Raw genomic sequence first — 57671 nt, 5'->3', positions numbered from 1 at the left:
TGACGCAGAGCGAGGAAATCCGCCGCTCTCGCATCAGCTGTGCGGCGGCCTGGACGGTGTCGTCCGGCGAGCAGGTGGTCGGATCATGGGCCATCAGCGTGTCGACAGAGCTGGTCGCCAGCGTCTCTTGTTGGGGGCGGGGCGCACGGGCGCGGTTGAAGAATTTTGCGACCACCTCATGCCGGGCGATCAGATCGGAAAAGAGCGCAGGCGGCAGCACGAGCAGCACGGAATGGGCATCGGCGCGGGCGCTGGTGACGGCCTTGCCATCGCGCAGCAGGCCGCGCTCGCCAAAGGAATTGCGCAGGCCCAAATGCGAAACCGCGACGCCGTTCTCGTCGGTCACCTCGATTTGGCCTTCGTAGACGATGAAGAGGCCAGGCAGGGCCTCCCCGTGGTCGTAAACGGCAAAGTCGCGCTCGACTTCCCACACGTCCAACTGCGGCGCGATGGTGTCGAGCTCGGTCACTGGCAGCGCATCATAAGGGTGCACGGATTTCAGGAAACGGGTGATCTGCGCATGTGTCAGGGGCATGGGACATCAGCCTGCGATAAAAGGAAAAAAGCCCCGCCCGGTAAAACGCCGGGCGGGACCATGGTCAGTTGAAGCAGACCCCAATCGGGAGGGAACAGGGTCTGCGGCACATATCAGTGATCCTGAGCTGCGCCTGCGCCACGGGGAATGCGGACGCTTTCGACCAGGTCTTTGATCTCCTGCGGGGTCTCTTTGGTCATGCCGGAGACGACATAGGCGACCGCAAAGTTCACTGCTGCACCAATTGCGCCGAACGAGGTCGACTTGACGGTGCCCAACAGCGGGTCCGCATCGGTGAAGGAGTTGGTGCCGGGAATGAACAGCCAGCCCTTGTGCAGGAAGATGTAAACCAGTGTGACGATCAGACCGGCCAGCATGCCAGCCACGGCGCCGGTGTTGTTAACGCGGGTCGAGAAGATCCCCATCATCAACGCCGGGAAGATCGAGGCAGCAGCCAAACCAAAGGCCAGAGCAACCGTTTGCGCGGCAAAGCCCGGGGGGTTCAGACCCAGATAGGTTGCCACCGCGATGGCCACGGCCATGGCGACACGGGCCGACAGCAGCTCGTTCTTTTCGCTGATCTGCGGGTTGATCGCACCTTTGATCAGGTCGTGGGACACAGCCGACGAGATCGCCAGCAACAGGCCCGCAGCGGTGGACAGAGCAGCCGCAAGGCCACCAGCCGCGACCAGACCGATCACCCAACCCGGCAGGTTTGCAATCTCGGGGTTGGCCAGAACCAGGATGTCACGGTTGAACTTGGTCAGCTCGTTGCCTTCCCAGCCGTTTTCGGCCGCTTTGGCTTGCATCGATTCAGATTTGTCGTTGTAGTACTGAATCTTGCCGTCGCCGTTCTTGTCTTCCCAATCCAGCAGACCGGTTTTCTGCCAGGTCGCCATCCAGTCATAGCGCGGATCGCTTTCGATCTGCTCGACGGTGACAGCCTCGGCGTTCGTCCCATTCGGCCACATCATGTCGGTGATGTTCAGGCGTGCCATGGCACCCACCGCAGGCGCGGTCAGATACAGCAGGGCAATGAACACCAGGGTCCAGCCAGCCGACCAACGGGCGTCAGCAACGCGCGGCACGGTAAAGAAGCGCATGATCACGTGGGGCAGACCCGCAGTACCGATCATCAGCGACAGGGTGAAGAGCACCATGTTGAACGTATCGGCGTGGTGGGCGGTGTATTCCTTGAACCCAAGCTCGGTCACCACCGCGTCCAGTTTCGCCAGCAGCGGCTCACCCGAAGCAGCGTGATCGCCGAACAGGCCCAGGGCCGGGATCGGGTTGCCGGTCAGCTGCAGCGAGATGAAGATCGCCGGGATGGTGTAGGCGGTGATCAGAACGCAGTACTGGGCCACCTGAGTGTAAGTCACACCCTTCATGCCGCCGAACACGGCGTAGGCAAAGACCACACAGGCGCCGATCAGCAGACCAGCAGTGTTCGAAACCTCAAGGAAACGACCAAAGGCCACGCCCACGCCGGTCATCTGACCGATAACATAGGTGGTCGATGCAACGATCAGACAGATCACGGCCACGATGCGGGCGGTCTGGCTGTAGAAACGGTCGCCGATGAATTCCGACACGGTGAACTTGCCGAACTTGCGCAGATACGGTGCAAGCAGAAGCGCCAGCAGCACGTAGCCGCCGGTCCAACCCATCAGGAACGAGGAGTTGTCGTAGCCGGTAAAGGCAATCAGGCCCGCCATCGAAATGAACGAGGCCGCCGACATCCAGTCAGCTGCTGTCGCCATACCGTTGGTGACCGGGTGAACGCCGCGACCGGCGGCGTAGAACTCTGATGTGGACCCGGCGCGGGCCCAGATCGCGATGCCGATGTAAAGCGCGAAAGAGGCGCCCACAAACAGCAGGTTAATGGTAAACTGATCCATCTGCCTTATTCCTCAACGCCAAATTCTTTGTCGAGTTTGTTCATGCGCCAGGCGTAGAAAAAGATCAGGGCCAGGAACACCAGGATCGAGCCTTGCTGGGCGAACCAGAAGCCAAGATCGGTGCCACCGACGCTGATGCCTGAGAGCATGGGGCGCAGCAGGATGCCGAACCCGAACGATACGACAGCCCAGATTACCAGGCTGACGAGGATGATCCGCACGTTGGCCTGCCAATAGCCCTTGTCGCTTTCAGCAGTCTGTGCGGAGGTTGTTGTTTGATCCGCCATGAGCGCGGTCCTCCTTGGTTTCCTCCTGATCTGCCCGATTGCGGAGCGGACAAATCTTCTCTGTTTGCCCGCGCTCGAATTTGAAACGCGGGCATGCCTCCTCTGGTCCGCCAGGGCGGGTCCATCGGGTCTTGCTGGTTTTGGAAACCCAAGGCCCCCTTAAGGGATAGGGGGGAGCGGGGGGCCTTGGGGTCCGGTTACGTCATCGCTGACGCAACAATCTCGTTCAAACCTTGGGCGATCTCGTCGATGTCGCCCATGCCGTTCACGGACTGCAACGCGCCTTTGGCGTGGTAGTATCCGATCAGCGGCGAGGTCTTCTTGTAGTATTCCATCAGCCGGATTTTCAGGCTTTCGGCGTTGTCATCGGCGCGCACGGGTTGACCTGCGGCACGCGCCTGTTCGGCGCGGCCCACGATGCGATCAACAAGGATTTCATCGTCCACCTGCAGTTCGATCACCGCGTCCAGGCTCTGGCCGGTTTTCTTCATCAGCGCCTCTAGCGCGTCGGCCTGGGCCAGTGTGCGGGGGAAGCCGTCAAAGATGAAACCGGCGGCATCGGATCCCGTCAGCTTTTCTTCAATGAGGCCGATGACGATTTCGTCTGTCACCAGATCACCGCGCGCCATGACCTCGGCCACGCGCTTGCCCATTTCCGAGCCGCTGTCCTTGGCCTCGCGCAGCATGTCGCCGGTGCTCAGCTGCACCATACCGAGCTTTTCCACCAGAATCTGCGCCTGCGTGCCCTTGCCGACCCCGGGGGGGCCGAGAAGGATGACATTGGCAGTTCGCGTTAGGGTATCGGTTGTCATCAACTTACCCTCACGCGCCTGCACGGTTGGCGATCAGATCGTCCACGACCGACGGATCGGCCAGGGTCGACGTATCACCAAGCGCACCAAAGTCGTTCTCTGCGATCTTGCGCAGGATACGACGCATGATCTTGCCCGAGCGGGTTTTTGGCAGGCCAGGGGCCCACTGGATCACGTCAGGCGACGCAATCGGGCCAATCTCGGTGCGGACCCAGGTCCGCAGCTCTTTCAGCAGCTCATCCGACGGTTCGCGGTCGTTCATCAGGGTGACGTAGCAATAGATGCCTTGCCCCTTGATGTCGTGCGGGTAGCCTACAACGGCGGCCTCGGCCACGGCGGCATGTGCCACCAGTGCGCTTTCGACCTCGGCAGTGCCCATCCGGTGACCCGAAACGTTGATCACGTCATCGACGCGGCCGGTGATCCAGTAATCGCCATCGGCGTCGCGCTTACAGCCGTCGCCAGTGAAGTAGTAGCCTTTGTAATCGGCGAAATACGTCTTCTGGAACCGTTCGTGATCGCCCCAGACGGTGCGCATCTGACCGGGCCAGCTGTCCTTGATGCACAGCACGCCCTCGACGTCGTTGCCGCTGATTTCGACACCCGACTGCGGGTCCAGCACCACCGGCTCAATGCCAAAGAAGGGCTTCATCGCCGAGCCGGGCTTCATCGCGTGGGCGCCGGGCAGCGGGGTCATCAAGTGACCGCCGGTTTCGGTCTGCCACCAGGTGTCAACGATCGGGCAACGACCGCCGCCAACCACCTCGTTGTACCAGTTCCAAGCCTCGGGGTTGATCGGCTCACCCACGGTGCCGAGCGTCCGCAGATCGCTCAGGTCGCATTTCTCGACCCATTCGTTGCCCTGACCCATCAGCGCGCGCAGGGCGGTGGGGGCGGTGTAAAATTGGTTCACCTTGTGCTTTTCACACACCTGCCAAAAGCGGCTGGCGTCGGGATATGTCGGGACACCCTCGAACATCAGCGTGGTCGCGCCGTTGGCCAGCGGGCCATAGACGATATAGCTGTGGCCCGTGACCCAGCCCACGTCAGCGGTGCACCAGTAGATGTCGCCATCGTGGTAATCAAACGTGACCTCATGTGTCATCGCGGCATAGACCAGATAACCGCCGGTGGTGTGCACCACGCCCTTGGGCTGACCGGTCGAACCAGAGGTGTAGAGGATGAACAGCGGATCTTCGGCGTTCATCTCGGCCGGGGCGCAGTAATCCGACGCTTCCAAGGCCATCTCGTTGTAGTCGAAATCGCGGCCGTCGATCCAGGTGGTCTGACCACCGGTGCGCTTGACCACCAGGCATTTCACACTGTCCTTGCAGTGCAACAGGGCGGCGTCGGCGTTGGATTTCAGCGGCGTCTTGCGGCCACCGCGCGGGGCCTCGTCCGCGGTGATGACAACCTTGGCGTCGCAGCCGTTGACACGCGCGGCCAGTGCGTCGGGGGAGAAACCAGCAAAAACGATGGAATGGATCGCACCGATACGGGCACAGGCCAGCATGGCATAGGCGGCTTCGGGGATCATCGGGAGGTAGATGACAACCCGGTCGCCTTTGCGCACGCCCAGTTCTTCAAGAACATTGGCCATGCGGCACACGTCGCGGTGCAGCTCTTTATAGGTGATGTGTTTGGCCGGATCGGTCGGCTCATCGGGTTCCCAGATGATCGCGGTCTGATCGCCGCGGGTGTCCAGATGACGGTCGATACAGTTGGCCGAAACGTTCAAAGCGCCATCCGCAAACCAGTTGATCGAGACTTCGCCAAAGTTGTAATTGACGTCCTTGACCTGGGAAAACGGCTTGATCCAGTCGACGCGCTTGCCTTGCTCAGCCCAAAACCCTTCGGGGTCGGCGATCGAGGCAGCATACATCTCATCATATTTCGCGGCGTCCACATGGGCGCGAGCAACGGTATCTGCAGATGGGGGAAAGACCGGAGATTCGGTCTGGGCTGCGGTTGTCATATGAGGCTCCTCCCTCGACTTTACTGTTCAAAGACCGTTTTCACCCGAAGTGCAGGTTTTGTCGATCTGGTTCCATCCCTGCGTAAATAATAGTCAGAGTTGAAAATATTGGAATAACTTACCGTAATGTAACGATTTGCTTGTAAATCTGTTTCATGTAGCTTCGCTGAATTTGTAAAGTTATAGTGCCTCTGGAAGCGAAAATCTCAATTTTTCAAGTGTTTCCATGTCAACGCGTTTTTCCCAAATTCGACAGCTGCCAGTCGCAAGGCATCGGACGTGGGGTCACTTTCCCCCGATTCCGGTGTGACATTTTGTTTCGGCCAGACCTGCCTGGGCGCAAAAATGCTGCGTGTGCATCTTGAAACGACTCGGGGTGGCGCCCGTGGGGTTCAGGACTTGGCAGGTCGCCGTGTTGGCGCTAGCTTTACCCCCAAGCGCCCTCCGACGAGGGGGCGCATGAAAGGGAGAGACTTTTATGAACAAGATGTTGACGGGTGCAGTGGCCGCTGCTGCCAGCTTTGCTTTTGTGTCCGAAGCCATGGCGACCGAATGGAATGTGTCGCTCTGGGGCAAGCGCCGTGCCTTTACCGAACATGTAGAGAAACTGGCCGAACTGGTTGACGAAAAGACCGGTGGCGAGTTCACGCTGAACATCAGCTATGGTGGCCTATCCAAGAACAAGGAGAACCTGGACGGGATTTCCATTGGTGCATTTGAGATGGCGCAGTTCTGCGCCGGTTATCACCGCGACAAGAACCGCGCGATCACCGTGCTGGAACTGCCGTTCCTGGGCGTGAACACGCTGGAAGAAGAGGTGGCGGTCAGCCACGCAGTCTATGACCACCCCGCGGTGCAGGAAGAGATGGCGCAGTGGAACGCGCGTATCCTCATGACGTCGCCCATGCCGCAGTACAATCTGGTTGGCACCGGCGAGCCGCGTGATGAACTGGCCGAGTTTAAGGACATGCGCGTCCGGGCAACCGGTGGCATCGGTCAGGCGTTTTCGGCTGTTGGCGGTGTTCCGACCTCGGTAACCGCGACCGAAGCTTATAACGCAATGGAATCGGGCGTTGTAGACACCGTGGCCTTTGCCCAGCATGCGCATCTGGCCTTTGGCACCATCAACCGCGCCGACTGGTGGACTGCAAACCTGAACCCCGGCACCGTGAATTGCCCGGTGGTGGTGAACATCGACGCCTATGAGGCGCTGAGCCCCGAGCACCGCGAAGCACTCGACAGCTCGATTGACGAGGCCATCGGTCACTATCTGGCCAACTATGGCGCCCTGCTTGAAAAGTGGGACAGCGTCCTGGCCGAAAAGAACGTGACCAAGGTCGAATTGGCTGAAAGCGAGCTGGATGCTTTCCGCAAGGCGGCGGCTGATCCGATCCGCGAAAAGTGGATTGCTGACATGACAGCTCAGGGCCTGCCTGCGCAGGATCTCTATGACCTGGTCATGAGCACGCTGAAAGCGCAGCGCGGCGGCAACTAAAGCACTCGGGCCGGGCGGCAGATACGCCCGGCCTTTTTCCTGAAATACTCCCCACCGACAAAAAGGAGTTCTGCCATGGCAGGACAAGCCTCGGTATTAGAGGATCTCAGCCTGCTCAGCAGGTTGGATCGGTCGCTTTTGACGATCGAGCGGTTTCTGGCATTGCTCAGCGGGTTGGCTGTTTTCAGCTTGATGGTGCTGGCAGTGGTGTCGGTAGGGGGACGTAACGCATTCAACGCCCCGTTGCCGGGTTATGTGGATTGGATCGAACAGGCGATGCCCCTGATCGCCTTCATGGGGATCGCTTATGTGCAGCGTGACGGTGGCCACATCCGTATGGATCTGGTGGTCAGCAAACTTTCGGGGCGGGCGCTGTGGTTTTTTGAACTGTTGTCCGTGACTTTGATCCTGCTGTTGATGATGGCGCTGGTCTGGGGCAGCTGGGAGCATTTCCTGCGCGCCTTCGACTTCAACGCGCCACTGTGGAGCCGCGACAGCTCTATCGACATTGGCATCCCGATCTGGCCCGCCAAATTGCTGGCCCCGGTGGCGTTCGCGGTGCTGTGTCTACGGTTGATGTTGCAGATCTGGGGCTATGGTCGCGCGCTGGTCTTGGGGTTGGAAAGCCCCGTCGCAGTGCCCCTGATCCAGGATGTGGCGGCCCAAGCTGCTGCCGAGGCCGAGCAGCTTGAGGGGCACGATAATGGATAGCATTGATATCGGTCTTTGGGTCACCGGTGGCTTGCTGCTGATGGTCGTTCTGGGCATGCGTGTGGCCTTTGCCGCGGGTATGGCCGGTCTGGTGGGGCTGATCTGGATCTTCTGGGCCAAGTTCGGCTATGCGCCCGACAAGTTCGGCAAGGCGCTGACCGTCTCGGTCAAGATCGCAGGGCAGGTGCCCCATTCCAAAGTGTCGAGCCAGGCGCTGAGCCTGATCCCGACCTTTATCCTGATCGGTTATCTGGCTTACTACGCGGGCCTGACCAAGGCGCTGTTCGAGGCCGCCAAACGCTGGATTGCCTGGTTGCCCGGTGGGTTGGCCGTTTCCACGGTCTTTGCGACCGCAGGGTTCGCAGCTGTGTCGGGGGCCTCGGTTGCCACCTCCGCCGTCTTTGCTCGCATCGCCATCCCCGAGATGTTGGCGATTGGATACAACAAACGCTTTGCGGCGGGTGTTGTGGCAGCAGGGGGCACGCTGGCCTCATTGATCCCGCCGTCGGCAATTCTGGTTATCTATGCCATTATCGTGGAACAGGATGTGGGCAAGCTGCTCCTTGCAGGCTTCATTCCTGGCGCGTTCTCGGCCATCATCTATGGCCTGCTGATCGTGGGCATCGCCGTGATTTTCAAGACCGTGGGCCCGCCTGTGACCGGCTTCACCTGGCGCGAACGCTTTGCCTCGCTGCCGGGCGCGTTGCCCATCGTCTTTGTCGTCGTGATCATCATCTGCTTTGTCTACAACCCCTTTGGCGGCGACGCTTGGGGTACGCCGACCGAGGGCGGGGCTTTGGGCGCCTTTGTCGTGTTCTGCATGGCCGTGCTTCAAGGCATGAAATGGGCCGAGTTCAAATCGGCGCTCTTGGAAACCGCCAAGTTGACGGTGATGATCTTCACCATCATTTGGGGCGTGCTGATCTATGTGCGTTTCCTTGGCTTTGCTGATCTGCCAGGGGCCTTTTCCGACTGGATCACCGCGCTGGAAATGTCGCCCATGCTGATCCTGATCTGCATCCTTCTGGCCTATGCGGTGCTGGGGATGTTCATGGACGCCATTGGCATGCTGCTGCTGACGCTGCCCGTTGTCTATCCGGCGGTGATGGCCCTGAACGGCGGTGAAAGCGTTGCTGCCGCCGACAGCGCCTTTGGCATGTCTGGCACGATGTGCGCGATCTGGTTCGGGATCCTGGTGGTCAAGATGGCCGAGTTCTGCCTGATCACGCCGCCCATCGGCCTGAACTGCTTTGTCGTGGCGGGCGTGCGCCCGGACCTGAGCGTGCAGGACGTGTTCCGCGGTGTAATGCCGTTTTTTGTGGCGGATGCCATCACCATTGCGCTGTTGGTGGCCTTCCCGGCAATCGTTCTCTACCTGCCATCACTGGCGCAATAGACAAAAAAACAACGGGATTGCCCGCTATGGGCATTCCCGCTTAGGATGCATTTAGATTTCCAATTTACCGAGTGTTTTTTATGCCCGAGTATTCAAGCCCCGGCGTATTCGTCGAAGAAATCTCCGACAGTTCGCTACCAATTGCCCCGTGCAGAACCTCGGTGTCTGCCTTTGTCGGGCATTTGCCGGACGTGGGCCTTGCGATCAAGACACCGATCCGGGTGCTGGAGAATGGCCTGACGCGGGTGCGGTACATGGATTGGCCGGATTGCCGCCTTAAGCGAGCGATCGAGGGGTTTTTCCAGAACGGGGGCAAGGATCTTTGGGTGCTGGGGCTCGACGCGGATGTGACCGAGGTCGACGGGATGTATCTCGGTTTGTTGGACGATCAGCTAGAAATCAACCTGTTGGCCGCACCTGGCTTTGTCGATGTGGCCAGCCATACCGCGCTGATTGCCCATTGCGAGCAGCATGGGCAGCGGTTTGCGGTGCTGGACGGGCCCGAGCAAGTAGATAATGCCACTGTCTTTGCGACCGAGCCGTTGGCACCATCGGGGCAGGCGGCGCTCTATGTGCCGTGGTTGCAGGTGCCGGGCCGGGACGAGGCTTTGCCGCCATCGGGCCATGTCTGCGGCATCTATGCGCGCATGGATGAGCAGCGCGGGGTTTGGGCGGCTCCGGTCAACTTTCCCATGGATGGGGTCGTGGGGCTGACTCAGAGCTTGAGCAATGACGACCAAGAGGGGCTTAATACCCTCAACGTCAATGCCATCCGATCTTTTGACGCGCGCGGTATCATGATGTGGGGCGCGCGCACGCGGGCGCCTGCGGGGCACGACATGCGCTATGTGCCCGAGCGGCGTTTGATGAACATGCTAGAGGCCTCTTTGACAAAGGGCATTCAATGGGCCGTTTTCCATCCCAACTCGACTGAAACCTGGATGCAGGTGCGCACCAGTGTCGAGGCCTTTCTGACCTTGGTCTGGCAGAGCGGGGGCGTGGTGGGCGAGACCGCTGAACAGGCGTTTTTCACCCGCTGTGGCCCCGAGACGATGACCCAGAGCGATCTGGATCAGGGGCGGCTGATCTGCGAGGTCGGAGTGGCCACGCAGCGCCCGGCCGAGTTCTCGATCCTGCGGCTTGAGGTTCAGACGGCAGATCCGGAACCGGATCCACCGACCGAGTGATCACGCAACACCCGTATCGCGCATCTGTGGCAACAGATATGGCACGTCCTTGCCGGGCGCCCGGCTGACGCCGATTGAACAGCCATAAACGTCCTGCAGCAGACCGCGGGTGATGGTGTCAGCGGGCGCCCCACTGGCTGCAATACGTCCCTGGTGCATGACCGTGACATTGTCGGCAAACATGGCCGTCAGGTTCAGGTCATGCATGACCACCACGACGCCGCCACCTGCAAGTGCAAAGTCGCGCGCCACATCCAGAACGGTGAACTGATGCGCGATGTCGAGGCTTGCAACGGGTTCATCCAGAAACAGCCAGCGCGGTTGCCCGTCGACTGACGGATCCCACACCTGGGCCAGTACGCGCGCAAGCTGCACGCGTTGTTGTTCGCCGCCTGAAAGGTCAGAATAGAACCGCGGCCCGAACCCGGCCAGATCGACCCGAGCAAGGGCGCGGGCGGGCAGGGTGGGGTCGTCACCGGCCAAACCGCCCATTTGCCCCATGCGCACGATTTCGGTCACGGTATAGGGAAAAGCCACGGTTGCCGCCTGGGGCAGAACCCCACGCAGCGAGGCCAGCTCCCAAGGTCTCATGGTGCGGATGTCCTGACCGTTGAGGGTGATCTCGCCGGTATAGTCGTGCTCGCCAGTCATTGCCTTGAGCAGGCTAGATTTGCCTGACCCGTTGGGGCCGATGATTGCCGTGACCTTGCCCGGCTGGGCGCGAAAATTCACCCCGTGCAGGATGTCCTTGCGTCCGATTGAAACGCGGATGTCTTTGGCTTGCATGTCTTACATTCCCAATTGGCCGAACCGGCGCAGCAAGATCCACAGGAAAACCGGCGCGCCCAGGATGGCGGTGACGATCCCGATCGGCAGTTCCGCCGGGGCCACGATCACGCGGCTGATCATGTCGGCTGTAAGCAGCAGGCTTGCGCCAAGCAGTGCCGCGTTTGGCAGCAGCCGGAGGTGATCGGGGCCGGTGGACAGGCGCAACAGGTGGGGCACCACGATGCCGATGAACCCTATGCCGCCTGAGACGGCGACCGCAGCTCCGGTTGCGGCGGCCACTGACAGAATCGCGACGTTCTTGGTGCGCTGAACGTTGATGCCGATGTGATGGGCCACGGCCTCGCCCATCGACAGGCCATTGAGGCCACGGGCGATAAAGATCGAGGCAACAGCCGCCAAAGCCATGATCGGCGCGGCGGTGGCGATTTTGGTCCAAGTGGCCGCGGCCAGTGACCCCATGCCCCAAAAGGTCAGGTCACGCAGCTGTTGATCGTCGGCCAAATAGACCAGGATGCCCCCAAGCGCGCCGGTCATCGCCCCAAGCGCGATGCCCGCCAGCAACATGGTTGCGACCGAGGTTTGCCCGCGACGGGTTGAGACGCGATAAAGGAGCAGGGTCGAAATCCAGCTGCCCAGAAACGCCGCGATGGCGGTGAGCCAACTGCCCGCCCAGGTCAGCACGGCCACGGGCAGCATACCGCCCAGAACGATCGAGAGGATGGCACCAAGACCTGCTCCGGCACTGACGCCGACGATGCCGGGATCGGCCAGCGGGTTGCGAAACAGCCCCTGCATCATCACGCCAGACAGGGCCAGGGCCGCGCCCACCATGATGCCCATGATCAGACGGGGCAGACGAATGTCCACCAGCACCACCCGGTCCAGCGTGGACAGAGCGTTGCCCTGCGTCAGATCGCCAAGCGCCCGCCAGAGCGACGCCTCGGAGGCGCCGACCGCGAGGCTGGACAGGCTCACCACCCCCAAGAGCGCGGCCAGCACCCAGGTCATCCGTTGCGCAAGCGCACGCCGGTCAACTTCGATCGGTGCGGCCTGTTCGGTCAAGGCTGTCACGACTCGGCCCCTTGTTGCAGGGCTTGCGACAGCTCGGTGATCGCGCTGGCAGTGCGTGGGCCAAAGCCCAGCAGGTGCAAGCCGTTCATGCGCACCACCCGGCGGTTTTGTCCGGCAGGGGTAAGTGCGATGGCGGGCATCGACAACAGTTCCTCGGTCGCGGCGCCATGGTCACCGCCGCGATCCATCATCAAAATGACATCAGGGGCCGCGATGCTGACTGCCTCGGGTGACATCTCCTTCCAGTTTTCAAACTCGGTCACGGCGTTGACGCCACCGGCAAGTCGGATGATCCCATCTGCACTGGTGCCGGTGCCCGATGCGGTGATCTTGCCGCCCTGTGTCGACAGGACAAAGAGCACCCGCTGCGGCTTGCCGTTGGCGGCTTCGATCGCCGCCGCATGCGCCTTGTCGATATCCTGACCGACCTGCGTGGCCAGCGCGTTTGCGGCCGCATCCCGGTCCAGAGCAGCCCCAACAGCGCGGATTTTGGTGACGATCCCGTCGCGGGTGAAACGCTCTGGGATTTCCACCATCTCGACATTGGCGCTGCGCAGCACGTCGATGGTTTCTGGCGGGCCGGACCCCTCGACCGAGATGATAAGGTCGGGCGAGACCGACAGCACACCTTCGGGGGCAAGCGCGCGCATATAGCCGATGTCGGGCAGTTCAGTGGCCTCTGCTGGATAAGTCGAGGTGCGGTCGCGGCCCGCCAAGCGATCTTCTTGCTCCAGGGCATAGACGATCTCGGTCACGGCCCCACCGATAGAAATGATGCGACTGGGCAGCTCGTCGGCGGTGACACCGGTTGCCGCAAGAACAAAGGCCGCTGTGGTCAGAAGATTGCGCATCATGCCACCTCTGACTGCTTGGCTGATTGCAGACCATCGACGATCTTGCCCCAAGCCGGGCGGTGATCCGCAGTGTCGCTCCGGCGACCAAAGACCTGAAAGATCAAACCGCCCTCGGCGTCAAAGGCCTCGACCGACACGGCGGGGCCGCGTTGGGTGGGTTTGGCGACGGCCCAGACCTCGGCGATGTGATCGCTGCGCAGGTGCAGATTAAAATGCGGGTCCAGCACATTCTGCCAGGGGCCCATGGATTTCAAAGTCTCGATGGGGCCGCCGTGAATTTCGATGCAGCCCTGGTTGCCAACAAAGACCATGACTTCGATCCCCTGATCACGCACCGCTTCCAGCATTGTGTCGACTTCCGTGGGTTCGATCCGGCGCGCCAGAGGCTCACCGGCGATGCGGTAAGCGCCCAGGCGATTCATCTTGAGCTTGGACGTCAGGCGCATGAATTGATGCGTGTCCGTCATCTTGGCCCATTCAGCCCGCAGGACATCGGCCTTGTCGGGGTTGGCTTTTGGCGCTTCGACCGGTTTGCGGCGCGAAACCTGCAGTGTTTGCGATTGGTCCTCATGCCGTAGCTCTCGCACTATCGTGTTCCAATGGGACAGGTCCGAGCCATCGCGCAAAAAGATCTTGTGGACCGCATCCCCAGCCGCATCAAAAATCTGAAGCGAGCGACGGATGGTGCGGTCGGTCGTGCGCTCGACGGCAAAGGCCGAAACCCAGTGAGAGGGGAACATGCGCAGGTCAATGTCAGCTGTCAGCACCATCGAGGCATGTTGGCCAGAGCGATAGTTTTCGTACTGTCCAACCTTTTCGATCACGCAAGAGCGGTTGCGGGTCAGGGCCATGACGTTTCCCAACCCGGGCAACCGGGGAAAGATGTCATCCAGATCGGCCGAAATGCGAGTCGCGTCGATGCCCACATGGGCGGCGACCAATTGGGCTTCGGTGATGCCCAGTTTGTCGGCCAGATCACGGTCGCGCAGGGACAGGTTGTCCTGGCGCGCGGCCAGGATCTCGAGGGGGGACAGGGCAGGGGCAAGGGGCGCCTGTTCGGTCATGGGATATCCAGTTCTCTTTTTGCAGTGGGGACAGCTGGCGGCCGATGACGGCCCGGAATGGGCAAGGCGGCTGGCGGGTCGTTCACATCGTAACGATCAATGTTGACTAAATTAGTAAAGTTTAATACCGAACGCAAGATCGCTGAAAACGCGATTCCAAAAAAGATCAAAAACAGACCCAAACGCCAGCACGTGCCAGCCCTATTCGGTCTTCGTATGCATCGAAGGGATAGATATGCGTGCACGTAACCTGAGGGCCGTTCTGATCGGTTCTGCCTCATGCCTCAGCCTGGTAGCCGGACTGGCCGCCGCACAGGAAACCGCTGAGGACGACGAATTCCTGGGCACAATCGAACTGGGCGAAAGCAAGCGCGAGATTCAGACGGACACCGCCACCGCCGTCACCAATATTGACCAGACCGAGATCGACGACCGTCAGGCCGGCACGGTCGCGGAACTGATCGACTCGGTTCCCGGTGTGAACCTTGTGAACGGCTCGACCCCGCAGGGATCCGGCATCAACATTCGGGGGTTCGGCGCCAATGGCACATTTGGAACGGACCAGAAGGTTCTGATCCTGGTGGATGGGGCTACGACGGGTGCAGAGGAACTCTACCGGATCGGCAACCAGCTGTTCACTGATCCGCAGCTCTACAAAAGCGTCTCGGTCATTCGTGGCACCGTGGGGTCGTTCGAATACGGCTCGGGCGTTGTCGGTGGTGTCGTGCAACTGGAAACCAAGGATGCGTCGGATTTCACCGGCGGCGAGGTTGGGTTCAAGTTTCGCCAGACCTTTGAGGGCGCCAGCAATGGTGACGGGTTCACCTCATCCTCGATCCTGGCGTGGCAACCGTCCGAGAATTGGGAGTTCTTGCTGAACTACACCCACCGTCAGCAGGACGATCAAAAGGATGGCAACGGCAACGTCATCGCCAACAGCGCGTTCAAGCTGCCTTCGGTATTGGTCAAGGGTAAGTACACGTTCGGCACCAATGACGATCATTCGATCACCCTGTCGTACAATAATTCGAGCTCGCAAGAGCGCGACGTGCCCTATGACACCTTTGCCACCACTGGCGGGTCGTTCGGCAATGTGGACCGGGACATCGAAACCAAGGTTGCAGTGCTGCGCTATGACTACCGCCCCGTTGGCAACGATCTGGTCGATCTGCAGGTAAACCTGTCCTACTCGGATCAGAAGATCGACAGCAGCTATGTCACCGGGTCGTCGTCGCTTGAAGGATCGTCCTTCTTCCCCAGCATTCGGGCACTTGCGGATGCCGATCACCGTTATGAAACCACCAAGCTGACGGTCAAGAACACTTCGTACTTTCAGACTGGCGAAGTGGCGCATGACCTGCGCGTGGGGGCCGAGGTGATCAACCGTGAGCGCCTGGATGCGCCGTCTGCTCCGGGTGGGACTGATCGCCGCTTTGCGCTGTTTGCGGTCAATCAGATGCAGATCACGGATCAATTCACCCTGACCCCGGCGCTGCGGTATGAGACGCAGGATATCGAAGGCAACGCATCGGCCACCCCGCCGGCCAACGCCAGCTATGACAATGACGCCGTGATGGGCGGCCTGTCAGCGCGGTACGAGTTCCAGAACGGTATCGCGGTCTTTGGTAGCGCAGCCTACACCGAAAGTCTGCCGATCATCGACGATCTGGGCACGCCGCTGTTCATGACACAGCCGGAAAAGGCGCGAACCTATGAGATTGGGACGTCTTACACGCGCACCGATATGTTCTCGCAAGGGGATGTCGTGCGGGCAAAGATCAATCTCTATGACACCAACCTGTGGGACGTGACCTCTTATGTTTCAGGAAGCCCCTCGGCTCCCCTGTCCGAGATCACAACCCAGGGCGTCGAGCTGGAGGCGTCTTATGCCCACGCGTCGGGCTTCTATGCCGACTTCAACGCCAACCTGACGGACGGCGAAGAGATCTCGTCCACTGGCGTGGCGACCCGCTGGCGCAACACGCCCGCGGATTCGGCCCGCCTGACCGTCGGCAAGCGGTTTGGTCAAACCTGGGATGTGAGCTGGGAATTGATTGCGGCGAAATCGGTGACGGATGCGTCGGGAGCGGTGACACCGGGCTACGGCATCAACAACCTGCGGGCCACCTATGTGGTGCAGCAGGGGACTTTGGCCGGGCTCGAAGTGCGCGCAGGTGTCGAGAACATCTTTAACAAAGCCTACCAGCCGCATTTGTCCACCCGCAACTCGCCGGGCCGCAACTTCAAGCTGACCCTGGCAAAGACCTTTTGATCAAAGAGGAGAAAAGGCAAAGATGGCACATAAAGCTTTGAAAGATGTATTGTTTGCCCTGCTGGCGCTGCCCCTGACCCTGGGGGCAGGCAGCACCCTGGCACAAGAGGCCAAACCTGCGCCCGGCGTCGCCATCGAGCTGAGTGCAACCCGGGACGAGGGGGCGGGATGCCGGGTCAGTTTCCTGATCCAGAACCGCCATCCCTCGGACATCATCAGCGCCGTCTATGAAACGGTTCTGTTCGGCGCGCAGGGGCAAGTGGTGCGCATGGCGCTTCTGGACTTTCAGGAGCTGCCAACCGACCGTCCGCGCGTGCGCCAGTTTCACATCTCGGACATGAGCTGCGCCCAGATCTCGCGCGTGTTGATAAACGGGGCCGAACGGTGCGAGGCGCCGGGGCTGGATGATAAGGCCTGTGTTCAGCATCTGGATCTGAGCACGCGCACCAAGACCGAACTGATTGGGTGAGCCATGGACCGTATCGAACAGGCCCTGATGGGCGTTCTTGATCTTGGCGGCCCTGTGGTGGCTGTCCTTATTCTGACTTCGGTCGTGACGGCGGCATTGGTGCTCTACAAGCTGTGGCAGTATCGCGCCGCTGGCGTTGGTCGCCATATCGAGCTGTCGCATGCATTAGAGGCCTGGGACCGCGGGGACGAGACAGTGGCCCTGCATCATCTGGCCAGAAGCCGCAGCTATCTGGCTCCGGTGATCGAGATGGCCGTCGATGGTGGGCCGGGCGAGCTGTCCGAGCGCACCGATGCCGAGGCCGAAGACCGGTTCAGCCAACTGGAGCGTGGCCTGAGTGCGCTGGACATGGTGGCGCAGCTGGCGCCGCTGTTGGGGCTGTTCGGCACCGTTCTGGGCATGATCGAGGCGTTTCAAAAGCTGCAAACGGCGGGCAGCTCGGTTGACCCCTCGTTGTTGGCGGGCGGCATCTGGGTGGCGCTCTTGACCACAGCTGCGGGGTTGGCGGTGGCGATGCCGACTTCGTTGATCCTGACCTGGTTCGAGGCCCGCATGCATCGCGAGCGTGTCTTTGCCAACCGCGCCCTGCGCACCGTCTTTGCGCCGGGGCAAGAGGTTGTGCAACTGGTGGCCCATGGCGCTTGAGACCGCAAAACGCCGCCGCAAGCGGCTTTCGATGACGTCGTTGATCGACGTCATCTTTCTGCTGCTGCTGTTTTTCATGCTCACCTCGACCTTTTCGCGTTACAGCGAGGTCGAATTGACCGGCGGCGCACCGAGCGCACCCAGCCAAGCCGAGCGGGTGACACGCTTTGTCAAACTGGACGGCGACAGGTTGCTGGTCGATGGCCAGGACACTGCGTTTGAAGCGATCGCAGAACGGCTTGCGACCAACACAGAGCAGATGTTGGTTCTGGCATTTTCGGATCGGACCTCCTCGCAGCAATTGATCGACGTTCTGGCCGTCCTGCGGCCCTTGCCCAAGACACAGACCATGGTGCTGAACTGACATGAACCTGGCCAAGAGACCCAAATCAGGCCGCGAGCCGACGATTGCTCTGATCAACATCGTCTTTCTGATGCTGGTCTTTTTCATGATTGCGGGGACGTTGGCGCCGCCTTTGGATGCTTCTTTGGATTTGGTGGCAACCAGCGAACTTGAGGGGCGAGAGCCGCCCGATACGTTGGTCATCCATGCGGACGGAAGGTTGTTGTTGCGCGGTGCAACACTGACCTCGGTGGCGGCCTATGTCGAACGCGTCAGCGTGGCGACCCCACTTGAAGAGGTCCGGATCGTGCCCGACCGCGCTTTGCCCGCGCGCGATTTGGTTCGGGTTGGCGCGGAACTGCGCGCCTTGGGGGCGAGCCGGGTCTTTGTCGTCACCGAAGGACGCTTGCAATGATTCCGCATTCCCGAGTTGCAGCCGTTGTTGCAGGGTTTCTGGCCGTTGGTGCCCATGCAGGCGGGTTGACGGGCTTTGCCTCGCAGGACGTGGTGCGGATCGAAGGGGGCGGAGATGCTGAAGAGGCTGCCTTGGGCGCATCCTTTGCTGATATGACCACCGGTACAATAGAGCCTTCGATAGCGCGTGAGGCAGAACTGACTCCAGTTGCAGAGATCGAGCATACGCCACCTGAGCCGATGGAACCGTTGGTGCAGGCCAAATCCGCAAAACCAGTTGAAATGGCCAAACCAGTCGAGGTCGCCGAACCAATTGAAGCGGTGAAACCCGTGGAGACGTCACCCTCGGTCGCGCAGAAACCGCTTGATCAACCTGCCGTGGTGCCATTTTCGGCACAGACGCTGAGCAAGGACGAACCGGTGAGGCCGGTCGAAATTGCCACGGCGAACCCGTCCGCGGCAGAGATCCAATCAAAACCAACCGAGCATATTGAAACTCTCAAACCCGATCAGAATGTTTCCTCGGTTGATGGGCGACGTGCCGCGATCCGGCCCATGGGTCGGCCGGAACGCCGCAAACCGGTGCAGAAGAAGGCCAAGACGAAACAGAGCCAACCCAAACCATCAGTTGCGGCCAAGGCGGGTAATGGCAACCAGAATGCCAAGAAGGGGACGGAGGCAGGCACCAAACCCAAAGGGTCAGCAAATGCGCGCAGGTCTGCATCAGCCTCAAGTGCTGCGGGCCATGCGGCGGCCAGCAACTATCCGGGGTTGGTCAGGCGCAAGATCCATCGGGCGCGCCGCAAGTCTGTCAATGTTCGCGGGTCAGCGCGGGTGAGTTTTCGTATCTCGGACAGCGGCGCGTTGGCTGGTGTCTCGATCAGCCGCAGTTCCGGGTCAAACCGGTTGGATCAGGTCGCCTTGGCGCAGGTGCGTGCCGCTGCCCCGTTCCCGAAACCGCCAGCGGGCGCGCGGCGACAATTCTCGGTCGAGATCAAGGGGAAGTAAGAGCCGGGTCTGAACGCTCGCGTTGACCCAACGCCTGGCACCTGCGTCTACTAGGGCCAGAACCCAAGGGCAGGACCCAAAATCTTTGGCGCGAACATGCAATGAAATATCGGGGACCATGAAACCGGGGCGAAACATTTGAAAAAGCACTGACCACAGATCATCATGGTGTTGTGTCCGGACAGGGGAGGGAAGGCATGCAGTCGTTCGAAATCGTAAGGACAATCGAAGAGTACAGGCAAAACATCAACGACATCGAAAGCGAGGCAACGCCGGAGGAGCGGTTTACGGGAAAAACGCCCTATTCGGTGCTAACCGAAACGGCTCGGGTTCACGGGGGACGCCCTGGATCCAGCTTTCAGATGTTTTCCGATCCGACCAGCAAAGCCTATACCCTGACCTGGTCAGATGTTCACGCTCAGGTCACCCAGGTTGCGAATTTGTTCCGCTCGCTTGGGGCGAACGAGACCAATTCAGTCGCTTATCTGTTGCCCGGGTTGAACGAAGCCGTCGTAACAGTTTTGGGCGCCATGACAGCAAGCAAAGCGCTGCCGATCAATCCGCTTCTGGAGCCAGAAATCATCGCCGGCATCTTGAGAGAAGGGAATGCCAAAGTATTGGTCACCCTAAAAGCGTTTCCCAAAGTGGAACTGGCCGAAGTGGCTGCCAAAGCGGTTGCCATGGCGCCAAACGTCGACACAATTGTCGAAATCGACCTCTTGCCCAATCTGACGGGTTTGAAACGCCTGATCGTGCCGCTGATCCGCCCCAAGATGAAGACCGAGCGGCAGGTACAGGTGCTGGATTTTCACAAAGAACTAGCCCGGCAGCCCAAGGATCGTTTGACCTTTGAAGAAAGCACCGAAGACCGCGTGTGTGGCCTGTTTCACACTGGCGGAACGACCGGGGTTCCCAAACTGGTGCGCCATCGCAACTCCGGAGCTCTCTACAACGCATGGACCAATGCCACCTTTGTTTTCAGCGAAGATGCCACGGCGTTGTGCCCTTTGCCTTTGTTTCATGTCATGGGCGTTTATGCGATTTTGATGCCGGTGATGATGGCAGGTGGACATATGGTTCAAGTGACCCCGGCGGGGTATCGCGGTGACGGTGTGTTCGACAACATCTGGAAAGTCATCGAGCGGTGGAATGTCAACTTTCTGGTCACCGTTCCTACCGCTGCGGCGATGAAGCTGAACGTTCCGATTGATGCTGACATTTCGTCGCTCAAGGTGGCTTGCTCGGGGTCGGCTCCGTTCCCGACGCATCTGTTCAACAGGTTTCAAGAGGCGGTCGGGGTTCCGATCCTTGAGGGGTATGGGATGACCGAAGCGACCTGCATGATTTCAGGAAACCCCTTTGATGCGCCCCGCAAGATCGGTTCTGTTGGAATGCCAACACCTTACACCCGTGTCATGATCCTCAGCTGTCAAGAGGATGGCACCGTGATCCAGGAACACGCGGCGGGATCGGCGGGAGAGATCTGTATCAAGGGGCCGGGAGTTGCGACGGGCGACACCTATACGCAGGGCGACATGAATGTCGGCCAATATGCCAAGTTGGGGAACGAGCTGTTCCTGCGGACCGGAGATCTGGGGTATTTCGATGACGACGGGTTCTTGTGGATCACAGGGCGCGCCAAAGACCTGATCCTGCGGGGCGGTCACAACATCGACCCATTGCTGGTTGAAGAGGCGTTGGCCAGCAACGACAAGGTGTCTTTTGTGGGTGCGATCGGGCAACCCGACAAAACTGCCGGTGAGGTCCCGGCAGCCTATGTCGAGCTTGTGGCAGGGGCTAGCGCCACAGCCGACGAGTTGCTGGAGTATGCCGCTGAACACATCCAAGAACATGGCGCTGTTCCGAAATACATCGAAATCATGGAGGAGTTGCCCAAAACCGCCGTTGGCAAGGTGTTCAAACCCGCGTTGCGAAAGAGCGCGGTAAAGCGGATCTTTGAGGCCGAGTTTGCCGAAGCTGGTATCGACGCCAGTGTCGAGCGTGTCGAGGACATCAAGAAACGCGGGCTTGTGGCCTATGTTTCGGGCAATGCGACTGACGCGGAAATCATGGACACCCTCGGCGATTTTGTCCCCCAATGGGAGCGCAGCTGATCTGCCGGGCAATGCATTGGGGACGGGTGTTTCCTCGATCGGTGCAGGAGTTGTGGCTCGCTTTGTGATCCAAACAATCTCATGTCGTGACGCAAGGGGCAGTGTTGCGTTTCGCTGGCCGGTGCAGTGGACTGTCGCGCATGGAACAAAGCAATGGCTGGAGTGGACAAGTGATCTCATACGAATTGCAGGGCAAGGTCGCACGGATTGGAATGGATGACGGCAAACTGAATGTCGTCAACCCGCCCTTTATCGAGGCGTTCAATGCGGCGCTGGATCAGGCTGAGGCGGACAAGGCTGGCGCGGTCATCCTGTCGGGGCGGGCCGGCAGCTTTTCAGCCGGTTTTGATCTGAAAGAGTTCCAGAAGGGACCAGAGGCAACCTATGGACAAGTGATGGGGGGCTTTAAGCTGCTGCTTCGGTTGTTCGAATTCAACAGACCTGTGATCGCCGAATGCGATGGTCACGGCATTGGCATGGGCGCGTTTTTGTTGCTGGTATGTGATCTCCGCGTGGCATCGGACGGGGCGCATAAGATCAGCTTGCCAGAAAGCCGTATCGGCATGGAATTGGGTACCTTTTTGACAGCAATTGCTGGGCATCGGATTTCGCCAAAATACATGACCCGCGCGGCTGTGATGTCCGAAGAGATGGATCCCAAGACCGCCACCGAAGCCGGTTTCCTGGATCAAGTCGTTCCCGGCGACAGCCTGCGTCAAACCACCTCGCATCTGGCGGAAAAGCTTGCTGCGATGCCGGGTATTTATGGCCACAACAAGAAAACGGTTCGAGGTGCGGCTTTGGCGAATATGCGGGATTTTCTGGAGAATTTCAAAGGCTGAGGCCAATGCCTGAACCTAAGGTCAATCCAAACCCGCGGGCGATTGTCGATCCACCGGCAATTCTGCGCCATGTCATGCGTCGCATGTTCAACAAGGCGGTCAACCCCGACAAACTGGCGGCGCGCCGGGCCAAATCAGAAGCCCGGCGCCAAAAATCCGGCGCACGCCATGTGGTTGAATACTTTCACCAGTTGGATGACCCATATTCACACCTCGCGGCTCAAGCTCTTGTGCATTTGTCATCGAACTACGACGTCGAGCTTGTTCCGCACTTCATCCGGGCAACCGGTGGCAAGACCCAGCCCGAGCGCGAAAAACTGGCGCTTTGGGCCCGGCGGGATGCCGAAATGGTTGCGCCATACCTTGGCGTGTCATTCCCGTCTCAGGCGCGGACGGTTCCAGATCGGGACCACGCGCGTATCGCCGCGCGTCGGTTGACGGGCTTGAGTGGCACCGGTTTGGCGCAAGAGTTGCCCGTCGTCAGTACGGCGATCTGGCGAGGCGACGCACCTGAAGGCGCACAACTTTGCTCCGATGCCGAAGCAGAGGATTGCCTGAACACAGGGAACGCGCGCCTGCGCAAGTTGGGCCATTACTCGGGCGCGATGTTTTATTATGGTGGCGAGTGGTATTGGGGGCTGGACCGTCTGTTCCATCTAGAGCGCCGTCTACGTGCCCTTGGCGCCTGTCGGGATGTGTCAGTGCCCCTTTTTGCACCCCGCCCACAGATTGATGTTGGTGGTGTGAACGCTGCGGGTCTGGAGCTCGACTTCTACCCTTCGCTCAACTCGCCCTATACCTCAATCATCTATGACCGCACGCTGGCGATGGTTCGGGATTGCGGCATCCAATTGCACCATAAACCGGTGTTGCCTATGATCATGCGTGGTCTGCCGATAACTCGGGCCAAAGGCATGTACATCATGTTCGATGCCCGCCGCGAAGGCGAAGATCTTGGTCTGTCCTTTGGGCCCGTCATGACCCCGATCGGGGATCCTGTACGCAAGATCTACTCTCTTTTGCCTTGGGCGAAGGGGCAAGGGCGGGACACAGAGCTGCTATCCTCAGCCCTGCGCCTGGCGTTCATTGAGGGGGTCGGCTTGCATCGCACCTCGGGTTTGGCAAAGGCTGTCGAGGATGCGGGGCTGGACTGGGAACAGGCGCAAGCGCACCTGGGATCCGACAACTGGCAAAACGCGGTGTCCCGTGCACAGGGCGAGTTGGACAGTCAGTTAGGGTTCTGGGGTGTGCCATGTTTCCGTCTGAGGGGGGGCGACGGGTTTGAGGATTTCAGCGTCTGGGGCCAAGATCGCCTATGGCTGATTGCAGCCGAAATCCGAAAACGTGCAAAAGTTACTGAACAGTAGTCGCTGCGAGTACATCCAAGGTGTTGTTCTTGGTCGCGGTCATGGAATTCGTCCCATCTTGATTTCGATGACAGGGAATTCGGTTCGACCGCACGAAAAAAGATTCCGGGGTTTGATAGCCAAATACCGAGGGAAGAAGGGAAGATGGAGCCGGTGGTGCCCGGGCCAGGAACCAACTGCATTTGGGCCGCTGTTTGTAGGCTTTGGATGTGCTACACCGTGGCACGCTCGAATCGAGAACCTCCGAAAACCCCCCCGGAAATACAGTGAAATCAGGGGAAATCGTGCTACGCGAAGTTTGGACCTGAAGGGAGTTAACGCTTTGAAAAATAACGCACAAAAAGCAGCGCGTTTAAGCGTGGCACCCATGATGGATTTGCGCGACTGACGGTAAGGTGTTGTTTTATAAGCTGTTTTATGGGGTGATTTCGACGCGTAGCACATATGTAGCAATCGTCCCTACTTGGTGGTGAAGCCGTGCTTCACGTTTTTGATGATGCCGCATTATTGGTTCTTCGACAAGCGAGGGTGCCGAGCCAAAACCATATGTCGTTGATTGGCGTTTTGCCGATCCTGGTCGCGGGATGTCCCTTTTGTTTGGGGGCAACCTGTGGAAACATATCAAAGACCCAAATCAAGACGGTTTCAAAGAAAGAATACATTGGCAAATTCTCGATTGCCTTTCCCAGGCTCCGGAAACTCTTCTTCGGAGGAGGATATCCCCCCATTTCTTCTGCGCATCCACCAGCTTGGGCATTTCGACATTTTCACGAATGCCCCTGACCCAGGCCTTGATCAGATTGTTCGTCGATGGATAAAGGTCAGCAGCGCGTTGCTGACCAACCAGGCGGAAACCGTTTTTGACGACACGCTCAACTGTCTTGCCGAATTGGCTCTGATGGAACTTGAACTTCCAAGAACCTTTCCTGGTATAGAAGCAATGCGTCCGTTCCTCAGGCCACATCCTGTCGGAAAACTCCCAGGGCTCACTCCTTGGCCGGCGACGCGCCATCTCTATGTGGCTGAGGACTACGAAGATCTTCGAAAGATGATGGCAAGCCAACCCATCGGGGTTACCGCAGCAAAAAATCACAAATTCCTCGACTATCTTCGTCTGGGGGAAACCGATGGAAATGTCATCGAAAGTTTTGATCTGAAGACCCTACGAGCGCATCTCTACAGTGATGAGGCTGACAATCATGATGAGGGATTCATCGATTTAAGATTGTCTGATCTGGGAACGCGACTGATTTCCAGTGAGGGCGAGATCAGATTGCTCCAAATTCTCATTCCTGCAGATGAGACCACCGACACATTGATAACCCGGCTGGCAGGGATGATGGGAGTTCCTGGGAATAGGTCACACTACAAGGTCGCGCATTTCACGGCACTCACCAAGGATGCTGAGGGGAATGACCAGGTCAAGACGTCCTTCTTACTGGTCGACAGCGACAAACTTATCGACGCATCAATTGGGTGGAGCGCGAAACCAGGTGGGCATCCCCTTTTGACCGACGAGCAGGCCTCTGTTGGCGCATGGGCAAATGCCGAGCTCTTTAAGCCCCTGGGCATCAGGGCTCTTCTACAGATGGGGCTGCCAGCGTATTTTGAGTTTCAGCTCGATGCAGTGGAAGACAATGTCTTTGACGGAGCCGGCCGACGGCTGGTTGAAGAGGCGCAAGACACGGGAATTTCAGCAAGGAAGAAAACACCTCGTGCCTACAAGCCCAAGATGTTCAAGCTCGTGCGCGCCCTGCGTTATCCGCGCAGGAACCTTGTCCCAGAAGAAGTTGGATTTGAAGCAAGGGTTTTGTCTGGATCTCCACGAAAGGAACCGGAGACGCAGGTTTCAGTCAAAGGGTTTTGGCGGCGTATTGGAGAGGGTTCGATTGGACGAGGCCCTGATGGCAATCCCGAAGTAGGAAGAACCTGGGTTGCTCCCCATGTGCGATGGGGAGACAAACCGCCAGCTCCTGAGTTGCCATATGCGAAGGAACCCTTGATGCCACATGTGACTGATCCGCGTCGCAAATCCAATTCTTCCTCGTGAGGTAAGTGAGCCGAGATCGGCTCGAGCAAAGTCCGGAACTCGGTTCATATCTCTCAGAAGCTCTACACTGTCCTGGACAGAAAGAGGTCGGCCTCACGAATTGCTGAGAGCTTGTCGTCGAGCGCAATCTTGGCTTTTTTGAATTGCTTCCAGCGATATGCCAGGTTCACATACTCGACGACTTTCTGATCTTGTTCCCAGACCAGATCCACGTCCTGCGATATAGCGGCATCACCTTTACCCTCACGAATTTCATTCAGGGTTCTGCGGATCTGTTCACCCATGAGGTCGATTAGATCCTGGTCGATCTGCTGAAGCCCCTGGCGCCCACGGAGGGATCGAAGGCTATCCAGGATGGTTGATCTGATGGATCCTTTGGGGGTCAGGCTGCCTGCGAGCCATTCTTCGGCCAGCAACCGCCCCAGAACGATTGCGTCGAGTGTCAGCTTGTGTACGTCGCGTTCGATTTCGATGTCCAATGTGGTCTCCTTCCGTTTGAGCGGTCATCTGTCAGTGGTGAACCGGCATTGCGCTGGCTCTCAAGTCGTCAGCCCCAGAGTGACAGGGGGTGACGCTGTGCCGTCATGCGACGAGATCAGTTTCGATCAATTCGATCAGATCAGGGTCGGGGTGCTGACAGATTGCTTCTTTCAACCCTTCGGTGAGTAGGCAGAGCTCCTCTACGATGGGCGAGGCCGGGTCGATTTCGGCGAAGTGTGCCGCTTCGAGGGTCTCGATGTCATGCACATTGCTCAGGTTCAGAAGACCATGGAGTGCTGCAATCCTGTATCTCAGTCTTCGTGTCAGACTGCGTGCGTTCATGAGGTCGCCGAGAAGGACCTGCGTCCGGCGAAGGGCGGGCTGGCCACCTAAAAGGAGGGAGGCATTTTGCAGGGCTTCGTTATGAGACGACATGAAATCCCGGAGGTCTTTCAGTGCGTCCTGGTGAAAGTCGAACATTGTGTTCTCCTATGCAGCGCCAAAGCATGATGCCGTGGCTTCAAGGCGACTGAATTTCCTTTCGAATGCGCGGTTGTCGTGTGAGAGGCTGCTTTTCTCTCGGTTTATGGTGGGGCGGGTTGTTTCTTTGGGGTTCATGCCGAAATCCCGAAGAAACACCTGCCGCCGCCAGTTCATCCTATTTGAATTCAAACATCTCGAGTTCTCCTTGATCGGCTATCTCGCGGAGCTCGGTCTGTCCTTTCATGCGTTGGGCCATCGCCAGGGCTTCACCCTGGTATGCCTCAGCTGTCGCATGGTTACGTTGTCCGCAGGATGCCATCGCCAGGTCTGTTCCGGCTTGTCCCATTTCTATTCCCATGAATGTGTGTAAAACCGTACGAGCGATGTGCTCTCCGGTTCCCACTTCTCGCCGCCAGCAATCCGAAACATATCCATAGGCGACAGGGGTTCCGCCGTTGTTGATAAACAGGGAGCGTTTCTCTGCGAGGCAGGCCTGGCGCATGTGATCGAGCCAAGCTGGATTGGCACCACGCAGGATGAGGGCGTCGATCAGGACATTGAGCCGGGGATCAATGTCTGTCGTCCACGCATAGCCGCTCTTGGAGAGTTCGGTTTCAATTGTGTATTGGCTACCTGTCCAGAACAGGTTTTCGCCAAAGACAAATCGCGTGTCAGCAAGGCGGACCGGCATGACGGAAAACAATGCCAATGCTGCAGCACGGTTGCGTTGCGCATGGCGGCTTCTTGGGCAGCCGTGTTCTTCTGCACCCTGCAGGATTTCACGAGCTTGCTCGATCAGCGCCACTGGCGAGTACCCGGTTTTCTGCAGGTGTTCGAATTTTTTACTTTTCGCCTTGCGAGCCTCAGCCTCGTAAATTCGAACGAGATCGGCCAGCAGATCGAGCGTTTCTGCATCAGCAGCCATGTATCGAGCGAACTTTTGCACGGCTGCGAACGAAGACCTGAGGGTCGCCGGGGCAACTCCTCGCTTTCGAAGATCGCGCGCATAGGCACGTACCGCCTCGGGGGACGGATCATCCGGCAAACCAGCCGCGCGGGCAGAAAAGAGGAACTGACGCATCTTCATTTTGTGAGTATCCATCATGCCTTTTGCAGGTGGCAATTCGCCGTTTCGATCGAACCCTGCATCCATGTTTGCGAAAGCTTTGCGCCAGGCCGAGGGCAATTGACTGAACTCCACGGATTTGGACAGTCGGCGCGACTTGGGTTTCGACTTCTTCCTGCGTTTTGCTTCGCGCGATCGGATGGCTTCCTCCAGGGCCAAAACCGAAGGGTGGCTCGGGAAAATCGCCATGATCGCATGTTTGAGACGACGAAGCCGGCTCTCTGATCCATTCCTGGCATCAAACTTCAGGAATTCCTGCGCAGACAGGGCTTCCATCGACGAAATTCCGCGTGTTTCGAGATAAGCCAGAAGATCATCGACCAACCTCAATTCCTGAACCGTGGCCGCGGCCAAATTGGGATCTCCAATCAGGAGATCCCAGCGTTGAAGTCTAAGAATGTCGGTTTTCGAGCGGTAGTCTGGGGTTTTCATCGGCTGAGGCTCGACAGATCCAGAATGAATTTTTGAACTTCCGTGCGTTTGGCGCGTTCATTCACCCAAGCATAATTCTTGCGAACGGTTGCGGGGGTGTCGTCGAGCAATCTCTCGAGGAGGTCCCATCTGCCAGGGTTGTGTTGCAACAGAAGCGAGGCGAGGCCATGCCTGAATTTATGCGGTGTCATTGGCAATCCGGCGCTTCGTGTTTGGCGTTTGAACCAACCGAGGAAGGTCCTGTATTCCAGCGCTTCCCCACGTTTGAAGCCGGGAAACAGGTGAACACTTTCTTCAGGGTTGGGAAAGAGAGGGCGTATCTTTTCGAGATACCAGAGAATGACTTCGAGGCCGTTCAAATTGTTCGGCTGTATCGGGGCCCAGATATCGACATCGTTCTTGGTATGCTCAGGCCCGAGGTCGATCGTTGCATGTTTGGTTTTTCGTGAGGGTAGATGAAAGGTCCTGCCTGGGCCGCGAAATACCAGTTCCAAAGCACTTTCGATCCTGATGGGAGCTCCACGCGTTTCGAGGGCGCAGATGGCGGCAACCGTCCCGATCTGCCGGATCCGTGTAATCTCCTGCGATTTCGGGTTGAATTCAACGCCAGTAAGCCGGTCGAGCAGTTCATTGACCTGATTGCGCAAATGAACATGCATCGACAGGAATTTCATTGTCTGCCGTGGTGATGCCAATAGATGTTCACAGAATTTGCGTGAAGTGGGTGACATGTCGTTGCTGGCCTTCTTCCCATTTTTCAGGAAACGGTTGGCTCTGAGATGGCTTTTCATGAGGGAAGGATCGACGTCATTTCTGGCCATGACGACATAGTTGGATTTGAGGTAGTCATACGCTGTTCTTGCCGAGATATGGCCCTTTTGGTCTTCATGTTGGCTCCAATACCGAACGACATCGGTCGCATACTCAGGCGTCATGAGGTCCTGCAGACCCAATTTTGTATGTGGCTGTAGCCGACCACTGCGAAAAAGTGTGCTGACGAATTTCCGCATCGCTGCCAGCTTGAAATTTACGCTCGAGACCGAAGCGGTATTCACATGTTCCTGCTCAACAGGATCGAATTCGGTCAGCGTGGCGTCGCGCACCCAATCATCGATTTCATCAGCGATATGAGGAGGAATGAGATGAAGGTTTTCCTGGCGGCGAGGTTCAGCGGCAGGAAAGGGAGTAACGGGAAGATAGCGGCACACATTGTCGTCGTGGCGATATTTGTTCAGCGTCTTGAATGCCCGCTGAAGAGTTTTCCACTCGTTGGTTTCCAGGGTTGGCGAAACGGCGTCCAACCAGTCCTGACACACCTGGCTTGGTTTGATGTCGCTTGCCCGCGCTACGTCAGCCAGCTTCCTGACAGGGATGAGAATCTGTTTGGCATGGTGTTTCCGTTCGCCTTCTGTGACGGCGTGAGGTTCCAGGGCGGTCAGAAGTTCCGCCCACTCGTCGACCCGGGCACGACGCTCCCTGGCAGCTTCTGCTTCGCCGGTTGCGTTTTTTACGGCCGCAATGATTTTGCGCCTCGTCGCCTTGTAGGCCTTCTCGGATTTGCTGAGAGAAGGATCGAACCCATGGAGTGGCAGTTGCTGTTTTACCAGCGCCAGATCTGCGGGGACCTGGCTAAGGTCTGCGCCATCAGTCAGGTGCGGGTAACGGCCTACGGCGTTGGCGTAGTCTTTGTTTCCTGCCGCCGCCTCTCGGTCTTGGACGTCTTGCAGGTTCAGTGCGGTGATTGGTCTATGAAAGCTCATTTGGGCCTCTTTTTTTGTCCGCTAAATGACAAATTGGCCGTTATCGCCGAAACCAAAGCGAAAAATGACAAAAACCTGCAGATATTCCGGAACCGAATATTCGGCGGTGTTTGTCATTTTGTCCGCTATCGGTGTCATTGACCGATAAACATCCAATTCCGCGCCGGAGTGTCATTTTGCGAATGGATTATTGTTCAGCATTGTGGCGCTTGGCGTCGCTAAAGTTTCCTTCGACGACAGGATGGAATTGGGTCCAAATGACGGTTCACGGAAATTTTTTGGAGATCTATTTTTCCGCTTTCGGAGGGAGAAAAGTGGTTATGGCTGACGAGCGTATACCTGTGGGAGCAGGCTCACGCTTGGGGTTGTCCGTATGGTGCGTTGCTTGCCTCTCTCGGCGAAGGAAGGGATGCATAAGCTCTTTCTTCCGGACAAATTTGGGTTGGGTGCCTGAGAGCCAAGCCGCAGCCTCAAAAGGGAAGATCATCCGTTTTCGGGGGCCAAAATACAGGAAGTTGGTGAAGCTTTTGTCTTTGTGGGCGCCTTCGTACATGCGCCCGATTGTTTTCTCACTTTCCCCTGTCTCCTTCGCTGCTGCTGGAGCATCAAGCAGGGTACTCCAAATGCCCGGAGCATGGATCGGGTATGGTTTTTCGAACCCGAATACTGCGAATATTCGTAGTCTGGGATAACCTTTACCACGCTTTGGAATGTCGAGCTTTTTCATGAGGTTTCGAGCAAACCCTTCCGAAGTATTTAGAAAATCAGAAAGATCCTTGGTGCTGATTAGCAGTGCATGATCCTTTGCTGATTGATCTGAACACATTTCGATCTCCCTGACGTCTCGTCGGGAAGATGGGTGCATTGGCGTCAAACGAAAAACTTCTTCGGGCCTCAGATGGATTGAAAGTGCATTGGCTCAAACAGTTGGGCAACATGACTTTGTGACTTTAGGGGATTCTGGTGAACAATTAGCGCACTCGTCGGTTGAGTTGCATCAATGAAAGTGGAAAAATTGTGTGCAACAAGAGGGTTGCCAGAAAGACGATGCCCTCAGATTTGGAGACGAAATGGATTTTGAAAGCGTAGGCGTCTGGGTTCGGGACTTTATCCTGTCGGCAGCCAACATGATCGTGGACGAGCACTGGCCTGGAATCATCAGCGCGATTCTTTTTGCAGCTATGATGCTCTTCGTCATTTGGGTCTCCTTCATTTCGTGGTCGCGCAGACAAGCGCTTTCGGCCGCGCTGAAAGATGCAGAACGCGCTTCCGACTGTTCTGGTCATGGCCTGGATGCAGAAGCTCTGAGAGCCGCACTCAAACACCGGAAGGGCGCGGCCGACCGTGCATTGTCGACTGGATTTTCGGAATATTGTGAAACGCTTACAGTCGTCGGCAGGGGCGACGAAGCGCGGGTTCACAACTCAATACGTCCATCAGCATTCTTGAACGTGGATGATCTTGGATTTTCTTTGAAGTCTTTGCGATGGGTGCCAGGAGTCTTCGTTTCCCTTGGTCTGTTGTTGACCTTCCTTGGTTTGGTGGCAGTGCTTCAACAGACCCAAGGTTTGTTGAATGGCAACGATGCCGCGACAGTAGGTGCGTTGCGTGAACTTCTGGGGCAAGCTTCAGCCAAATTCACTATGTCTTTGAGTGGGCTGGCCTGTTCCATCATAATCAATTTCTTTCTGCGGTACTGGTCGACCAAGGTTGAAAAGGGGGCCGATTCCTTTGCCGCTGTACTTGAGAAAAATATGGCGTTCATCAGCTTGGAGGATCTCGCAGGGAAGCAGCTGAGGGCAATCGAGGACCAAACAGTACAACAGGCTGAACTGAATACACATTTGGTTGCGAAGCTGAGCGAGCCATTGAACAGGGTGGTGGAACAGTCGGTGCAGAATGTAGGCACCATGGTCGATCAACTGGGAAAAGACATTACCTCGGGGATTGGCGGTTCGTTGGACTCTGTTTCAGAGAGGATGGAATCTGCTGCAAATGCCTTGTCTTCAATCGGAGACGACCTGAACCTGGCGGGTAAACAATTTGATGAGGCTCTTTCTTCTTCCACGAAGTCCCTGATTTCCGCACTCTCGCGTCTCGAGGACGTGTCCGAAAAACTGACAAGCGCAAGCGGAATGGTTGGCGACTTGGCCCCAACGGTCATGGAAACCGTCAAAGAAGGAAATGCGGCAAACTTGCGGGTGGCCGAAGGCGCAACCGAAATGGTTCACGCCGCCAAGACTGCGATCTCGGAGGAGAAACAGGTCGTTTTGGAGGCGATGCTGTCTATCAAAGGCCTGATTGAAGCCTTCGAGAGCCGAGCAGCCTCTTATGATGGCCAGCTTGAGAAAGCCTTTCAAACCTACCAGGTCGAAGTGGGTAAGACGATCGACAAGCTCGAAGATCACGGGAACGGCGTACAGGAGAGGTTCGCCGATGCGTTGTCCACTCTCCAGGCGGTCATTGAAAACGCGAAGGCGTTCGAGCCGGAAAGCCAGCCCAAGCCGTCGGTTGAGGCGATTGCAGAATGAGGCATGCGTTTCGCCAGCGGTTGTCGGAAGAGGAGGAAGAATCCGTCTTCGTGTCGATGACGGACATGACAGTGAGCTTTTTGTTCATCGTCATGATTTTACTCGCCTTTTTCGCCACCCAGATTACGCCAGGGGAAACAGTTCCGAAACATATGCTGGATGAAGCAGAAAGCATCATCGAGCAGCGGGATCTTCAGGTCAGGCAGCTCCTTGAAGAGTTGGAAAGCTATCGTTCAGGGGAACCCAACCTTGTTCCCAGATTGCAAGAAAGAGTCGCGCAACTTGAATCCAGAGTGCGTGATTTTGAGGAGGAACGGGACCGCCTTCAGCGTAAGCTTGAAGAGGATCCTGAGGTGAACCGCATCGAAATTTATAATGCTCGTGTTTCACTGCTAAGAGAACGCATCCTGGAAGAGTTTGAGGAGAAGATCCTGGCAGCAGGAATAGACGTTGCGCTTTCTCGTGACCGAGATGCTCTGCAGTTCAAAGGTGAAGGGCTTTTTCGGACCAACTCGTCAACTCCAACACGTCAAGGCTTGGAGAAAATGCTCCGTATCTCCAGCATTTTGGAAGATGTTGTCGGCTGTTTCACACTTGGCAAGCACTCATCAATCAGTGAGGGCTGCAATGACCATGTCGCTCTCGTAGATGCGCTTCAAATTGAAGGTCATGCCGACAGCGATGGTGAAGATGCGCATAACCTGGGTCTCAGCGCGAAGCGTGGAGCTGAAATCAGCCAAGCAATGGCACGTGCCAACCCGAAGCTGCTTGAGCTCCTGAATCTCCGCAATCAGCCAGTGTTGGCTGTTGCTGGATACGGAGAAGGGCGACCAATTGCTGACAACATTACGTCATCGGGAAAGGATGCGAACCGACGCATCGATATTCGATTTATCATGTTTTCTCCCTTGGACGAAGCTTCGATCCCGGCCAGCATTGATGACCTGGATCGTATTCGAAATCTCCTTCTTGGAGGTCAAGCGAAATGAGCCTGGCCGATCGACTTGTCCTCAAACCTGACTTCGGTGTTCGCGTCAAAGGTGGAGCCCTGGATAAGGCCGCAGAACGGATCGCAAAAGCTTTTCCTGGGCTCGAGAAACGCGCGCCAGAGGATGTCCCGATCATTCTTCGTAAAGTCGAGGGGGCATATAAGGCGGGACATTGGCAGGGAGTGACGTCCGGCGATGTTGGTGTCGCGGTTTATGAGCATCTTCGAGAAAAGATCGAACTCCCACAGGAATTGCGCCTTTTCCTGGATCAGGAAATGAAGGTTACATCGAATCCGACCCTGATCGATGCCATGTGCCGGGGATACTTTGTGAGTTGGTCAAAACGAGCGGCCAAAACACGTGCTCTTTCAAACCTATTGCTTGAAAAGGCCTCCGTACTGCCGACGCGTTGGAAGACAATGTTCGCAAAGCACCCGGACTTTCTTGATATTGAAGATGGCGCAGAGAAGATGGCTGCACGAATGGTCGAAGCCACGACACCTTACCAGTGGCTCAAGTCTGAAGGTTTACCTGCCCCTCACGAAGAAGGCTTGATGAGAGAAACCCATCTCGCATTTCTCAGGCAAACCCCCATGCCACAGACTGAGATGGCCGTGGACAAGCTTCTGGGATGGGTAACACCGCCAAACCGTCCGAAACTTTTTGACCCTTGGGCTGCTGAGACTGTCGAAAAAATTCTATCCCCTTGGGTTTCCACCGACTGCCCTCAGAAGCTCCGCGAATTCAACCTGGAAAGGCTGGTGAATAGGTTCGGCGACCCTCGGACTGATCGCCCAGCTTTTTGGTCCATGGTTGGGCAGCCTTATCGACGGATCCTGCTGAAATGGTTGGCTCGCAAGAGCATGGAAGCGATTTTCGATATTGTGACCAGGGCAGAAGGAGGATCGGAACAGGGGCACCAATGGGCAAATCGAAAACGGTTCTGGATGGGAGTCTATGACAAGGGCCGTATTGAGGAAGCGTGGGTCGCACTCGGCAGCAAAGCCGTGCCCCATGCAAAGGAACTTTATGCTCGTACGGGTGATCCATCCTACATGAGCTTTGGCCACCAAGGCACTCGAAGTGATACTTGTCTGCTCATGATGAAGATCGGATCGAAGACGGTTGTCGAAGGCTCGCATAGTTTTCGGGTGCATGTTTTTCCGACATCAACTCGAGCAACTCCTGAGCTTTATCTCAGCAACTACGATCTCGACGATATCTTGCTGCCAGTGGGCCACCAGGATGCCAGAAGGCATGATCCACCCGGCCATTGGATGGAGTGGGTGCAAAGGCGGGTTTTGTGATGCATGAGTTTCAGTTCGATATTGAAGAAAATGGCCTTCGAGTACGAATTTCACACCAAAAAGCAGGATTGTTTGCACGCTTTCGGAAACGGGAAACTGTAAACCTCAAGACACTTGCAGGCGCTGAAAGAACACTTGCAATTGCCCTTTCGAGGATCCGGGCTTTGGATCGTGACTCCGATCACCATGAGCTTTCGGCTGATTGCTTGTGGCTGGATCATTGGATGGTGTCACGGCTGGATGACATGTCAGCTTCTGTGCTTGGGATACCCGGAAAACTCTCAGGTGTAGTGTTCCATGCGGAAATGCGAGGATCCCTTGGGAGCGAGAGTTTTGCTCTGCAGTGGTGGTGGGAGCGCGACAAGCGGCAAATTCGGCTCAATCGTACGGGTGCGATAGTAGAAGCTGGCGGCGTTTTTATGCGATTGCCTGCGCAGATCTATGACGCAATCATCTTGTCTGAAGCCTTCGACAGCGGCAGACCTCTGCCAGAACATTGGCGCGCTCTTTCGGAGTTTCGTGCGGCATTGGGTGACCTTGAAGATGACGGGTTAACGCGGCCAGAACGTTATCTGGAAAAGGTGGAAATTGTCGCGTGTGACAAGGTGGGGTTGGCTGTCGATCCCGAGGATCCATTGGGATTTGCGCCGTTACCCTTTGTATCTCAGCAAATCCGGCAAGGAGAAATGGCGTCCGAGGTTTCCGCCGCGCTCCAGGGCGATGAGCTTTCTGCATTCAAAGATGATTCCAACCGCCGAGGCGCTCAACCAGCATATCGAGTAGGAGAGAACAGGTTCCTGATCCTGGACAAGTCTGTTGTGCCGGTTGTCGATGTGATTTCGCGCCATGCGAGAGGAACAGACCAGGAGAAGAGGAATTTCCTCGAAAATGCAGATCGCTTAGTTGCGGAAGCGATTGAGCAAGCTCTGATAGATGAGGGTCGGCTGAACGAACTGATGCCGTCTGCCGATCTGGTAGATGCGGTTGAAACAGAGTTCGAAAAAGCTTGGGCTGAAACGCGGGAGTGGACTGATCGCGTTATCGAGATCAGGAAGTGGACCAAGCCCGAGATCGAAATTCTTGAAGGATCTGGCACGTCGTGGTTGCCTGATGACATTGACGCTGTCGTTGGTGAGATCCTGGGTGCCATTCCAGAAGAGGATCTGGATACGGTTTTGAAGACACTCCTTGCTGCGCAGGAGAATGGGGATCTGGAGGTCCTGCTTGAACAAGGAGTTCTTCCTGTCACGGAGTTGGTTATCCAGGCAGTGAGACGACGTCTGGAGTTGTATCTCAATCGAACCAGCCAGGATCAGACAGAAGAAGGCGAGGTCACGGCCATTTTGCCGGTGACACATGACAATTTCTGGGAACTCGAATTCCGCGAAAGGTTGCACGACAGGCCATCAGCAACGGAGCAAGAGTTGCCCAGTTCGCTAAAGACATCTTTGCACGTGCATCAGAGAAACGCCTTTGATTGGCAAGTATCTGCATGGGAGGCCGGTCTCCCTGGAATCCTGAATGCTGATGAACAAGGCCTTGGAAAGACCGTTCAAACGCTTTCTTTCCTGGCTTGGTTGAATGAGAGGATGACGAAAGGTGAGTTGCCCACCAAACCGTTTCTCATTGTCGCTCCCACATCCTTGCTTAGGAATTGGGAAGATGAAACCAGGAAGCACCTTCTGCCGGGTATTTTCGATGAGCCAGTTCGCCTCTATGGCCGCGAACTCAAGGCGTGGCGCGTTCAGGGTGAACGGGGAAGGGACATTCAGGATGGTCGCGCGAAACTTGACCTCTCCAGTCTTATTGATTGCTCCGAGCCGCGACTCGTAATTACCACTTACCAAACTTTGGCAAATTATGCGGTGACCTTTGCCGAAACTCCCTTCGAAGTTGCAGTGTTCGATGAGATCCAGAATCTCAAGAACCCATCAACGTTGCGGTCGAATGCCGCGAAGGCTGTCAACGCTGACTTTCGAATTGGTTTGACTGGAACTCCCGTTGAGAATGCTACCCGCGACATTTGGGCTATCATGGATCAGCTGTTTCCCGGGGCTCTGGGTGCGCTCAACGATTTTCGTATCGCCTTTGACTTTCCAAAGCAGGGTAACATGCAAGAGTTGCACCGTGCCGTGTTTTCATCGATCAACGGGTACCCGGCATTGGGTATTCGGCGCACAAAAGAGAAAGCCGCATCGGATCTGCCGCCTAAAGTGAGGGTGCTGCATCCACGCATCATGCCTGAGATCCAAGCGCTCAGATATGATGAGGCTCGTAAACCCGGGCAATCGCTGTTTGGCCTCTTACACCACATCAGGAGAACATCCTTGCATCCTGGTTTGTTGGAAGGTGAAGCGCCTGAAACTTTTGTCCACGCTTCAGCCCGTATTGAGGCTGCCATGGATGTCCTTCGAGCGATCCAGGCAAAGGGGGAAAAGGCGCTCGTGTTTGTCGAGAACAGGGATGTTCAAGCCTGGTTTGCTGAACTGGTCAAAATCGAATTCGGCTTGCCACGCGTCGAAATCATCAATGGATCAACACCTGTGTCGCATCGAAAGGAAATCACAGACCATTTTCAACGCCATATGCAGCATGATGAAGGTTTCGATGTCCTGGTATTGGGGCCGCGTGCGGCAGGTACGGGGTTGACCCTGACAGCGGCAAACCATGTGATCCATTTGACTCGCTGGTGGAATCCCGCGGTCGAAGAACAATGCAACGACCGAACTCACCGCATTGGACAGACCCGCCCGGTTACTGTGCATATCCCCTTGGCTATACACCCGCGCCTCCAGCGCGGTTCTTTTGATTGCCTGTTGCAGAACTTGATGAAGAACAAAAGATCCCTGGCAGACAGCGTTCTATGGCCCCCTGAAAGTGATGAAAGCGAGGTCCGCGCGCTTTACGACGCAATCGTTTCCGCTGAGGAGGAGGAGGGTCTCGCAGCAGATGAGGGGCTTGTTCTCTTAGGCCGCCCGGACTTGGAAACGCAGGAGCTTGGCGAGAACATACTTCGGGTGTGCCTGAAGGGGGGAGGAGCCTCGGTCGTAGTAGCCCTGGATGGCTTAAATCTTAAGCCGGAAATTTTGAGGCCAGAGACTGATGCTGCAGCGATTGTTCTTTCGGATTTCAACAATTTTCCTGAGGGTACACATGTGCCCATGTCTGTTCTGGGTGGGTCTTTGCTCTGGCCAGATTTTGTATTGCCGGATTGAAAATAAAGAGGAATAGGAAAGCGGTTTTCAAATGACTTTGAGTGTATCCGAAACCATCGACTTGCTTGAGCACGCACTGGGCCAACCAACAAAATCAGTGGCTTACGCGATCGGCTTCAGAACGAAATCGGGGAAAGTTCTTGCAATTCGTCCAGGACAGAAATCGGCTCGGATTTGGCATCAGCCTCCCGTTGCACCGGCGATCAGAGGTATAAGCAATATTGATCCAGCAATGAACCACGATTTGAATGGAGAGCTTTCGGCGTTGAACCAAGGAAGGGGAGTACCCCGGGTCGCAATTGAAACCCAAGAGGGGCTATTGAATTTCTTGACTTGGTATGAACATTCCGAAGAAACAGATACCTATCAAGCAGAGACGGAAATCAATTTCGGATCCACCTTTGGTCATCTCCAAGAACTGCTCCATCGACGTTCTGCACCGCCGTTCACGGGTTTCGATGAAGGTTTGATTGCTGCCTGGGAGAATTACAAACCCAAGTTGAGAAAACTGGCTCTGGAGCGCCTTTCTTCATCGACTTGGAGGGAAGAACAGATAGGCTCAGGTGACATCTTGAACCATGTCATCGCTTCTATCGAAATCCAAGCCTCGCACGGTAACCTGACTAACAATCTCGTTTTTTGGCAGAACCGTTTCGGCCATGCCAACCGGGACCACAAAGCCATCCTTGAAGCCCGTGGTGATGTCAAACTCCGTCACAAGATGGAGCGACTGCTGTTTGACTTGTTTCATGAACGAGCGGAAGCAGGCGCGATTTTTGAGGCTCTGGCGGAGGCCACACAGCGCAAGTATCCACTAATCGCGTATCTGTTCTTCCTGAAAGATATGGGTCGATACATGCCGATTCAGCCAACCGGGTTCGATCGCGTATTTTGTCAAATGGGAGTGGAACTACGAACCCTTCGAAGCTGTTCTTGGCAAAACTATTTAGCGTTCAATGGGTTGCTCGATGCCCTGCGGTCTGAGATCGCAGCGGCCGCAGGGCTGGAGAACGTTCGCTTGGTAGACGCCCACTCATTTCTGTGGGTTTATGGATCCCTGCTGAAAGAGCTGGAAGCCGGTGAACTGGAAGCGGGTAGCGGTGCCGATGGATTTCTTTTGGGCGCGCAGGAAAAATCCATTTATGACATCAAGCATTCCGTTTTGGATACAGTGTCCATGTCAAATGGTCAGGTTGTGGAACGCACGGTAAAGAACAAAGAGCTTCACATGACAGAAGTGGAGCTTGAGAAACAGATCCGCAATTTGTTGGAGATCCAGGAAGGGCGCTGCGCTATTACTGGGCTTCCTTTTCAGTATCTCGGAAGGCATGACGACAAAAACATGCTGCCTTCCTTGGACCGGATTGACAGTGACGGCCATTACTCGTTCGAGAATGTTCAACTGGTATGCCGTTTTATCAATTTCTGGAAACAGGCGTCGCCCGATGTTGAATTTCGTCGTCTAATCAACTTGGTACGTGGGCTATAGGAGTGCTTCCTGCAGACCTAATGAAGACCGCTTCACAGCGGATCCTGGCTGTAGGAAAACTTCAGCCCTCTACCACCGGGTAAAAGGGTCTGCCCCATTCCTCGTCTGCATTGTCCATCATGATGTCGATCATGACAGGCATCAGAACCGACAAGATGGCGACACCGTCCCGAAGCTGGTCGCGGTTCACCCTCGAATTCCAAGTTGCGCCTCCATGGATCAGCTGATTGCGTAGTACGTAGAGTCTGTCGAACAGCATCGACAGGATGTCGACAGTCCTCTGTTCAGCCAGCGCTCTGTGAAAGGCACTGCGAGCCCTGTCGAAGCGCTCTTGCCAGTCATCGTGCCCTGGGTGTCCGTTGTGATGGGCCCAGAAGGGCGAGAACACGAACTGGTTCTCAATAAAGAGCCGGATCGGCCCGGTGAACCGGTTCCAGACTGCTGCATAGAGGCGATTTTCAGGGTCAAGCTCGGTCAGGTGAGTGAACAGCCAATTGAACATGTCGCGCTCGTTCTGTGCGTCACGTTCGTCCGCGTAGGCTGCATTGAAAGAAATCCAGTAGAACAGGAAAGCGGCGTCCAGATCGCTGGCGTCCTTCTCGGCGCGTCCGACCCAGCTGATGGCCCGGTGGATCCGAAGGCCGAAGGCCTCGGGGAATCCATCCCGGATTTCGCGCTGCTTGTCTTTCAGCTCCTGAAAAGTCAGGTCGGTTGGCATGTTCCTCATGGGGTTGTTCCTCCTAAGGGCGGGAGAGGGAGGGCGCAGAGAGTATTGACGAGGCGCATCTGGTCCACGGTCGCGCAAGGTGTCGACAAAAGGCGAGGGGAGGCAAAGACAAGGCTGAGCGCCTTGCCACGCGACACAGCAACATTCAGACGTTCGCGGGACAACAGAAACTCGAGGCCTCGTGTAGTCTCCTCGGCAGAGGATGCAGTCATCGAGATCAGGGCGATTGGTGCCTCCTGGCCCTGAAATCGGTCAACGGTGCCCACCCGAATGCCGGGCAGCGCATCAGACAGGGCGTTTACCTGGGCGTTGTAGGGGGCCACGACAATGATGTCGTTGGGGCGAATTTGTCGCTCGGAACCGCCTTTGTCGCGCCATGTGCCACCCAGCAACGTTTCGACGGTTGCCACGATTGCTGCAACTTCCTCGGGGCATTCCTGCGCGCGCCCTTCATGATAGACTGGAATCATCCATGCACCAGTCTCAGGGAGTGCGGCCGCCACAACCCTCTGATTTGCGGTGCTTTCATGGGATTGGAGTTTGCCTTCGTAAAACTGCTCAGAGATGTATGCACATAGATCCGGGTGCATGCGTCGTGTTGTGGATAGGAAGATTCCACGATCCGGGGGCATGATCGCGTGTTCACCGAGTAGCCAATCCAGACAGGATAGATCAGCGGGAGGGGGATGCGATCCCTGGACGACCTGGGGGAGTTGGCGAGGGTCGCCGATCAACACAAAGTTCCGTGCGGCGTTTGACATGCCGACAAGATTGGCCAGGGAAACTTGCCCGGCCTCGTCGATGAACAGGTAGTCGAAGGTGTCGGCCAGTTCCGGGCGGGAAAAGAGCCAAGCAGTGCCACCGACAACGTGTGAGCCCGTCAGGCGCTGGTCCTGATTTCCCTTGATGGCCGCGATGGCTTCGTATCCATCAGGCAAAGGATCCATGCCCTGGCCTTCCTTATGGGCGATCTCCAAGTTTTCCAGGGTGATGTCCAGATCGCCTTCTTCCAGGGCGTCGATGCAGCCCATGAGGACGTTGCGGATCGCGGCGTGACTGTTGGAGGCAACACCGACGCGCTTGCCATCCCTGACCAGTGCCAGAATGGCGCGGGCGGTCACATAAGTCTTTCCGGTTCCGGGAGGGCCCTGAACCGGCAACACGGTCTCGTCCATGGCGCGCACCGCATTCTTCAGGTTCTCTACGGGATCTCCACTCGGCCCGTCTGGCAAAGTGAAGCCGCTATGAAATCGGGGAGGGTTGCGGGAAAGGAGATCGTCCGCGGCGCGATTGGCTTTGGCGCCACACTGATCGGTTGCCACTGCGGCAATTGCATCAGGGATCGGTCGGGCGTTGATGGCGAAGTCCGGCAGGAGGTTCAGCCAATCGGGGAGATCGATCCCCTTCGACTGGCCGATCCGCAAGGTAACCCGACGCCGCGTCCTGTCGATGCTTTTGATTGACAGGGTTACGGTTTGGCCATCGGGCAGCATGAGAACCGCGCCTTTCCCCGCACGAAGTTTGGTTTCCTGCGGAGGATAGGTGTATTCGCGGGCCCATGACCGCTTGTCGACTTCCTGCGGTCCCGTTGCGCGCAGTCCTGCCAGGCAATCAAGGTCGTCACAAAGCTCCTCGAAAGACTTCTGGGCGGCGTCGAACACGGCCCATGCAGCCGGCTTCCCCTCGCGCCAGTGAAAAATGCCCAGGTCATAGAGCAGTTGCCGGCGTTCTGCTGGCAGGTCCGATGCCTCCAGATTGTCTTTCAGCTCCTGCGCAGCCTCTTCCTGGACCTGGACTTTCTCGGGGTCGGGCTCGACAAGATTGTGCCAGGTTCCCAGATCATCAGGTCGGATCGATAGGAGCCAGTCGCGCAGCAATTCGGTCGAAACACAGTCGATACGGTTGTAGTCCTCGATCTCGTCGAGAATGACCTGATCTCTGGTTTCGCGCCAGTTCTCGTAGGCGACGACGGAACCACCGGCGGTTGTCACCTCTCCGGCGCGTTCGATGTCGTAGAAGGCCTCGAGGTATTTGATCGAATAGGACCGTTCCGAGGCGAAGATTCCCCCTCGCACAACGCTGTAGAGGTCCACGAACCGATGTTCCCTCAGCCAGCCGTCCAATTGGGTCTCGCCCACGCCATGCTGTGTCGTCAGACGGCGCAGGGCGGTGATTTCGTAAGGCGCGTAATGATAAATACGGGCATTCGGGTGGCGGCTGATACGCTCTTCGAAAAAGGAGAACAGGTCGATCAGGGCCTGTTTTTCCTCGGTACGATCATGAGCCCAGAAAGCCGTGAAATCCTTGCCGTCCCAGATCCCGTGCAGGTATTCCAGACCATCCGACCCGGCCTCTTCATAGTGTGGGTCTCCTTCAATGTCGTAGAACAGATCACCCTCAACGGGTCGAGGCAGAAGGTCAAAACCTTTGCCCGGTTGGCGCGGGCGCAATTCATGGGATGGAGGGCCGAATTTGCGGGCTTGTTGTAGCCGTGCCTGTGAAGACAGCTTGCGGAATGTTTCAGATGCCATGCGCGGCACAGTGCCTTCGAATTCTGAAAGAGCTTGGAGGGTTGTGATCCCCTGGGCTTCAAGCTTGGCCACCTGGGCCTTGCTGATCCCCGCGACCTCGAAAAGGCTGTCTTCGTTGGTCCAGACATCGGCGCAATGCTCGCGCCACCGGCACAGGTCACAGGTGGTGCAGGGGATAGGGCGCGTTTCCGGCGGATCAGCTACGAAACCTTCCAACCGCGCCCGCGCACCCCGCGCGTAGGCTGCGTATTCAGCGAGCCGAAACGAAAAGCGTTCACCGCTGCCCAACACGACATGGGCCTGTTCGGGCGCAACATCTTGCAACTTCTCCAGAAGGTCCGAGTAGAGTACCAGTTGCAGCACATGTCCGGGAGCTGGCTTTCGCTTCAGCTTGGTGTCGGCCACTTCGTAGGAATAGGCGCCGAGATTCGACAGAGTTTCGACGCGTTCCAGGAAATCGGAATAGCCGCCCCACATGCCCCCTTCGAGGGCGCCTTGAAAAATGATCTCCGGGCCAGCCAGCAGTGCATCCTGAGTGTCTGCAACAGATTGTGCGAAGGGGACGCCATCGGTGTCGATACAGGCAACCGACTTGCCTTGCTCCTTCAGGGTAGCCAGATGCGCGGCCTCGTGCGCATCGCCGCGTTTCTGCAACAGGGCGGCATCCTCGCTGTCCTCGACCTCACTTGGCCCCATACCGTCAAGGCGCAACAGGTCCAAGCGCGTCGCGTGGGGGCAGGCCATGAACCGCATCAGGTCTGATGCCGAGAGCTGAAGGGCGCCGTTTTCCCGTTTCATACGCCGACCTCCTGCGCCGCCTGCCGGATCGACAAGGTCTGCCCCCCCAATCCCCGGAACACTTTCTGCCGACACGACAGGACGATGATCTGCATGTCACCGGCCTGTTGGGTCAGGGCGTTGAACATGCGCTCAATCCGGTCGTCATCGGTATAGACAATCGCATCATCCAGGATGATTGGAGCAGGCGTTCCGGATTCCGCCAGCAGGCGGGCGAAGGCAAGTCGCACCAGCAATGCGATCTGCTCTTGGGTGCCACCGGACAGCTGGTCATAGCTGTCCTCGCCTTCCGGGCGGGACAGGCCGGTGGGCAGCACGCTGTCGGCGTCCAGTGTCAGTTCCGCACCGGGCAGCACCATGCTCAGGAGGGGGCGCAACTCGTTGCGGATCGGGCCGATATAGGCGTCATGAGCCTGCTTCTGGGCTCCGGAAAGCGCTGTATCAAGCCGCTGGAGAACCTTCACCTCGGCCTGAACTTGCTCGGCGTAAGACAGGGCGGCTTCCAGTTTCCCTTCCACCTCCAGCTGTTTTTCCTCAATGGCCAAGTCGGCATCTATTTCGATGACGGCCTCAAGGCGTGCCAGTTGGTTGCCGATCTCAGTCAGACGACTGGCAGCCTGGTCGGCCACGTTTTGCGCCCTCTGCGCCCCGGCTTGCCTAAGGGTAATGTCAGGTGCTTCGACCGCGAGTGTTTGGACAAGTTTTTGGGCGTCTGTGAGGACGTTCTCAAACTCAGGTGTCTGCGCTTGCAGCTTGGTCAGCTCGTTGCCCTTTTCGGCCGGATCCTCGACCGCGCCCAAGGCCCGATCAAGCCGGTTTTGCGCTTCGTCCCGACGGACACGAAATTCGCGTGCCTCCCCGTGCCTGGCGTCAAAAGCGGCACGGACTCCTTCCAGGTCGGCGCGGGCTCGGTCATGCGCGGCTCTGGCCGTGCGGAACATCGCATCGGCATCAGTCTGGGAGGGAAGGTTTTCAACCTCCGCCACGGTTTCAGGCAGGGTGGAGATTTCCTCCATAAGGGCCTGGATTCCGTCGGGCGCCGATATTTTCAACTTAGCGTTCGCGTCCCGCAGGGCGCCCTCAGCCGACTTTCGGGCCTTTTCGGCCTTCCTGGCATCCTGCAGGGATGGGCAGCCTGTCGCTTCGAGCGCAATGTCGAATTCGGCCTGAGCCTCATCAAGAGCGACTACGTCATGTTGCTCGGCCGGGTGCACACGGATTGCGCCGACGCCGACGATAGCGATGTCGCCTCCGTCGGGCAGGGCTTTGCGTTGCCCCGGTTCCAGCGGGGCGCCGTCCAGCGTGACCCGATCCTGCTGTCCGGGCTCGACGGCCAGCGTGATGGCGGCTGCCGAGGCTTCACGGGCGCGTTTCAGAAGCTCGAATTCCTGCCAAGCGCCTTCCAACCGTTCCATCCGAGGGGCACTGGGTGAGGCATCAACAGTTTTGCGGGCGGTTGCCGCTTCGGTGGAGTGACGCCGGGCGTCTACCAGGCGCTTGGTCAACTCCTGGCGGCGTTCCGCCCCCTTGCGCCCGGCTTCGGCTGCCTGAACCGCATCGCGGGTTTGTTCAGCAGAGATTTGGTCTTTCCGGGCGTTCTCTTCAGCGGTCTTGGCCTTTTTCAGGTTCTGTTCCGCTTCGGCCAGTTGGGCCTCGGCGCCGGCGACTTTCTCCAGGAATTGCTCCAACGCCGCTTCGGCATTGCGGAATTCTGTCAGTTGTTCTTCACCCGATTTGATCCGGTCGCGGTGAGTATCCAGCACAAGCTGCGCCGTCTGGCTTGCCTCGTCAGCCTTCGCCTGGTTCTCAAGATAGGCTTCAGCGGCTCTCAACGCCGCCTGGGCAGTCTCCAGTGCTTCATTCCTTTCCCTCATGACAACGGGATCGGTGAGGGCGGCTCTTTCGTCCCTCAGCTCTCGCCGTTCCGTCAGCATGGCGCGCAGCCGGTCGACCTTGCCCCGCAGTTCCTCCTTCTGTTTGTCCAGCTCGGCAACGGCCTGCTCCGCCTGCCAGAGGGGGCCGTGTTTTTTGGGGCTGCCGTTTTTATTCAGATAGGTCTCAAGATCGCCTTTCAATGCCGCGCGGATCTTCTCCATCTGGCGGCCGCCGGTGATGTCATCGATTTCACCGGCGACGGAGGACAGCAGATCACGCCGCGCCGCCAAGGTGTCGTCTTCCTTGCCGGTTTGCAGTGTCGTCACCCCCTGGCGAACCCAGAGCAGGCCGGCGGGGCCGCCATCCTTGGGTGGCTTGATCAGCGCGTGGATCCAGTCCTCGGCCTCTTCCGCCTGCTTGAACAGGTGACCATCCCGATGAACGCTAACCTGCCGTTGGCCGGGCTTCGACGAGAATACTTTGGTCACCCGATAGGGTTTCCCTTCCACTTCGATTTCTGCCGAAACCTCGGGATTGCCACCGGCATGGGGGGCAAGAGTTGCGGCTTCCTTCAGTTTCCAGGATTTTGCCTCGAAGAAAAACAACGCATGCAGGGCGTCGAACAGGGTTGATTTGCCCTGTTCGTTGGGCGCGGCCAGTACGTTCAGGCCAGGGCCAATATCCGAGATTTCCACAGGCTGTGTGAAACGGCGGACGTTATTCATGCGGATCGACAGGAGCTTCATTGCGCGGTCTCCTTCACCAGGCTGTAGAGCCGGGTCAGCGCCGCATCGGCAATGTCCCGATCCGAGCGGGACAGGTCGGCATCGTCTGCCTCGTCCTTCAGGGCCTCGGCCGCCATTCGAAGTGCCCCACCGCGTGCGATCTGATCCAGATCATCAGGCTGATACTCGGTATGCAGTTGGTGGTCTCGGTATTCGAAGTGGCAAAATTCCGGGGTGATCCCTTGGATTTTCGCCATCAAAGCCATCCGTTGATCAAGGTGGACGTATCCCCGGAGGTGCAGCTTGACCAGAGTGTTGCGCCATTTGATGACGTCTGCCGGAAGGAGAGCCATAAGGCTTGACACCGCATTGAGCCCGGGTGACAGCGGCAATTCCAGGTCCTGCCAATCGTACTTTCCCAGAGGAAGTTCCGAAACCTCCGGCACCCCGCCCGGTGTGTCCAGCGAAACCAGAAGGCAGGTTCCTTGGCCGGTGTGCTTGAAACGATCCCGTTCCGGCGCACCTGAATAATGCGTGCGGGGCGTGATCTCCAAGTTGCCGTGCCAGTCGCCCAGTGCGAGGTAATCCAGATTGGCGAGCTCGGCACGGTCTGGTGGGATGGTTTCTGCACTTGGTTCGTCGGGTCGGAAATCAACGACCCCTCCGTGAGCAAGGCCGATGCGAAAAACGCCTTTGGGCGTGATTTTTTGCCCCATGGCCTCGGTCAGATCGTAACCTGGCGTACGCCGCGGACAGGGTGCGGGCAAAAGATAGGCATCTTCTGAAAAAGCAACGGGAGCATCGTCGCGCAGCACGTGAACGTTTTCTGGGGCATACTCTTCGAAAGTCTGCCAGATTAGGTCGGCAGTCAGGCTGTCGTGGTTGCCCGGGATGATCCACCAGTTCAGATGTTCCGCCTGCGCCATAGCCGCAATGGTCTGACGTATGAGGCGCGGCGAAGGGGTTTCTTGGTCGAATGTGTCACCGGCAAGAAGGATGTGCTCAACCTCCTGTTCGTCTGCGACTTCGATCAATACAGGAATGATCTCGGCGCGTGCCTGGCGAAGATCTGCGATAACCTCGTCGTCAAACCGCCCGAAGGGTTTGCCAAGGTGAAGGTCAGAGGTGTGGAGGAAGCGAATTCCTGTCATCGTGCAAGCCTTTCATGGCGAATGGAATCCCTGCGGGGGCTGTCGATGCCAACATGTCATGCAAGGGTGTCAATATCTGTCATGCTCTGTCGTGGAGGGATGAAAGAAATTCTTGAGGTGTGGAACGTAATGTGAACATGTTTAAGGGAGCGCGTTGAAATCACCACGTTGAAATCCTTCGACCAGCTTGGCTAATTGCGGTGGTTTAAGGACTTCTACGTTGTCCCCCCACTGGTATAGGTGCCACGCCATTTCCAACCAGCCAGAGGCAAAGAAGCGAACGTCGAGTGAGCCATCTTCTTGGTGCTCGGTTTGTTGGGCTGGATGAAAGTGCCACTCTGCAGCACGTTCAGCTGCATCCGGTGAAAACCGCCAATGGACCGGGCCGTATTCCTCGGCGCTCTGATATGATCCGAAAGCATGGGCTGCATGATCGTTGAGATCGAAATCAGGGTCGCGCTCACAGAATTCCTTGATCACTTCGGCCGAAGTGATCAAGTCGAGCCGGAAATGTTTCAACTTCTGTTCACCCGGACTTCTGGCCACAAGGTACCGACGGGCGCCCAGAAGGACGCCATGCGGTTCGACAAAACGTGCAGTGCCTCTATATGAGAAACGCAGCAGGTAGGGTCCACGGATGGCATCCGAAATAGTTTCACTGATTTCCTTTGATATGTGTGTCGCGGGACCTGGTCTGGCGGCAACGCCGTAAGCTTCCAACATCCACTCGGAATCCGCTTCCAGGCGGCGTGCCTCACGGGCAGGCAAAGCCGCCATCAATCGGTCACGAAGCGCGGCAAGCGCATTCCTTTGTCTGAAATCACCGTTCTCCGACAGTCTTTCGATCGAATAGTCAAGTGCTTCGAGTTCATCATCGCCGTGCAGACGCAGACGAGCCAAGGGAGCCTCACGAAGGGTCCATCTTTTCGTCCGGTCTGGGTCGACTAAAATTTCTACTGAGAACGGAAAAACCTGTTCCAGGGCACTCGTCATTCGCTGGGCGGTACGTCTTGTGACTTGGAATTCCCTTTCAATTTCCTGAAGGGTTACACCGCGATGCCTGGCGGCTGCGAAATCGGCAAGACGTAGCAAATCGGTTGCTTTTGAATAGGACATTGATTTTCCGCAAAATATTGGCTGCGGTAAGAGTATTGAATTGTGATTTGGGGGAGTCAATCGAGGAGTGCAATGAGTTTTGGGTGCGCCTTTGAGTTGTAAATGGCGCACCTTGAAGGTGCAATTGCTCGGTGCCATCATGGTGAACTGGCCGGGGGAAGGTCGCCTCTTCTTCAACCTACATCATCAAACAACGTATCCTCAATTCTGTTGTCATTCACCAATCTAAAATCCAGAACGTTGGGTGATGCCGATGGTGCAACCAAACGTGCTGACCGATAGGTCTCAAGCACCCTGGCAAGACGCTTCTTATTTCTCCAGGATTCCTGGGTGTCTTCGTGTTTCTTGGTTGCCATGTGCTCTGAATGCAAACGATCTGCAATCGTTTCGTTCTCCTGATTGAACAATGGTTGGTTGTTCGGTTTTTCGAGGCTTTCAAGCAGCTCCATGATTTCCTTGATCTGGGCCGAATTCAGGATCTGACGAGCTTTGGAACTTAGGTTTTTCTGGATTTCTCGGGCAGTTGGCTCTTTGCCGGTTCTTTCGCGGTGACGCTCCCGCCGCTCAGCTACAATGCGAACCGGGTCTGACCAACCGGTGTCGTATTCCCGGATCATCACCAATGCACATTCCATGTGGTACTCTGCATAGCGCGTAGCGATCCGTGCCGTTTCAACGTCGATTTCCTTCTGCGATCTTCCGAGCAGGAAGTGAATGACCACCAAATACGACAGGACGGAAAAACCAATCCGGCGAATGAAGGATCCTGGCAGGAGGCTGTTGCCCCAAGTCGGGCGAAGCTCCTGCCACCACGCTTCAATGAAAGGCAGTGTCTCTGGGGCCAGCGTATAGTCGCCGCAGGAGTTCTTCTGCGCACAAAGTGCATGCCACATTTCACGAAGGCCTTCCTGTTCTATCTTGTTCTTTTCTCCCTGGAAGAAAAGAAAATGATCGAACATATCGGTGTCGGTCCGATTTTCAGCTATGACATAGTTGAAGCGCTGGCACAGGCCGTCGAGCATGCTCGGGAGATCAATGTTCATCTTCCACGTTTCGCGTACTGTGAGGCCCAGAAATGTGAAGTGCGGATCGGTAACAGTGAGCTTGTTTTCCTCGCTCTTTAGCCGGTTGGCGATTTCCTCATGAGAGTACGCGTCGAGAATCCATGGTTTGATCCGTGCGTAATTTGAATGAGTTAGAACCAATTTGAAGAATTGGCCCACCTCGTCCTGGAACCAATAGGACCCGTTGTTCTCTTTCAGGTCGATAATCCATTGTGCGTCGCTGCTATATTTCGGGAACATCCGAACTGGGGTGGTCTGGTCCTCGCCAAACAGAGTGTCCTTAACCCGGTTTGTAGCCAGGGTTTTGGAACTTGCTGAAGAAGCCATAGCGATAGTCCAGAGGATCGGACGATGTGGCTTCATTCCTGGGATCATCAATGAGGCACCATTCTGCGTCAGCCAGGAAGACGCGATCATGATCAACTGGAACAGGGGGAGGGCGTAGCTGGTATCTGTGGCGTCGAAGTGCTTAAGCATGCGTTGGATGTAGGAGCCACGAGGCACGAGTGGCAGGATGTCCAGTGCCTCCGGGCGTTCCTTGACCGCGAGCATGGCGACAAGGTCGCTTTTCTCCTTTTCGGTCAGCACTCGTTTGCGCTTACCATCGTTTACCCGAAGATCATTGAACAGGCTTGGCTTGGTCTTGCGGCTTGTTGGGGTCTTGGTTTTCTGTGCCATCTGCACGCCTTTCTACTTTTCTGCGTGCACGGGACGTGTTGTCATGAACCCAGATCAGCTAACCGGGTTTGATAGAGTGTCGAACTCCGGGAAATGCCAGGGGGCGCCGACAGCCGACAGTATCTATAAGTGACTGCTATTAAATTGAAAAACTTGTATTGGCATCGCCGACAAGCCGCCGACAAAATGCTGCTCAACGAGTTGCGGACAGGAAGTTCCAACTTTTTTCTTTTCGATCCAGATCATTGAACCAACGACAAAAATCGGCCAAAACTCATCGCAAGGTTGTTCAGCCTCCAGGGCAGACCAGGAAGAATTTTCAAGGACAGATCATGAGCATCGAAAAGACGTTATTTGCCGCCGCCGACAAGATGCGCGGTTCCATGGATGCCGGTGAATACAAGCACATCGCTCTGGGCCTGCTGTTCCTGCGCCATGTCTCGATGTCTTTTGAGCGCCTGCATGATCAGCTCTCCCATGAAGAATTCTCCGACCCGGAAGATCCGGATGAATACCTGGCCGAGAGCGTCTTCTGGGTGCCGGAACAGGCGCGTTGGTCGACGCTGGCCAAGCAATCCAAGGACCCCAAAATCGGTATCATGATCGACGATGCCATGCGCGCGATAGAGGCCGACAATGAAAGCCTTAAAGGCGCACTGCCCAAGGTTTTCGGAAAGGAGAGCATCGACCGGACCATGCTCACCGGTCTGATCGACCTTTTCACCAACCTCAAACTCCATGGCGACCGCACCGATTTTGACCTGATCGGTCGCATCTACGAATACTGTATCGGCGAATTCGCCAGCTCCGAGGGCAAGCGCGGCGGCGAATTTTACACCCCGAAATCCGTTGTCGACACGCTGATCGAGATGATCGAGCCCACCAAGGGCCGCGTCTATGACCCGTGCTGCGGCACTGGTGGCTTCTTTGTCCAGTCCGAGAAATTCATCGACGCCCACTCCGGCCAGCGCAATGACATCGCCATTTACGGGCAGGAGCGCAACCACACCACCTTTGGCCTTGCGCGCATGAACTTGGCGATCCGGGGTATCTTTGGCGACATCCGCTGGAATTCCGAGGGTACCCTGGTCAAGGACGCCTTTGCGGACGAGCGGTTCGACTATGTCCTGGCAAATCCGCCCTTCAACATCTCCGATTGGTCGGGCGAGCTGCTGCGCGAAGATGCGCGCTGGAAATATGGTGCGCCGCCGGTCGGCAATGCCAACTTTGCCTGGATCCAGCATATCCATCACCACTTGTCCACATCCGGCATTGGCGGGGTGGTCATGGCCAACGGTTCCATGTCGTCGATGTCCGGGGGCGCGGGCGACATCCGCCGCGCGCTGGTCGAGGGAGACGCAGTGGATGCCATGGTGGCGCTGCCGGGGCAGCTGTTCTACGGCACGCAAATTCCGGCCTGCCTGTGGATCATGGCCAAGGACAAATCCAACGGCATTGCGAAGGAGGCCAAGCTGCGCGACCGGCGGGGTGAGGTGCTGTTTATCGACGCCCGCAAGATGGGCGCGCTGGTGCCGGGCAGCCGCAAGCAGAAGGAGCTGTCCGAGGAAGAGATCGCCCGCATCGCCACCGCCTACCACGCCTGGCGTGGGGAGCCGGACGCAGGCGAATACGGAGACGTGCCTGGTTTCTGCAAATCCGCGGACAAGGACGAGATCGCCAAACACAACTTCGTCCTGACCCCGGGCCGCTATGTGGGCGCAGATGCCGCTGAGGAAGACGACGAACCCTTTGAAGAGAAGTTCACCCGCCTGATGGGGGAGTTGCGTGACCAGTTCGCCGAGGGTCGGCGTCTGGAGAAGGAGATCGAGGATCGGTTGGGGGCGTTGGGATGAGCGCTTGGAACACTATGACTTTTCATGATGCTGGTGTTCAGTTGATCGACTGTGTTCATAAAACGCCTGCAGCTCAGAGTGAAGGGTATCCGTATGTAGGTATCCCTCAAATGAAGAGCGGGAGAGTAGAGTTTTCGGACGCTCGCCTGATCTCACATGTGGACTATGTAGAGTGGACGAAAAAGGCGAAACCTCAGAGGGATGACGTCATTCTTTCACGCAGAACCAACCCTGGTGTCATAGCAATTGATGGAACAGACACACCATTTGCGTTGGGGCAAAATCTCGTTTTGCTAAGAGCGGATGGTAAGTCGGTGCACCCACCCTTTCTACGCTGGCTGTGTTTGTCTCGGGCGTGGTGGGAGCAGATTGAGAAGTATATCAATGTGGGCGCCGTATTCAGTAGCTTGCGGTGTGGAGACGTTCCGAAATTTGAACTCCCTATTCCTCCTTTGGATGTTCAACGCGAAATCGCCGGTATTCTTGGGGCGCTGGATGACAAGATCGAACTAAACCGCAAGACTGCGGCGACCTTGGAAGAGATGGCGCGGGCGCTGTACCGGTCGTGGTTCGTCGATTTCGACCCCGTCCACGCCAAAGCCGCAGGCCGTACCCCGGCCCACATGGGCACCCAAACCGCCGCCCTCTTCCCCGACAGTTTCGGCGAGGATGGCCTGCCGGTAGGGTGGAAGAATGCCCCCTTGCATGAATTGGCTCAGGTCACGATGGGTCTCTCGCCAAAAGGCTCGACCTACAATGACGAAGGTGCTGGCACGCCGCTTTGCAATGGTCCCGTTGAATATGGAGAGTATTTTCTAAGGCAAATCAAATGGACTACTGCCCCCACTCGATTGGCGCAGAGGGGCGATCTCATTGTTTGTGTTCGTGGTTCGACCACAGGTAGGCATGCGTTCGCGGACACGGAATACTGCCTGGGTAGAGGTGTCGCTGGCGTCCGAGGGCTCGATAATACGCAAGAATTCGTCGAAACCTCTGTGCTTTTCCATTTGGAAAGGCTTCTGGAGAAAACGACCGGATCAGTGTTCCCGAGCCTTTCTAAGAACGATATCCGAGACTTTGAGATCTTAAACCCTGGTAACGAGCTCATTCGAGAGTTCTGCAGAGTAACGCGCGCCATGAGAGAGCAGGTTTGGCTGAAGGTCGAAGAAAACCAAACCCTCGCCACCCTCCGCGACACGCTTCTGCCGCGCCTGATGTCCGGAGAATTGCGTGTTCGGGAAGCGAAAGAGCAGGTGGAGGACTTCGTCTGATGCCTTTCTCGATTTCCTTGAGAGACTACCTTCGGAAGCGTGCAGCATGGGTCTGGAATGAACAGGGCCACGCTTTCAATAACGGCTTGGCACTCCAGGAGGAAACACTCACTGAGATGCTTCTTCTCCGCATGGCCCGAGATCACGCGAAGCATGGGCTCAATGTGACCATGTTTAACAAGACTGAGGAGGGGATCAACGGTGCAGACTGGGAGTGGATCATCCGCACCAGGTTTTGTGAGTTGGGATTACGAGTGCAGGCTAAACGCCTATACTACAAGGGCAAATCGAAGGACTATGGCGGGCTGGACCCGTCATCACCCCAAGCAGGGAAATTGATCAAGAGAGCAGGATCTAACATCCCGCTGTATGTTTTCTTCAATCATGATCATGGCGTGAATTCCAAGCTTCTGCATGGAGGCGGGGAACACCCATATCGCGGTCGAAGCTATTGGGGGTGTTCTATCGCTTGTGCTAAAAAGGTGAAAGCCGCGGGCACCAACAAGCTTAGTGACTTGAAGAAGTATATGAAGCCCTGGCATCGCTTGGTTACCATGTCCGGAAAGTGTGATGCGAAAAATGCGCTTGGTATCACTCAGGACGAGATGAACGCTTCCATGCCGGTTTCGCGGCGAGTTGTGCTTGAGAACATCAGAAACCGCGAATTCATGTCTCAGTATATTCAAACGGAAGAATTGGCTGGTGTGGCTATTTTGGATTTTTCCGATTTTCGAGGGGAATAATGTTTCAAGTTGATTTGTCCAAAAACCGTATTCAAAAGCTTGAAGAAAGAAGATTTTCTGATCTCAACCTGCGTGAGCGGGAGCACCTCCAGGAATGGCTTGCCGGGCAGCCGGATGCCCTGGGCGAGGAGCTGTTGATCATCCAGAAGGAATTCGACGGTTTCGCCGACACACGCGAACGGCTTGACCTGCTGGCGCTCGACAAGGATGGGCAGCTTGTGGTGATCGAAAACAAGCTCGACGACAGCGGTCGGGATGTAACCTGGCAGGCGCTGAAATACACCGCCTATGTTTCTGGGCTCACCAAAACGCAGATCATCGACATCTACCAGCAGTACCTGGACCGGTATTGCGGAGGCGGAAATGCTGCGGCGCAGATCTGCGAATTCCTGGATGTTGAAGAGCTTGGTGAGGTCATCCTGAATCCGGGGAATGACCAGCGTCTGATCTTCATCGCTGCCAATTTTAGGAAGGAAGTCACATCGACCGTCCTCTGGTTACGAGAGCATCGCATTGATGCGCGGTGCTTCAAGGTCGTGCCGTATGTATTTGGAGAAGAACTCTTTGTTGATATCCAGCCGGTGATTCCTACGCCTGAGGCGGCGGATTTCATGATTGGGATGGCAGAGAAAGAGACCGAGGCTAAGACTGTCCAGGGGGTTCAGCGGCGTAGCCACAAGCTGCGCCTTGAATTCTGGACCCAGGCGCTTGACGCCCTTCGGGCCCGAGGACTGAGCCGCTACAACAACATCAGCCCGACAAAAGATCATTGGTTGAGTTCAGGAACTGGTGTTTCCGGTGTCGTCTACAACCTGATCTATTCAAAAGACGAGGCACGGGTGGAGCTTAGTATCCAGAAGGCGGACAAGGCGGAGAACAAGTGGTTGTTTGACGAGTTGGAGTCGAAAAGGGATGAGATAGAAAAAGAATTTGGTGCCGAGTTGAATTGGAAACGGATGGGCGAAAAAAAATCCAGCCGCATAGAGTACGCAAAACCGTTTGATGGATTTAACCGCGAAAACTGGCCGGAAATGATAGAATGGCTGGGGCAGTACATTGCCAAGCTTGACGGCGCCCTGGGAGATCAGCTGAAGCGCCTGAACCAGTCTCTCAAGTCTGGGGAGAATTTAGTCTGATGGCCTGGGCAAGCGAAGCGGACCTTGAAGCTGTCTTTATGGAGGACCTTGGGGCGCTGGGGTACTCCGTCCACCACGGTTCTGAAATTTCGCCTGAAATGCGCAATCCGATGCGAACGAGCTTCCGGGAGACCTTTCTTCTGCCGGTGTTTTTCGATGCTCTGAAACGACTGAACCCTGAGCTGCCGGTCACTGCGCTCCAGGAAGCCGCGACGCGGGTACATGATGTCGTGTACGCCACTGACGTTGTCCAGGAAAACCGGCGTCTGCACGACCTTCTCGTCAATGGTGTGGCTCTGACCTATTTCGCCGATGGTGAAGAACGCAATGCGCGTGTTCAGATTGTCGATTGGGAAAACCAGAAGAATGACTGGCGTGCCGTCAATCAGGTTGATGTAGTCGGAAAGAATCCTCGGATACCGGATGTGGTACTATTCCTGAACGGCCTGCCACTGGTCGTTGTTGAGCTGAAGGGGACGGAAGGGGCCGGAATCGACGCCGCCTATCGGCAGATTGACACATATAAAGAAGATATCCCTGATCTGTTTCGCACGTCGCTCCTTACCGTGATTTCGGATGGGCTGAACGCCCGCTATGGCTCGTTGTCGGCCGGATTGGATCGTTTCATGCGATGGCGTACCATCGACGGCGAAACTATAGTCGAAGAAAATACGTCTCTTGCCCTCCAAACTCTGACCCAAGGACTTTTGGATCCACAGACGCTTCTGGACCTGCTGCGCTGGTTTGTAGTGTTCGAGGATGAGGGTAGAGGACCGGTCAAGAAGATTGCCGGCTACCATCAATTCCATGCCGTACGGAAGGCCATCCGGACGATTCTGACCGCTCAGCGAGGAGATGGCAAAGGAGGTGTCATCTGGCACACACAGGGGTCTGGTAAATCTCTGCTGATGACCTTCCTTGCTGGACGCGTTATGCGGCATCCCGGCCTTGAAAACCCGACCCTGGTGGTTCTGACTGACCGCAATGATCTGGATAATCAGCTTTTTGCGACCTTCGGTCGGTGCAAGGATCTGTTTGGCGAAGATCCAGTCCAGGCCGACAGCATCAGTGATCTGAAAGATCTACTTAATCGTGAAGTGGGTGGCGTTGTCTTTTCCACGATTCAGAAATTCCGCCCGGAAACAGGTGAAGTTTTCCCGGAACTGACGGACCGGTCCAACGTAATCGTCATGGTCGATGAGGCGCATCGCACTCAATACGGGTTCGAAGCGAAGATGAAGAAGGAGACTGGGGAAGTCCGTCATGGCCTTGCATACCAACTTCGTCAGGCGCTCCCCAATGCTGTTTACATCGCCTTCACAGGAACTCCTGTTGAGTTGGTCGGAGCTAACACAAGGGGTGTATTTGGCGAATACATTGATGTGTATGACATCGCCCAAGCCGTCGAGGATGGAGCGACGGTTCCAATCTACTATGAAGCACGAGTTGCCAAGGTCGAGCTGGATGAGGAGTTTTCCAGGGAACTCGACGAGAAATTCGACGAAGCCACCGAAATAATGGAAGATACCGAGGCGGCGGCGATCGCTCGAAAATGGTCGCGTGTCGAAGCACTGGTTGGAGCCAACAAGCGCCTGGATACGGTGGTCGAAGACATCCTGGAGCATTTCGACGCGCGGCTTGAGGCGATGGACGGCAAGGCGATGATTGTGTGCATGAGCCGACGCATCTGCGTGGAAGTGTACAATAGGATCGTGGAACTGAGGCCTGAATGGCATGGGGACACTGACGAAACTGGTCAGGTCAAAGTCATCATGACTGGCAGCGCAACAGATCCCGCAGAATTTCGGCCCCATATTCGCTCGAAGTCCCGCCAGGAAGCGATCAGGAACCGAACAAAGGATCCCACGGATCCATTGAAGCTCGTCATCGTCCGTGACATGTGGTTGACCGGATTTGATGCACCCTGCATGCATACACTTTATGTCGACAAGCCGATGCGAGGGCATGGCCTCATGCAAGCTATCGCTCGGGTGAACCGTGTATTTCAGGACAAACCTGCAGGGCTGGTCGTTGACTATATTGGTATCGCTGCGGAATTGAAAAGTGCGCTTGCCCACTACAGCCAGTCCGACCAGCAACAGACAGGGATCAGTGAAGCCGAAGCCGTCGCGGCTTTCCTGGATGCGCTTGACGTGGCGCGCACCCAGTTCCATGGCTTTGACTATTCTCAGGCCCTGGGGGGGACACCTGCTGAGCGGCTTCGTGTACTACCGGGTGCACTCGATCACATTCTGCAAAAGGACAGACTGGGCGAAGGCGGTGCTGTAAAACGTTTCAGCGATGCCTCTGCCGTCCTGGTGAAGGCCTTCAAACTTGCTTCAGGCAGTCCTCAGGCTACGGAGCACACGGAAGAAGTAGCCTTTTTTTCTGCCGTCAGATCAGGCTTGGAAAAGGTTGGGGCGGCGCCGGTCGGGCGGTCATCCAGGAATCCGGATTTCGCAATTCAGCAGCTTGTGAACCGTGCAGTCGCTTCAACAGAAGTTGTTGATATCCTTGAAGCTTGCGGCTTCGATCGTCCTGACATCAGCGTTCTGTCTGACGCCTTCATGATCGAAATCCAAAATATGAAGTA

The 57671-nt window shown here is 56.9% G+C and carries 44 protein-coding genes (2 of these 44 cut by a window edge); 24 read left to right on the top strand and 20 right to left on the bottom strand.

Going from position 1 to position 57671, the window contains the following annotated elements; translation table 11 throughout:
- From TRL7639_RS12690 to acs, 5 genes are all read right to left on the bottom strand, one after another.
- Positions 1–535, bottom strand: partial view of a DUF294 nucleotidyltransferase-like domain-containing protein gene (locus tag TRL7639_RS12690; RefSeq protein WP_085796006.1) — the start only. It extends 1289 nt beyond the left edge of the window; 535 of the gene's 1824 nt are visible here — the first part of the coding sequence; the start codon lies at positions 533–535; the stop codon falls past the left edge of the window.
- Positions 536–648: 113 nt separating this feature from the next.
- Positions 649–2433: a sodium:solute symporter family protein gene (locus TRL7639_RS12685; protein ID WP_085796005.1), complete on the bottom strand. Its 1785-nt coding sequence runs from the start codon at positions 2431–2433 to the stop codon at positions 649–651.
- A 5-nt stretch (positions 2434–2438) separates the two neighbouring features.
- Positions 2439–2720 carry a DUF4212 domain-containing protein gene (locus TRL7639_RS12680; protein WP_085796004.1) on the bottom strand — a complete coding sequence of 94 codons (282 nt, stop codon included), beginning with the start codon at positions 2718–2720 and terminating at the stop codon, positions 2439–2441.
- Positions 2721–2917: 197 nt separating this feature from the next.
- Positions 2918–3532 carry an adenylate kinase gene (locus TRL7639_RS12675; protein ID WP_085796003.1) on the bottom strand — a complete coding sequence of 205 codons (615 nt, stop codon included), beginning with the start codon at positions 3530–3532 and terminating at the stop codon, positions 2918–2920.
- Positions 3533–3542: 10 nt separating this feature from the next.
- Positions 3543–5507: an acetate--CoA ligase gene (acs, locus tag TRL7639_RS12670; protein WP_085796002.1), complete on the bottom strand. Its 1965-nt coding sequence runs from the start codon at positions 5505–5507 to the stop codon at positions 3543–3545.
- Between the two features lie 478 nt (positions 5508–5985).
- Between acs and TRL7639_RS12665 the strand changes: the two genes are divergently transcribed.
- From TRL7639_RS12665 to TRL7639_RS12650, 4 genes are all read left to right on the top strand, one after another.
- Positions 5986–7002, top strand: a complete 1017-nt coding sequence (locus tag TRL7639_RS12665; RefSeq protein WP_085796001.1) for a C4-dicarboxylate TRAP transporter substrate-binding protein — start codon at positions 5986–5988, stop codon at positions 7000–7002.
- A gap of 75 nt (positions 7003–7077) precedes the next feature.
- A complete protein-coding gene (locus TRL7639_RS12660) occupies positions 7078–7713 on the top strand; it encodes a TRAP transporter small permease subunit (protein ID WP_085796000.1) in 636 nt (211 codons plus the stop codon).
- On the top strand, positions 7706–9109 hold the full coding sequence (locus tag TRL7639_RS12655) for a TRAP transporter large permease (RefSeq protein WP_085795999.1): 1404 nt from the start codon (positions 7706–7708) through the stop codon (positions 9107–9109). The genes TRL7639_RS12660 and TRL7639_RS12655 overlap by 8 nt, the downstream gene beginning before the upstream one ends.
- 80 nt (positions 9110–9189) lie before the next feature.
- On the top strand, positions 9190–10296 hold the full coding sequence (locus TRL7639_RS12650; RefSeq protein WP_085795998.1) for a phage tail sheath family protein: 1107 nt from the start codon (positions 9190–9192) through the stop codon (positions 10294–10296).
- Here the strand turns inward: TRL7639_RS12650 and TRL7639_RS12645 are convergent, their stop codons facing one another.
- From TRL7639_RS12645 to TRL7639_RS12630, 4 genes are read right to left on the bottom strand one after another with little or no spacing between them, the layout of a single operon-like run.
- The gene (locus tag TRL7639_RS12645) at positions 10297–11082 is read right to left on the bottom strand and encodes a heme ABC transporter ATP-binding protein (protein WP_085795997.1); all 786 of its coding nucleotides are present in this window, start codon (positions 11080–11082) and stop codon (positions 10297–10299) included.
- Between the two features lie 3 nt (positions 11083–11085).
- Positions 11086–12156, bottom strand: a complete 1071-nt coding sequence (locus tag TRL7639_RS12640; protein WP_235820316.1) for a FecCD family ABC transporter permease — start codon at positions 12154–12156, stop codon at positions 11086–11088.
- Entirely contained in the window at positions 12153–13007 is an 855-nt protein-coding gene (locus TRL7639_RS12635; protein WP_085796416.1) for a heme/hemin ABC transporter substrate-binding protein, read from the bottom strand. Before TRL7639_RS12635 ends, TRL7639_RS12640 begins: the two co-directional genes overlap by 4 nt.
- Positions 13007–14074 (bottom strand): hemin-degrading factor, encoded by a 1068-nt coding sequence (locus tag TRL7639_RS12630; RefSeq protein ID WP_085795996.1) that lies wholly within the window; start codon positions 14072–14074, stop codon positions 13007–13009. Before TRL7639_RS12630 ends, TRL7639_RS12635 begins: the two co-directional genes overlap by 1 nt.
- A 235-nt stretch (positions 14075–14309) precedes the next feature.
- Between TRL7639_RS12630 and TRL7639_RS12625 the strand changes: the two genes are divergently transcribed.
- The 10 genes from TRL7639_RS12625 to TRL7639_RS12575 all read left to right on the top strand — a co-directional run bounded on the left by TRL7639_RS12625 (position 14310) and on the right by TRL7639_RS12575 (position 25598).
- A complete protein-coding gene (locus tag TRL7639_RS12625; protein WP_085795995.1) occupies positions 14310–16346 on the top strand; it encodes a TonB-dependent receptor domain-containing protein in 2037 nt (678 codons plus the stop codon).
- Positions 16347–16368: 22 nt separating this feature from the next.
- A complete protein-coding gene (locus TRL7639_RS12620; protein ID WP_085795994.1) occupies positions 16369–16815 on the top strand; it encodes a hypothetical protein in 447 nt (148 codons plus the stop codon).
- A gap of 3 nt (positions 16816–16818) precedes the next feature.
- A complete protein-coding gene (locus TRL7639_RS12615; protein ID WP_085795993.1) occupies positions 16819–17460 on the top strand; it encodes a MotA/TolQ/ExbB proton channel family protein in 642 nt (213 codons plus the stop codon).
- The gene (locus TRL7639_RS12610; protein WP_085795992.1) at positions 17450–17824 is read left to right on the top strand and encodes an ExbD/TolR family protein; all 375 of its coding nucleotides are present in this window, start codon (positions 17450–17452) and stop codon (positions 17822–17824) included. The genes TRL7639_RS12615 and TRL7639_RS12610 overlap by 11 nt, the downstream gene beginning before the upstream one ends.
- Before the next feature lies 1 nt (position 17825).
- Positions 17826–18218 carry an ExbD/TolR family protein gene (locus tag TRL7639_RS12605; protein ID WP_085795991.1) on the top strand — a complete coding sequence of 131 codons (393 nt, stop codon included), beginning with the start codon at positions 17826–17828 and terminating at the stop codon, positions 18216–18218.
- Positions 18215–19225: an energy transducer TonB family protein gene (locus TRL7639_RS12600; protein ID WP_085795990.1), complete on the top strand. Its 1011-nt coding sequence runs from the start codon at positions 18215–18217 to the stop codon at positions 19223–19225. The genes TRL7639_RS12605 and TRL7639_RS12600 overlap by 4 nt, the downstream gene beginning before the upstream one ends.
- Before the next feature lie 197 nt (positions 19226–19422).
- Positions 19423–21339 (top strand): acyl-CoA synthetase, encoded by a 1917-nt coding sequence (locus tag TRL7639_RS12595; RefSeq protein WP_085795989.1) that lies wholly within the window; start codon positions 19423–19425, stop codon positions 21337–21339.
- Between the two features lie 140 nt (positions 21340–21479).
- Positions 21480–22181 carry a crotonase/enoyl-CoA hydratase family protein gene (locus tag TRL7639_RS12590; protein WP_085795988.1) on the top strand — a complete coding sequence of 234 codons (702 nt, stop codon included), beginning with the start codon at positions 21480–21482 and terminating at the stop codon, positions 22179–22181.
- Positions 22182–22186: 5 nt separating this feature from the next.
- Positions 22187–23548: a DsbA family protein gene (locus TRL7639_RS12585; protein ID WP_085795987.1), complete on the top strand. Its 1362-nt coding sequence runs from the start codon at positions 22187–22189 to the stop codon at positions 23546–23548.
- A 610-nt stretch (positions 23549–24158) separates the two neighbouring features.
- A complete protein-coding gene (locus TRL7639_RS12575) occupies positions 24159–25598 on the top strand; it encodes a hypothetical protein (protein ID WP_133057653.1) in 1440 nt (479 codons plus the stop codon).
- A gap of 62 nt (positions 25599–25660) precedes the next feature.
- On the opposite strand, the gene TRL7639_RS12570 is transcribed toward TRL7639_RS12575, so the two are convergent.
- The 5 genes from TRL7639_RS12570 to TRL7639_RS12550 form a co-directional block, all read right to left on the bottom strand.
- A complete protein-coding gene (locus TRL7639_RS12570; protein WP_085795984.1) occupies positions 25661–26077 on the bottom strand; it encodes a hypothetical protein in 417 nt (138 codons plus the stop codon).
- Between the two features lie 103 nt (positions 26078–26180).
- Positions 26181–26558 (bottom strand): hypothetical protein, encoded by a 378-nt coding sequence (locus TRL7639_RS12565; RefSeq protein ID WP_085795983.1) that lies wholly within the window; start codon positions 26556–26558, stop codon positions 26181–26183.
- A gap of 178 nt (positions 26559–26736) precedes the next feature.
- Entirely contained in the window at positions 26737–28119 is a 1383-nt protein-coding gene (locus TRL7639_RS12560) for a site-specific integrase (protein ID WP_085795982.1), read from the bottom strand.
- Positions 28116–29879 (bottom strand): site-specific integrase, encoded by a 1764-nt coding sequence (locus tag TRL7639_RS12555; RefSeq protein WP_085795981.1) that lies wholly within the window; start codon positions 29877–29879, stop codon positions 28116–28118. The genes TRL7639_RS12560 and TRL7639_RS12555 overlap by 4 nt, the downstream gene beginning before the upstream one ends.
- Positions 29880–30165: 286 nt before the next feature.
- The gene (locus TRL7639_RS12550; protein ID WP_085795980.1) at positions 30166–30705 is read right to left on the bottom strand and encodes a hypothetical protein; all 540 of its coding nucleotides are present in this window, start codon (positions 30703–30705) and stop codon (positions 30166–30168) included.
- 244 nt (positions 30706–30949) lie between these two features.
- Here TRL7639_RS12550 and TRL7639_RS12545 point away from each other — a divergent pair, with 244 nt between their 5' ends.
- From TRL7639_RS12545 to TRL7639_RS23225, 5 genes are read left to right on the top strand one after another with little or no spacing between them, the layout of a single operon-like run.
- Positions 30950–32410, top strand: a complete 1461-nt coding sequence (locus tag TRL7639_RS12545) for a hypothetical protein (RefSeq protein WP_133057652.1) — start codon at positions 30950–30952, stop codon at positions 32408–32410.
- Positions 32407–33399, top strand: coding sequence for an OmpA family protein (locus TRL7639_RS12540; RefSeq protein WP_085795978.1), 993 nt, complete (start codon positions 32407–32409; stop codon positions 33397–33399). The genes TRL7639_RS12545 and TRL7639_RS12540 overlap by 4 nt, the downstream gene beginning before the upstream one ends.
- A complete protein-coding gene (locus TRL7639_RS12535; RefSeq protein ID WP_085795977.1) occupies positions 33396–34706 on the top strand; it encodes an EH signature domain-containing protein in 1311 nt (436 codons plus the stop codon). The genes TRL7639_RS12540 and TRL7639_RS12535 overlap by 4 nt, the downstream gene beginning before the upstream one ends.
- Positions 34706–37921, top strand: a complete 3216-nt coding sequence (locus TRL7639_RS12530; protein WP_085795976.1) for a DEAD/DEAH box helicase — start codon at positions 34706–34708, stop codon at positions 37919–37921. The genes TRL7639_RS12535 and TRL7639_RS12530 overlap by 1 nt, the downstream gene beginning before the upstream one ends.
- 31 nt (positions 37922–37952) lie before the next feature.
- A complete protein-coding gene (locus TRL7639_RS23225) occupies positions 37953–39410 on the top strand; it encodes a hypothetical protein (RefSeq protein WP_207559663.1) in 1458 nt (485 codons plus the stop codon).
- 61 nt (positions 39411–39471) lie between these two features.
- Here the strand turns inward: TRL7639_RS23225 and TRL7639_RS12520 are convergent, their stop codons facing one another.
- The 6 genes from TRL7639_RS12520 to TRL7639_RS12495 form a co-directional block, all read right to left on the bottom strand.
- On the bottom strand, positions 39472–40137 hold the full coding sequence (locus TRL7639_RS12520) for a HEPN domain-containing protein (protein WP_165759805.1): 666 nt from the start codon (positions 40135–40137) through the stop codon (positions 39472–39474).
- Positions 40134–43466 carry a TM0106 family RecB-like putative nuclease gene (locus tag TRL7639_RS12515; protein ID WP_085795975.1) on the bottom strand — a complete coding sequence of 1111 codons (3333 nt, stop codon included), beginning with the start codon at positions 43464–43466 and terminating at the stop codon, positions 40134–40136. Before TRL7639_RS12515 ends, TRL7639_RS12520 begins: the two co-directional genes overlap by 4 nt.
- A complete protein-coding gene (locus TRL7639_RS12510; RefSeq protein WP_085795974.1) occupies positions 43463–46087 on the bottom strand; it encodes an AAA family ATPase in 2625 nt (874 codons plus the stop codon). The genes TRL7639_RS12515 and TRL7639_RS12510 overlap by 4 nt, the downstream gene beginning before the upstream one ends.
- Entirely contained in the window at positions 46084–47217 is a 1134-nt protein-coding gene (locus TRL7639_RS12505; protein ID WP_085795973.1) for a metallophosphoesterase family protein, read from the bottom strand. Before TRL7639_RS12505 ends, TRL7639_RS12510 begins: the two co-directional genes overlap by 4 nt.
- A 141-nt stretch (positions 47218–47358) precedes the next feature.
- Complete coding sequence (locus tag TRL7639_RS12500) at positions 47359–48474, bottom strand: helix-turn-helix transcriptional regulator (RefSeq protein WP_235820315.1); 1116 nt, start codon at positions 48472–48474, stop codon at positions 47359–47361.
- A 32-nt stretch (positions 48475–48506) separates the two neighbouring features.
- Positions 48507–50075 carry a DUF3987 domain-containing protein gene (locus tag TRL7639_RS12495; protein WP_085795971.1) on the bottom strand — a complete coding sequence of 523 codons (1569 nt, stop codon included), beginning with the start codon at positions 50073–50075 and terminating at the stop codon, positions 48507–48509.
- A 332-nt stretch (positions 50076–50407) separates the two neighbouring features.
- Here TRL7639_RS12495 and TRL7639_RS12490 point away from each other — a divergent pair, with 332 nt between their 5' ends.
- The 5 genes in view from TRL7639_RS12490 to TRL7639_RS12470 are tightly spaced (each overlapping or abutting the next) and all read left to right on the top strand, a layout consistent with a single transcriptional unit that may run on beyond the window.
- Positions 50408–51928 carry a type I restriction-modification system subunit M gene (locus TRL7639_RS12490; protein ID WP_085795970.1) on the top strand — a complete coding sequence of 507 codons (1521 nt, stop codon included), beginning with the start codon at positions 50408–50410 and terminating at the stop codon, positions 51926–51928.
- The gene (locus tag TRL7639_RS12485; RefSeq protein WP_085795969.1) at positions 51925–53199 is read left to right on the top strand and encodes a restriction endonuclease subunit S; all 1275 of its coding nucleotides are present in this window, start codon (positions 51925–51927) and stop codon (positions 53197–53199) included. Before TRL7639_RS12490 ends, TRL7639_RS12485 begins: the two co-directional genes overlap by 4 nt.
- On the top strand, positions 53199–53942 hold the full coding sequence (locus TRL7639_RS12480; protein ID WP_085795968.1) for a DUF6615 family protein: 744 nt from the start codon (positions 53199–53201) through the stop codon (positions 53940–53942). Before TRL7639_RS12485 ends, TRL7639_RS12480 begins: the two co-directional genes overlap by 1 nt.
- Positions 53942–55078, top strand: coding sequence for a DUF4268 domain-containing protein (locus TRL7639_RS12475; protein WP_085795967.1), 1137 nt, complete (start codon positions 53942–53944; stop codon positions 55076–55078). Before TRL7639_RS12480 ends, TRL7639_RS12475 begins: the two co-directional genes overlap by 1 nt.
- Positions 55078–57671 carry the 5' portion of a type I restriction endonuclease subunit R gene (locus tag TRL7639_RS12470; protein WP_085795966.1) on the top strand. Its footprint extends 490 nt past the window's final position, so only the first 2594 of its 3084 coding nucleotides appear in the window; it begins with the start codon at positions 55078–55080; its stop codon lies beyond the right edge, outside the window. The genes TRL7639_RS12475 and TRL7639_RS12470 overlap by 1 nt, the downstream gene beginning before the upstream one ends.

Origin of the sequence: Falsiruegeria litorea R37, from assembly GCF_900172225.1 — a bacterium.
Classification (GTDB): Bacteria; Pseudomonadota; Alphaproteobacteria; order Rhodobacterales; family Rhodobacteraceae; genus Falsiruegeria; species Falsiruegeria litorea.
The sequence above is the reverse complement of the archived record's forward strand: the minus strand, read 5'-3'. Positions and strand labels throughout refer to the sequence as shown.

What these genes read in the sequence shown, in the direction of transcription:
- TRL7639_RS12685 (WP_085796005.1), bottom strand. Translation starts at nt 2,433, where the DNA reads ATGGATCAGTTTACCATTAACCTGCTGTTTGTGGGCGCCTCTTTCGCG.
- TRL7639_RS12680 (WP_085796004.1), bottom strand. Translation starts at nt 2,720, where the DNA reads ATGGCGGATCAAACAACAACCTCCGCACAGACTGCTGAAAGCGACAAG.
- TRL7639_RS12675 (WP_085796003.1), bottom strand. Translation starts at nt 3,532, where the DNA reads ATGACAACCGATACCCTAACGCGAACTGCCAATGTCATCCTTCTCGGC.
- acs (WP_085796002.1), bottom strand. Translation starts at nt 5,507, where the DNA reads ATGACAACCGCAGCCCAGACCGAATCTCCGGTCTTTCCCCCATCTGCA.
- TRL7639_RS12665 (WP_085796001.1), top strand. Translation starts at nt 5,986, where the DNA reads ATGAACAAGATGTTGACGGGTGCAGTGGCCGCTGCTGCCAGCTTTGCT.
- TRL7639_RS12660 (WP_085796000.1), top strand. Translation starts at nt 7,078, where the DNA reads ATGGCAGGACAAGCCTCGGTATTAGAGGATCTCAGCCTGCTCAGCAGG.
- TRL7639_RS12655 (WP_085795999.1), top strand. Translation starts at nt 7,706, where the DNA reads ATGGATAGCATTGATATCGGTCTTTGGGTCACCGGTGGCTTGCTGCTG.
- TRL7639_RS12650 (WP_085795998.1), top strand. Translation starts at nt 9,190, where the DNA reads ATGCCCGAGTATTCAAGCCCCGGCGTATTCGTCGAAGAAATCTCCGAC.
- TRL7639_RS12645 (WP_085795997.1), bottom strand. Translation starts at nt 11,082, where the DNA reads ATGCAAGCCAAAGACATCCGCGTTTCAATCGGACGCAAGGACATCCTG.
- TRL7639_RS12635 (WP_085796416.1), bottom strand. Translation starts at nt 13,007, where the DNA reads ATGCGCAATCTTCTGACCACAGCGGCCTTTGTTCTTGCGGCAACCGGT.
- TRL7639_RS12630 (WP_085795996.1), bottom strand. Translation starts at nt 14,074, where the DNA reads ATGACCGAACAGGCGCCCCTTGCCCCTGCCCTGTCCCCCCTCGAGATC.
- TRL7639_RS12625 (WP_085795995.1), top strand. Translation starts at nt 14,310, where the DNA reads ATGCGTGCACGTAACCTGAGGGCCGTTCTGATCGGTTCTGCCTCATGC.
- TRL7639_RS12620 (WP_085795994.1), top strand. Translation starts at nt 16,369, where the DNA reads ATGGCACATAAAGCTTTGAAAGATGTATTGTTTGCCCTGCTGGCGCTG.
- TRL7639_RS12615 (WP_085795993.1), top strand. Translation starts at nt 16,819, where the DNA reads ATGGACCGTATCGAACAGGCCCTGATGGGCGTTCTTGATCTTGGCGGC.
- TRL7639_RS12610 (WP_085795992.1), top strand. Translation starts at nt 17,450, where the DNA reads ATGGCGCTTGAGACCGCAAAACGCCGCCGCAAGCGGCTTTCGATGACG.
- TRL7639_RS12605 (WP_085795991.1), top strand. Translation starts at nt 17,826, where the DNA reads ATGAACCTGGCCAAGAGACCCAAATCAGGCCGCGAGCCGACGATTGCT.
- TRL7639_RS12600 (WP_085795990.1), top strand. Translation starts at nt 18,215, where the DNA reads ATGATTCCGCATTCCCGAGTTGCAGCCGTTGTTGCAGGGTTTCTGGCC.
- TRL7639_RS12595 (WP_085795989.1), top strand. Translation starts at nt 19,423, where the DNA reads ATGCAGTCGTTCGAAATCGTAAGGACAATCGAAGAGTACAGGCAAAAC.
- TRL7639_RS12590 (WP_085795988.1), top strand. Translation starts at nt 21,480, where the DNA reads ATGGAACAAAGCAATGGCTGGAGTGGACAAGTGATCTCATACGAATTG.
- TRL7639_RS12585 (WP_085795987.1), top strand. Translation starts at nt 22,187, where the DNA reads ATGCCTGAACCTAAGGTCAATCCAAACCCGCGGGCGATTGTCGATCCA.
- TRL7639_RS12565 (WP_085795983.1), bottom strand. Translation starts at nt 26,558, where the DNA reads ATGTTCGACTTTCACCAGGACGCACTGAAAGACCTCCGGGATTTCATG.
- TRL7639_RS12560 (WP_085795982.1), bottom strand. Translation starts at nt 28,119, where the DNA reads ATGAAAACCCCAGACTACCGCTCGAAAACCGACATTCTTAGACTTCAA.
- TRL7639_RS12555 (WP_085795981.1), bottom strand. Translation starts at nt 29,879, where the DNA reads ATGAGCTTTCATAGACCAATCACCGCACTGAACCTGCAAGACGTCCAA.
- TRL7639_RS12550 (WP_085795980.1), bottom strand. Translation starts at nt 30,705, where the DNA reads ATGTGTTCAGATCAATCAGCAAAGGATCATGCACTGCTAATCAGCACC.
- TRL7639_RS12545 (WP_133057652.1), top strand. Translation starts at nt 30,950, where the DNA reads ATGGATTTTGAAAGCGTAGGCGTCTGGGTTCGGGACTTTATCCTGTCG.
- TRL7639_RS12540 (WP_085795978.1), top strand. Translation starts at nt 32,407, where the DNA reads ATGAGGCATGCGTTTCGCCAGCGGTTGTCGGAAGAGGAGGAAGAATCC.
- TRL7639_RS12535 (WP_085795977.1), top strand. Translation starts at nt 33,396, where the DNA reads ATGAGCCTGGCCGATCGACTTGTCCTCAAACCTGACTTCGGTGTTCGC.
- TRL7639_RS12530 (WP_085795976.1), top strand. Translation starts at nt 34,706, where the DNA reads ATGCATGAGTTTCAGTTCGATATTGAAGAAAATGGCCTTCGAGTACGA.
- TRL7639_RS23225 (WP_207559663.1), top strand. Translation starts at nt 37,953, where the DNA reads ATGACTTTGAGTGTATCCGAAACCATCGACTTGCTTGAGCACGCACTG.
- TRL7639_RS12520 (WP_165759805.1), bottom strand. Translation starts at nt 40,137, where the DNA reads ATGAGGAACATGCCAACCGACCTGACTTTTCAGGAGCTGAAAGACAAG.
- TRL7639_RS12515 (WP_085795975.1), bottom strand. Translation starts at nt 43,466, where the DNA reads ATGAAACGGGAAAACGGCGCCCTTCAGCTCTCGGCATCAGACCTGATG.
- TRL7639_RS12510 (WP_085795974.1), bottom strand. Translation starts at nt 46,087, where the DNA reads ATGAAGCTCCTGTCGATCCGCATGAATAACGTCCGCCGTTTCACACAG.
- TRL7639_RS12505 (WP_085795973.1), bottom strand. Translation starts at nt 47,217, where the DNA reads ATGACAGGAATTCGCTTCCTCCACACCTCTGACCTTCACCTTGGCAAA.
- TRL7639_RS12500 (WP_235820315.1), bottom strand. Translation starts at nt 48,474, where the DNA reads ATGATGGCACCGAGCAATTGCACCTTCAAGGTGCGCCATTTACAACTC.
- TRL7639_RS12495 (WP_085795971.1), bottom strand. Translation starts at nt 50,075, where the DNA reads ATGGCACAGAAAACCAAGACCCCAACAAGCCGCAAGACCAAGCCAAGC.
- TRL7639_RS12490 (WP_085795970.1), top strand. Translation starts at nt 50,408, where the DNA reads ATGAGCATCGAAAAGACGTTATTTGCCGCCGCCGACAAGATGCGCGGT.
- TRL7639_RS12485 (WP_085795969.1), top strand. Translation starts at nt 51,925, where the DNA reads ATGAGCGCTTGGAACACTATGACTTTTCATGATGCTGGTGTTCAGTTG.
- TRL7639_RS12480 (WP_085795968.1), top strand. Translation starts at nt 53,199, where the DNA reads ATGCCTTTCTCGATTTCCTTGAGAGACTACCTTCGGAAGCGTGCAGCA.
- TRL7639_RS12475 (WP_085795967.1), top strand. Translation starts at nt 53,942, where the DNA reads ATGTTTCAAGTTGATTTGTCCAAAAACCGTATTCAAAAGCTTGAAGAA.